Below are 45946 nucleotides of genomic sequence, written 5' to 3'. Positions count from 1 at the left end.
GGGGCGCGGGGCGCGGGGCGCGGGGCGCGGGGCGCGGGGCGCGGGGCGCGGGGCGCGGGGCGCGGGGCGCGGGGCGCGGGGCGCGGGGCGCGGGGGCACGGGGGTGTCCGGGCAGAAAAAGCTGACCGGAGGCAGCCTCGGGGTGCCTCCGGTCAGCTATGTCGGTTTGCGGATTTAGTTCGCCATCAGATCGGCGCCACGCCAGCTGAAATCGGGCTCCGTTGCGAACCGCTCGGTGATCTTCACGAGATCCTCCGCGTACTTGTTCGCGTGGTGCCCGCAGAACACCAGCTCGCTCCCACCCGCAAGAGTGATCCGGAGCTTTCCGGCAGCATTGCAGCGGTCGCACCGTTCATCGGCGGCTGGGGGAGCCGCCGTGACGGGCGGCGGCGTGAGGGTCGGGGTCATCGCCTTCCTCCTCTGGTCGTCACCGATGAACAATCTCTTCGGTCGTTGCTCACCTATCGTGCAACACCCTTACTAGGCACTGCCTTCCCTGTGTGCCCGCGGGGGACCGAGGTCACACCTGGAAGGGACAGTGTGCCGTGCACCCAGGGTGCCACGTCAACGATCACATTCGTGCATCCGGACGATCACCATCTGGTGTTGCACACCAGGTGGTCAAAACGACACGTTCGGTTGACGAAACCCGCTCAGTCCAGGTAATCCCGGAGGACCTGCGACCGGGACGGGTGACGCAGCTTGGACATCGTCTTGGACTCGATCTGCCGGATCCGCTCCCGGGTCACCCCGTAGACCTGGCCGATCTCGTCGAGCGTGCGCGGCTGGCCGTCGGTCAGGCCGAAGCGCAGACGTACCACACCCGCCTCACGCTCGGAGAGCGTCTGCAGCACCTGCTGGAGCTGGTCCTGCAGGAGCGAGAACGAGACGGCGTCGACGGCGACAACGGCCTCGGAGTCCTCGATGAAGTCCCCGAGCTGGCTGTCGCCCTCGTCACCGATGGTCTGGTCCAGTGAGATGGGCTCCCGAGCGTACTGCTGGATCTCCAGCACCTTCTCGGGTGTGATGTCCATCTCCTTGGCCAGCTCCTCCGGAGTGGGCTCGCGGCCCAGGTCCTGGAGCAGCTCACGCTGTATGCGGCCGAGTTTGTTGATGACCTCGACCATGTGCACGGGGATGCGGATGGTGCGGGCCTGGTCGGCCATCGCGCGGGTGATGGCCTGTCGGATCCACCAGGTGGCGTACGTGGAGAACTTGTAGCCCTTGGTGTAGTCGAACTTCTCCACGGCCCGGATCAGACCGAGGTTGCCCTCCTGGATCAGGTCGAGGAAGGCCATGCCACGGCCCGTGTAGCGCTTGGCCAGCGACACCACCAGTCGGAGGTTCGCCTCCAGCAGGTGGTTCTTGGCCCGCTCGCCGTCGCGGGAGATCCAGCCCAGGTCACGGACCATCTCCCGGACGAGCTTCTCCTCGCCCTCGTCGGCGGCCCGCAGTCGCTCGGCGGCGTAGAGCCCGGCCTCGATCCGCTTGGCCAGCTCCACCTCCTGCTCGGCGTTGAGCAGCGGAACCTTGCCGATCTGCTTCAGGTACGCCCGGACAGAGTCGGCGGAGGCGGTCAGCTCGGCGTCGCGACGCGCCTGCTTGAGGGCCTCGGACTCCTCGTCGTCCCACTCGAAGTCGTTGTCGGTCGCCGAGGCGGCGGCGTCGGTCTCGGCTGCCTGGGCCAGCTCGGCCGGCTCCTCGACCACCACGTCCTCGATCGCGGCGGCCAGCTCCTCCGGGTCGATCTCGCCCTCGGCGCCCTCGCCCTTGGCCTTGCCGCCAGCCTTGGTCGGCTTGGCTCCCGCAGCCGCTGCCACCGTCGCCTTGGTGGCTCGGGTCGACTTGGTCGCCTTCGTCGGCGTCGCCGTTGCGGCCTCGGCACCGGTCACCTTGCGAGCGGCCACCTTGCGCGGGGCCGACGTCGCCGGGGCGTCGTCGCCGGCGGGGGCCTGCTTCGGGGCCGGCGCGGCGGCCTTCTTGGTGGTCTTGGCGGTGGTGGCCCGGGACGCCGGCGTGGTCGAGCGCGCCGCGGCGACGCGGCGGCGGGTGCTCGCCGAGCCGTCCACCACGACGGTCACTCCCGCCTCGGAGAGCGCCCGCAGGATCTTCTTGGCCTGGGCCGGAGTCACCTCGGCGGACTCGACGGTGCGCGCGAGCTGAGCCGACGTGAGCTGACCACCGGCGCTCTGGGCGTGGGCGATCAGGGTGTCGGTGAGCGAGCGAACGTCGGCGCCGGGCTGGCGGGGTTCTGTCACGAATGACCTTCCGGAGGCGAAGAGCGGGCACGGCGGGTTCGTCCAGCGCAGCGAGGGTTACCGTGCCGGGCGATGTGGTTGAGGGACCCTCGTGTCACGGTCCGGCCGGTGGTCGGCGGTCCGTGCCGCGTGGGCAGGGGTGAATTGTAACGCCGTCTGCGGCGATCATCCTGCTCCGCACCGCGTACCGCCGGTGGGGACCGTCGGTGGGGTGGAGATATGGGCTTCGCGGCAATGATAGCCGCGCGGCCGGCAAAGGGCTCCGTCGTCGCGCCCGGCGGCGCGTACAACGTGTCCGAACTGCCGCTTGAGCAGGCAGTACGTGGTCGACGTGGCGTTTGCGAGGGTGCGCGTGTGGATCACCGTGATCGTTGTCGGCCCGGCCGGTGGCGTCCCAACCAGGTCGCGGTTGGGCATCGGTTGTGAGCCGAGCGTGGACAGGGTGGTAAGCACTTAAGCGACATTACCAACCGAAAGGGGCATATTGCCGGAGGTCGGCCGCTCAAGCTGCGTGGACGGTGCGGTGCGCCCACTTCACGGCGGTTCCCGACGCCAAAAGATCCTGCTCTGGCGCCGTGGCGCGGCGTCGGGAACGATGATCTTCGGAGCCCGGGTCGGTAGTTTCACCCACCCACATGCACCCGGAGTGCGGAAAGAGGCGAATCATGACCAACTCGGCTACGACACCGTCGGAGCTGCTGACCATCGCCGTGAAGGTGGCCCGGGACGCGGCGGACACCGCGTACCGGATGCGCGCCGAGGGGGTCGTCGTCGCCGCCACCAAGAGCACCGTCACCGACGTGGTCACCGCCGCCGACCGCGCGGTCGAGCGGCAGATCCTCGCCGCGTTGGCCGCGCTACGCCCCGGCGACTCGGTGCTGGGCGAGGAGTACGGCGAGGAAGCCGGAGCGGCGCGCAGCGGAGTGCGCTGGATCGTCGACCCGATCGACGGCACCGTGAACTACCTCTACGGGCTGCCGTACTCCGCTGTCTCGCTGGCCGCCGAGGTGAACGGGGTGGTGGTTGCCGGGGTCGTGCGCAACGTGAGCACCGGCGAGGAATGGACCGCCACGGCCGGCGGCGGGGCCTGGCGTGACGGTGCCCGGCTGCGCTGCTCCGGCGAGGTGGACCTGGGGCAGGCGCTGGTCGGCACCGGCTTCGGGTACGACGCCGGCCGTCGGGCGCACCAGGCGCAGGTGGTGGCCGGGCTGATCGCACACGTACGGGACATCCGCCGGCTCGGTGCCGCGGCGCTGGACCTCTGCCTGGTCGCCGAGGGGCGGCTCGACGCGTACTTCGAGAAGGGTCTTGCGGCTTGGGACCTGGCAGCTGGCGGGCTGGTGGCCGCGGAGGCGGGGGTCCGGGTCGCCGGCCTGGCCGGTCGGCCGCCGGGACCCGACCTGGTGGTCGCGGCCCCGCCCGCGCTCTTCGCGCCGCTGCACGACCGGTTGGCCGCGCTGGACGCCGCCGGCGGTCCCTGATCGGCGGGCCAGGTCAGCCGGCTCTGAGTGGCCGCCTCCGCCCTCCTGGCACCCGGCTCCGGTCGGTGGGCCCGGCCCCGGTCGGTCTGCCCGGCCCCGGTCGGTCTGCCCGGCCCCGGTCGGTCTGCCCGGCCCCGGTCGGTCTGCCCGGCCCCGGTCGGTCTGCCCGGCCCCGGCCGGTGGACCCGGCTTCGGTGGGTGGACCCGGCCCCGGCCGGTGGACCCGGCTTCGGTGGGTGGGCCTGGCTCCGGTGGGTGGGCATGGCATGGCATGGCACCGGCCGCTACCGGTCGCCGGCCTGGGGTTGCGGGGGACCGGTTACGGCGTCACTTGGCGGGTGGGGACGCGCAGGCGCCCTTGGGTGCCTCCGGGGGGCCCGAGTCGCCGAGCGACTGGTTGACCTCGGTCGTGGTGGCGAGCTGCTGGAAGCGGTTGCCCAGCACCACGTCCACGGTGTCGTCGGCGCGCTTCGGGTCGTAGCCCGGCACGGCGTTGTTGAGGAAGTACGCCTGGAGCAGGTGGGCGGAACCGACACCCTTCGGGCCGTACCGCAGCACCGCGACGCTGTCGACCTTCTTCTCGTTCCCGGTCTTCTTGACCTGGAACTGTCGATTGCTGAACTCGTCGGCGACCGTGTGGGCGAGGCCGGGCTGGTCCGTGGCGTTGAAAACGTTGATCTTGACGTCCTTGCGCTCGCGCAGGGTCAGATCCGCCAGCGGCCAGCCCTCGGGGCAACCCGCCGCGGTGCCCGCGTTGCCCTGGCTGTCGCGGACCACGGCCACGACGACGAAGACCAGGGCGATGATCGCCAGCAGGCCGACGACGACGAGTGCTCGCACGCGCGCAAAACTCATCAGGGCGCTCCCCGGACCTCAGTGAGTGGTGGCGGCCGGGAACGATCGCTCAGGCCGCCGGCCGTCGAATACGCCGCTGAGGTTAACGGTTGTCCGGCCGTCGCGTGGAAACAGCCCGACATGCCGGCGCGCCGACCGCGAACCGGGTACTACTACCCCTATCTTCGTGTCGCCTGAATCACATTGGGAACAATCTCGCGTGCGGGGGCGTACATCTCAGCCGCAAGGGCGGTATACATGCCTCGCCCAAGGGGGGGTAAGGTTCCGCGCTCGCAGGGGAGTCGCCCCGGCGGGCTCGACCTGTTCGGTCCTCGGGTCGGGTGCCCGACACAAGTGATGGCCGGCCAGCGGAACCGAAACAGCGTCGTCCGGCGTTACAACCGGAAGCGACAACATCGATATGGGAGAGTGAAACCGATGGCCACCGACTACGACGCCCCGCGTCGCGACGAGGTCGACCTCGGCGAGGACAGCCTGGAAGAGCTCAAGGCACGGCGCGTCGACTCACAGTCGGGCGCGGTGGACGTCGACGAGGCCGAGGTCGCCGAGAGCTTTGAGCTGCCCGGTGCCGATCTGGCCGACGAGGAGCTCACGGTCAAGGTGCTTCCGATGCAGCAGGACGAGTTCCGGTGCGCCCGCTGCTTCCTGGTCCACCACCGTAGCCAGCTGGCGGTCGAGCGAAACGGCGAGCTGATCTGCCGCGAGTGCGTCTGACAACCATGACAACACCGGCGGCGGCCTCCTGAACGGGGTCGCCGCTGCCGGTGTAGGCATGCGGCTGCGGTGGGTACCTGCTTGACTCGTAGCGGGTAGCCACAGCACCGGGAGGTCCGATGAGCGATCGAGGCGGCACCACCGAGGGCGGCACGGAAGGCCTCGGTGCCACCCGTGGCACTGACGACCTCGGTGCCACCCGAGGCACTGACGACCTCGGTGCCGACGGTGGCTCGGACGACCTCGGCGCCACCGTCGCGGCGTTGACCGCGGACGACATCGCGCCGGCTCGACGCCGCCAACTCCTGACCCGGATGGTCGGGCAGGCCCGTGCGCGGGGCATCTCCGACCTGTTCAAGCCCCGCGCCGCCGTACGGTGGATGGTCGACACCGTCGCCGAGATCGCCCCGCACGTGCCGGTACGGGATCTGGACACGTTGCGCCGGCACTTCCCCGGCCTGGACGACGCCGCCCTGGCCGATCGCCTCATCCGTAACGCGTCGAGGACCACCGCCGCCATCGGCGCGGCCGGCGGGGGCGTCGCCGCCGTCGAGTGGACAGTGGCCCCGACCCTGCTCTCCGCGCCGGTGCTGCTGGCCGCCGAGACGGTGGCCGTGGTGGCGGTGGAGCTGAAGCTCGTCGGCGAGCTGCACGAGATCCACGGTGTGGCGCTACCGGCCGCCGGCAGCCAACGGGCGGTCGCGTTGGTGCACTCCTGGGCCACCCAACGCGGCGTCAACCCGATGGTGCCCGGCGTGGGAGTGGGAGCGGTGCTCGGCACCGCCGCCCGCAAGGAGCTGCGGGACATGCTGCTGCGGCGCTTCGGTCGCAACCTCACCACGCTCGGGCCGTTCCTGACCGGAGCGGCGGTCGCCAGCTTCCTCAACCGCCGGGCCACCCAGCAGATGGCCGACCAGCTCCAGGTGGACCTGCGTCGGCGGGGCATCGCCCGGCCCGCCCCACCGCCGGCCCTCCCGGGCCCACCGACCGGCACCTGAGCGGGCTCTCCGCCGTCGGTCCGGCAATTGCGCGGCCCTTCGCCGTCGGTCCGGCAATTGGGCGGCCCTTTGCCGTCGGTCCGGCAATTGGGCGGCCCTTTGCCGTCGGACCCGCGCCTGAGCGGCCCTTCGGCGTCGGGTCAGCCCGGCTCGCCCGCCCTCGGGTGGGAAGCCGACAGGGCGTCCCGTGCGGTCAGCACCGCCTCGGCCAGTTCGACCGGGTGGCGGGTGCTCACCACCCAGAACGGGGTCGGGTCCGCGGGATCGTCGAGGATCACCTGCACGGCACCGCCGATCCACGGCCGCTGCACCACGAAGGCGAGCGGGTCCGCGCCGACGCCGAGCACCTCACGTCGGCCGGCCACGTCCAACGGCACCACATCGGCCACGAAGCGGACCGGCAGGCGGGCGTCGTCCACCCGCAGCTCGGCGTCGGCCACCGCGACCCGGATCCGGCCCAGCCACCACAGCCCGACCGCGGTGAGCGGCATCAGCACGGCGAACGGCAGCCAGGCGCGGACGCCGGAGGCGCCCATCCAGATCTCGACGGCCAGCAACGCGGCGGCCACCAGCCCGGCCAGCCACAGCCACCAGGGCAGATCCAACCGCTCGGTGTACGCCGAGCGGGCGGCGGCCGGCGGCTGATCGGCGGACGGGGAGGGCGACATGCTCACTCCTGCGAGGGTACGGCGCACGGCGGCCCGACGAACCGGCAGGATGGCAGGGTCACCCCGCGAACCGGACGGAAGAGGGGACCTGTGACCGACGTCGTACCCGTGCCTGTGCAGTTGCTCGACCCGGAGCTGCCGTTGCCCACGTACGCCCATCCCGGCGATGCCGGGGCCGACCTGGTGGCGGCCGCGGACGTGGAGCTGCCACCCGGCGGCCGTGCCCTGGTGCCCACCGGCGTGGCCATCGCGCTGCCGGAGGGGTACGTGGGCCTGGTCCACCCCCGCTCCGGTCTGGCGGCCAGGCTCGGCGTGACGGTGCTCAACGCGCCCGGTACGGTCGACGCCGGCTACCGGGGTGAGATCCTGGTCAACCTGATCAATCATGATCGGGATGTGCCGGCGAAGATCTCCCGCGGCGATCGGATCGCTCAGCTCGTGGTCCAGCAGGTCGCGCGGGCGCGGTTCGAGCCGGTGGTCGAGCTTCCCGCGTCCCGGCGCGGGACCGGTGGGCACGGGTCCACCGGTGGGCACGCCGGGCTGGTGCCGTCGCCGACGGGCCAGGACCGGGTCGATCGGCGGCCGAGCGAGCCGGGCCGCGGGCAGACGGAAGAAGTGGCAGGGTGAGTGTGAACAGCGGAGGGCAGGCGCAGTGATCTTCTCCCGAAAGCGGGCCGATGCGGACCGGCAGACCCGTGACGAGCGGGCTACCCAGGTCCCGGACCAGGGCGATGCGACGCCGACGTTGGAGCGCGGCCCGTACGACATCTCCGAGAGCTACGACGACGTGCAGCGACTCGACCTGGGCAGCCTGCACATCCCGGCGGTCGCCGACGTCGAGGTGCGGGTGCAGGCCGACCCGCAGGGTGTGATCCAGCAGGTGGTGCTCGTGCACGGTGACAACGCGCTCCAGCTGGGCGTTTTCGCCGCCCCCCGGTCCGAGGGCATCTGGGACGAGGTGCGCGAGGAGATCCGGCAGTCGTTGCTCCGCGACGGCGCGAGCGCGCAGGAGGTCGCCGGCGAGTACGGCCCGGAGCTGCACGCACAGGTGAACACGCCGGACGGCGTGACGAACCTGAGGTTCGTCGGAGTCGACGGGCCGCGTTGGATGGTCCGGGGCGTCTTCCAGGGCCCGGTGGCCACCGATCCGGCCATGGCCGGTCCGCTCGTCGAGTGCCTGGACGGCCTGGTGGTCGACCGTGGGCAGGAGGCCAAGCCGGTCCGCGAGCCCCTGCCGCTGCGGCTGCCTCGGGAGCTCGCCGACCAGGCCGGGGCCGAGGCGGACGACGCTGCCGCCGCGCCGCGTCAGGTCTGACCGGCGCGCACCGGCCCGCCGGAACCAGCCCTGTCGGCGTACGCTGGCGGCACGGTTCCGGCGCCGCCGGGGCCGGCCGGGGACGGCGATCGTGGAGAGGGTGACGCGGAGGTCATGACGACCGACGAGGGCCGGGTGTCGCTGCGGCGCATCCTGCAGAGGTTCACCGCCAGCGAGGCCGAGATCGACGCGCAGGAGCTGCGTCGGGAGAGCGCCGAGTGCGGCGGGATCCCCGCCCAGCAGTGTTCCCGGGGTCAACTGGTCTCGGTCGCCGGTCGGCTGCGCACCGTGGTCTACACGCCGCGCACCAACCTGCCCACCCTTGAGGCCGACCTGTACGACGGCAGTGACGTGGTCACCCTGGTCTGGCTGGGGCGACGGCACATCGCCGGGATCGAGCCGGGGCGGCATCTGACCGCCCGTGGCCGGGTGGCCGTGCGGGACGATCGCAAGGTCATCTACAACCCCTACTACGAGCTGGACTCGCCCAAGTGACGGCACTGCGGACGGAAGGCCGGCGATGACGACGGGACAGGACCGGGCGGCACAGCCGGATACCGACCCTCAGGACGAGGAGCCGCTGCCGACGATCGCCGAGCAGATGGCCGACCAGCTCGGCGGCTGGCGAGGGCTGGTCGAGTCGAGCATCCCGGTCGTGGTGTTCGTCGTCGCCAACATCATCGGCGAGCTGCGGCCGGCGGTGATCGCGTCGATCGCGGTCGCCGTGCTGATCGCGGGGCTGCGGCTGGCCCAGCGTCGACCGATCCGGCACGCCGTCAACGGGCTTTTCGGTGTCGGTGTCGGCGCGGCCATCGCGTGGCGCACCGGCGACGAGCGTGACTTCTACCTCCCCGGCATCCTCTACGGCATCGGCTACGGCGTCGCCCTGCTGATCTCGGCCGCGATCCGACAGCCGTTGGTGGGCTGGATCTGGTCGGTGTTGGTGGCCAAGGGCCGTTCGGAGTGGCGGTCCGACCCGAAGCTGGTGCGCACGTTCACCCAGCTGACGGTGCTCTGGGGCGTGGTCTGGCTGGCCAAGGTGGGCGTGCAGGCGGGGCTCTACCTGGCACACCAGGACACCGCGCTGGGCGTGGCCCGGCTGGCGTTGGGCTACCCGCCGTACGCGCTGCTGTTGCTGATCACGGTCTGGACGGTGCGCCGGGTCACCCGGGAGTCCCCGCCGACCCCGCTGCCCAGCGCCTGAGCAACGTCGGGCGGCCGGACCGCTCAGCCCCGTGGGGTCAGCGTGAGCCGCGGGTCCGTTCGACGCTGTCCGCTCCGAGGATCACCGCGCGGACCGCGTCCTCCACCTCGGCGGTGCAGACGAAGATCAGCTCGTCCCCGGCCTCGATCGGGTCGTCCGGGCTGGGCACCAGGACCCGCTTACCGCGCAGGATCGCCACCAGGGCGGCGTCCCGGGGCAGCGGCACGGCGTGGATCGGCTCACCGACGTACGGGGCGGTCGGCGGCAAAGTGATCTCGACGAGGTTCGCCTCGCCCTGTCGGAAGGTCATCAGCCGGACCAGGTCGCCGACGGTGACCGCCTCCTCGACGAGCGCGGCCATCACCCGCGGCTTGCTCACCGCGACGTCCACGCCCCACTGCTCGGTGAACAGCCACTCGTTCTCGGCCCGGTTGACCCGGGCGACCACCCGGGGCACCGCGAACTCGGTCTTGGCCAGCAGCGACAGCACCAGGTTGGTCTTGTCGTCGCCGGTCGCCGCGACCACCACGTCGCAGCCGGCGACGTCGGCCTCCTCCAGGCTGCTCACCTCGCACGCGTCGGCCAGCACCCACTCGGCGGCCGGCACCCGGTCCGGGCGAAGCATCTTGGGTTGACGCTCGATCAACATCACCTGGTGGCCGTTGTCGATCAACTCCTGGGCGATCGAGCGGCCCACGTTGCCCGCGCCCGCGATGGCGACCCGCATGGCTCAGTGCCCTCCTTCCGGCGGCGTCGCCGCCACCGACGTGACAGTCGCCACGATGTCATCGCTGACCAGCATGAACGCCTGGTCACCCTCCTGCATGACGGTGGAGCCGGTGGGCAGCGTGCCGATGCCGAAGCGGATCAGGTAGGCCACCCGCGCCCCGGTCGCGTCCTCCAGCGTCCGCACCGGTCGGCCGATCCAGTCCTTGTGTACGGGCACCTCGACGATCGACACCGTGCTCGTGGGGTCGCGGAAGATCTCCACGTTGCCCTCCGGGACCAGGTGTCGCAGCATCCGGTCCGCCGTCCACCGCACGGTCGCCACGGTGGGAATGCCCAGCCGCTCGTAGACCTGCGCCCGGCGCTGGTCGTAGATGCGGGCGGCGACCCGGGACACGCCGAACGTCTCGCGGGCCAGCCGGGCCGAGATGATGTTGGAGTTGTCGCCGCTCGACACCGCCGCGAAGGCGTCCGCGCGCTCGATGCCGGCCTGCCGGAGCACCTCGCCGTCGAAACCGGCCCCGGTCACGGTGATCCCGGCGAAGTCGGGGCCGAGCCGGCGGAAGGCGTCGGCGTCCTGGTCGATCACCGCCACCGAGTGCCCTCGGGACTCCAGGCTGTGGGCGAGCGTCGACCCGACCCGACCACATCCCATGATCACGACGTGCACGCTGTCCCTCCCAAGGTGCGTACCGCTCCCGCTGCCGGTGGTCCTCGAGTGCGAGCCTGCCACGTCCCGGTCACGAGCGGGGACCGACCGTACCCCGCCGTCGCGAGCAGCGGTGATCGCCCACCCCCGCGCCCCCGCCGTGGTGGTCGTACTCTTGGCGTTCGTGGCCAGTCCCACCTCGCTGCTGAAGCGGCTTCTTCTCGGTCGACCGTTCCGGTCCGACCGGCTCCAGCACACCCTCCTGCCGAAGCGCATCGCGCTGCCCGTGTTCGCCTCCGACGCGCTGTCCAGCGTCGCGTACGCGCCCGACGAGATCCTGCTGACCCTCTCCATCGCCGGTGCCTCCGCGTACGTCTTCTCGCCGTGGATCGCGCTGGCCGTGGTCGTGGTCATGCTGACCGTGGTGGCGAGCTACCGGCAGAACGTGCACGCCTACCCGTCCGGTGGCGGCGACTACGAGGTGGCCACCGTCAACCTGGGTCCGAAGTTCGGCGTCGGGGTGGCCAGCGCGTTGCTGGTCGACTACGTGCTCACGGTGGCCGTGTCGGTCTCCTCCGGCGTGGCCAACCTGGGCTCGGTGGTGCCGTTCGTGGCCACCCACAAGGTCCTGATCGCGGTGATCGCGGTCGTCCTGCTGAGCGCGGTCAACCTGCGTGGTCTGCGCGAGTCGGGCACGGCGTTCGCCATCCCCACCTACGGCTTCGTGATCGTGATGGGTGGGATGCTGCTCACCGGTCTGTTCCGGGTCTTCGTCATGGGTGACGAGCTGCGCGCGCCGAGCGCCGACCTGGTGATCCAGGCCGAGCACAGCGTGACCGGTTTCGCGCTCGTCTTCCTGCTGCTGCGGACGTTCAGCTCGGGCGCCGCCGCGCTCACCGGTGTCGAGGCGATCTCCAACGGGGTGCCGGCGTTCAAGGCGCCGAAGAGCCGCAACGCCGCCACCACCCTGCTGCTGCTCGGCGGCATCTCGGTGAGCATGCTGGTCGGGATCATCTGGCTGTCCCGGCTGACCCACCTCCAGTTCGTGGAGGACCCGGGCCTCCAGATCGTTACCGGCCCCGAGGGGTACGTGCAGAAGACGGTCACCACCCAGCTCGGTGAGACGGTCTTCGGCTCCGGGTCGATCCTGCTCTACGTGGTGGCCGGGATGACCGCCCTGATCCTCTTCCTGGCCGCGAACACCGCGTTCAACGGTTTCCCGGTGCTCGGCTCGATCCTCGCCCAGGACCGCTACCTGCCCCGCCAGTTCCACACCCGGGGCGACCGGCTGGCCTTCTCCAACGGCATCGTCTTCCTGGCCGTCTTCGCGATCGTGCTGATCGTCGGCTTCCAGGCCGAGGTGACCCGACTCATCCAGCTCTACATCGTCGGGGTCTTCGTCTCGTTCACCGTCTCCCAGGCCGGCATGATCCGGCACTGGAACCGGCACCTGCGCACCGAGCGGGACCCGGAGGCGCGCCGCCGGATGCAGCGCTCGCGCGCCATCAACACCTTCGGCGCGGGCCTGACCGGCGCGGTGCTGGTGATCGTCCTGATCACGAAGTTCCTGCTCGGCGCCTGGATCGCCATCGCCGCGATGGCGGTGATCTACGTGCTGATGCTGGCGATCCGCCGGCACTACGACCGGATCGCCGTCGAGCTGACCCCACCGGACGAGGGGCGGGCCGTGCTGCCCGCCCGCAACCACGCGATCGTGCTGGTCAGCAAGCTGCACCAGCCGACGCTGCGGGCCATCGCCTACGCCCGCGCCACCCGGCCGGACACGCTCACCGCGGTGACGGTCAACGTGGACGAGAAGGACACCCGGGACCTGCAGGCCGACTGGGAGCGACGGGAGATGGCGATCCCGCTCACCGTGATCGACTCGCCGTACCGGGAGATCACCCGCCCGATCCTGGACTTCGTCGCCTCCACCCGCCGCAAGTCGCCCCGCGACGTGGTCACCGTGTTCATCCCCGAGTACGTGGTCGGCCGTTGGTGGGAGAACCTGCTGCACAACCAGAGCGCCCTGCGCCTCAAGGGCCGGCTGCTCTTCGAACCGGGAGTCATGGTGGTCAGCGTGCCGTGGCAGCTCGCGTCGACAGCGAGCAAGAACCTGGACCGGCTGGACGCCACACTGTCCCGGACACCGGCGCGTGGACCACGCAGCGCCGTACCACCACCGCTCGCCGCATCGCCGGTGGCTGCCACGCCGCCCGGTGAGGATGGGCCCGAGAACAGCGCAACGATGGGGAACACTCGTGACTGAGCCCGGCGGTCAGCGGACCGCGACAACCGGGACGCCGTCCGCGTCGGCGTCACCGGCGTTCGAGCGGGGCCTGGCCGAGACGGATCGGGTCGAGCTGACCGTCGACGCGGTCGCGCCCGGCGGGCACTGTGTCGCCCGGGTGGACGGGCAGGTGGTCTTCGTCCGGCACGCGCTGCCGGGTGAGCGGGTCGTCGCCGAGGTCACCGAGGTGCACCGGGGGTTCGTCCGGGCCGACGCGGTGACAGTGCTCGAGCCCTCACCGGACCGCGTCGAGCCGCCGTGCCCGTACGCGAAGCCGGGTGCCTGCGGGGGCTGCGACCTCCAGCACGTCGCGCCGGCCGCCCAGCTGGCCTGGAAGACCGCAGTGGTCCGCGAGCAGTTGGTCCGTCTCGGTGGGCTGACCGATGACGAGCTGGACCGGCTCGGCGTGCGCGTCGAGGCGTTGCCCGGTGGGCTGCTGGGCTGGCGCTCCCGGGTCCGTTACGCGGTCGACGCCGCCGACCGTGCCGGCCTGCTCAAACACCGCTCGCACGAGGTGGTCCCGATCGACCGCTGCCGGATCGCCCACCCGGCCATCCAACAGCTGCCGGTGCTCACCCCCAGCGGGGCGCGCTGGCCGGCCGCCGAGGCGGTGGAGACCGTCGCCAGCACCGGCGGGGACGTGACCGTCACGGAGATCCGCGACGGGGCGCCCGCCCCGGTCAGTGGCCCGACCGAGGTCCGCGAGGTCGCCGCCGGACGGGACTGGACGCTGCCCGCGTCCGCGTTCTGGCAGGTGCACCCCGCCGCCGCGGACGCCCTCTCCGCCGCCGTGCTGGAGCTGCTGGACCCGCAGCCGGGCGAGGTCGCCTGGGACCTCTACGGCGGCGCCGGGCTGTTCGCCGCCGGGCTGGCCGCAGGGGTCGGCGCGACCGGCCGGGTGACCCTCGTCGAAGCGGCGGCACAGGGTGTAGCCGCCGCCCGGGAGAACCTCGCCGACCAGCCCAGCGTCGAGGTGGTGTCGGCCCGGGTGGAGACCGCGCTGGCCCGTCGACGGATCACCGGTCCGGTCCACGTGGTGGTGCTCGACCCGCCGCGCTCCGGGGCCGGCGCCCAGGTGGTCCGCGCGCTGGTCGCCGCGGGTCCGCGGGCGGTCGCGTACGTGGCCTGTGACCCGGCCGCCTTCGCCCGGGACGTGCGTACCTTCGCCGATCTCGGTTGGCGACTGGCGGCGCTGCGGGGCTTCGACCTCTTCCCGATGACGCAGCACGTCGAGCAGGTCGGGCTGCTGCTTCCCCCGGACGCGCGGTAGAACCCGCCGCCTGGCACCTGACCGGGTGCTCAGCCACCCACACCCGGCCCGGCCGGGGTGCCTGGGGCTCGGGCCGGGCTGCGGAGTACCGGGGGGCCGATAGACTCTCCGGTCATGAGTGTTGAAGAGGACACGGCCAACCACGGCCGGCTGCTGGGGACGGTTCGCGGTCCGCAGGACGTCAAGCGGATGTCCGGCGAGGAGCTGGACGTCCTCGCCGCCGAGATCCGGGACTTCCTGATCACCAAGGTCTCCCGTACCGGCGGGCACGTCGGGCCCAACCTCGGTGTGGTCGAGCTGACGCTCGCCATGCATCGCGTCTTCGACTCACCCCGGGACCGGCTCCTGTTCGACACCGGCCACCAGGCGTACGTACACAAGATCCTCACCGGGCGTCAGGCCGGCTTCGACAAGCTCCGCCAGCGCGGTGGCCTCTCCGGCTACCCCAGCCAGGCGGAGAGCGAGCACGACCTCATCGAGAACTCGCACGCTTCCACAGCGCTGTCCTACGCCGACGGCCTCGCCAAGGCGTACGCCCTCCGGGGCGAGGCCCGCAGCGTCGTGGCCGTGGTCGGCGACGGGGCGTTGACCGGCGGCATGTGCTGGGAGGCGCTGAACAACATCGCCACCGCCGGCAACTCCCTCGTGATCGTGGTCAACGACAACGGCCGGTCCTACTCACCGACCATCGGCGGGCTGGCCGACCACCTCTCCTCGCTGCGGCTCAACCCCGGCTACGAGAAGGTCCTCGACACCGTCAAGGACGCCCTCGGCTCCACGCCGCTCGTCGGCAAGCCGATGTACGAGGTGCTGCACGCGGTCAAGAAGGGCATCAAGGACGCGGTCGCCCCGCAGGCCATGTTCGAGGACCTGGGCATCAAGTACGTGGGCCCGGTGGACGGGCACGACGTGGGCGCGGTCGAGGCGGCGCTGCGCGCGGCCAAGAACTTCGGCGGCCCGGTCATCGTGCACGCCGTCACCCGCAAGGGCTACGGATACCGTCCCGCGGAGGAGGACGAGGCCGACTGCCTGCATGGCCCCGGCAGCGCCTTCGACGTGGAGACCGGCGCGCTGCTGGCCGCCCCGTCGGTGAAGTGGACGCACGTCTTCGCCGACGAGCTGCTGGCCGTCGCCGACGAGCGCCCGGACGTGGTGGGCATCACCGCCGCCATGGCCGAGCCGACCGGCATCGCCAAGCTGGCCCGCAAGTACCCCGAGCGGGTGTACGACGTGGGCATCGCCGAGCAGCACGCGGCCACCTCGGCGGCCGGGTTGGCGCTCGGTGGCCTGCACCCGGTGGTCGCGGTCTACGCCACCTTCCTCAACCGCGCCTTCGACCAGGTCCTGCTGGACGTGGCGATGCACAAGCTCCCGGTGACCTTCGTGCTGGACCGGGCGGGCATCACCGGCCCGGACGGGCCCAGCCACTACGGCATCTGGGACATGTCGGTCTTCGGGGTGGTGCCGGGGCTGCGGATCGCCGCTCCCCGCGACGCCGCCACCCTGCGCGAGGAACTGCGCGAGGCGCTGGCCGTCGACAACGGCCCGACTGTGGTGCGGTTCCCGACCGGCGCGGTCGCCGCGGACCTGCCGGCACTGCGCCGGGTCGGCACCGTCGACGTGCTGGCCGAGTCCGCCCGTACCGACGTGCTGCTCGTCGCCGTCGGCTCCTTCGGCCAGTTGGGCATGGAGGTGGCCGCCCGGGTCGCCGAGCAGGGCTACGGCGTCACCGTCGTCGACCCCCGCTGGGTGCGTCCGGTCCCGGCGGAGCTGGTCGACCTGGCCGCCCGCCACCGGCTCGTGGTCAGCGTCGAGGACGGCGTGCGGGTTGGCGGGGTGGGCGACGCGCTCGCCCAGGCGATGCGCGACGCCGACGTCCGGGTGCCGCTCAAGGACCTGGGTGTACCGGCCGACTGGCACCCGCACGGCACCCGCGCGCAGATCCTCGCCGACCTGGGCCTGACCGCTCAGGACGTGGCCCGCAACGTCACCGGTTGGATCTCCGGCCTGGACGCCACCCCGGACCGCCTCACCCCCAGCGACGCGGCCGCACAGAACTGACGAGAACGACCAACGGCGGGCGTCCCGAGGGGCGCCCGCCGTTCGCATATCCACCCCGGCCCCCACCCGCACCCCGCACCCCGCACCCCACACCCCACACCCCACAGCGCCCGAGCCCTTCAGCCCTCCGGCCGCCCCAGCCCCGCACCCCGCAGCGCCCAAGCCCTTCAGCCCTCCGGCCGCCCCAGCCCCGCACCCCGCAGCGCCCGCGCCACTCAGCCCGCACCACTCAGCCCGGGACGCCCGAGCCCTCAGCCCCGCCTAGGCTGCGTCGATCAAGGACTTGTGGTGCCCCGCAAAAGGTGCATATGGCCAGCAGTTACCCACCACAACTCCATGATCGACTCTCTGGAGGGGTGGCGGGGAGTGCGCCGGGGTGCGGCGCGGTGTGGCGGGTGCCTGGCGTCGCCTATACACCCCACCTCCACCCGCCCCCAGTCCTCTCACCCTCCACCGCCCAGCCCTCCCGACCCCACTGCCCCGCCCGAGCCCCCCTGCCTGCGCCGATCTTGCACTTTCGGTCGGCGTAATGCGCCTTGAGCCCGTTTTGTCGGCACAGAAAGTGCAAGATCGCGGGGGCGAGCGGGGTGGGGTGGGGCGGGGTGGGTTAGCGGGGGGAGATTGAGCGGTAGTGGGTCTTGTCGGTGTTGGCGAGGCTGTAGGTCTGGGAGCGGGACGGGGTGGGAACGACCACCAGGCCGGGGCGCTCGACCAGCAGGGGAGTGCCCGGCGGAACGGACAGGGAGCTGTCCCGGGTGGCCCGCCAGCTCAGCACCACCAGCGGCTGACCGGGTACCGGCAGTTGGTACGCCTGCAACGGGGTGGCCCGGTCGGCGGGTGAGACGACGGGCGCGCTCCCGTCGGCCGGTCGATAGATCACCGCCGTCATCGCGCCGGCGTCGGTGTCCCAGCTGAGCTGCTGCAACTCGGCCGGCTCGCCGCCACCGAGGGCGACTTCGCCGAGCGAGCGCACGGTGAGCTTCGCCATCGGCCAGGACGTCGGCACCGAGCGTGGGGCGTCCCGGTCCCCGATTCGGCGCGGGATGCTGCCGAAGGGGCCCCGGTCGCCGGACAGCACGCAGGTGTCCAGACCGGTGAGCGCCCGCCGGCCGGTGCCGGACTCGTCGCGGACCAACGGGTAGCGCGGGTCGACGGTGCCGGTGCCCAGGTCGAGCAGTCGGTCGGCGGCGCGTCCACGGGGGAGCGACTCCGTGGTTCGCAGGGTCGCGGTCACGCCGACGGCCGTGCAGGACGGCACGTCGACCGGTGCGCTGAGACCGTCCGCGATGGTCAGCGTCCGGTCCTTGGGCCCGAGGAGGCTCTGCACCCGGGAAGAGACCAGGTAACGCCGGCCGCCAGCAGTCTGCACCGGCAGCACGTCGGAGTAGACCAGGTAACCCGGGTCGGTGTACTCGGCGGCGCGGGTCACCGCGTACCGGTCGCCCTCACGAGTCAGTTGCAGAAGCCAGGACGCGCTTTCGCCGGGCACGTCGGCGGCCACCAGCGCCACCGGGACGCCGTCGACCCGACCGGAGAAGAGGATGCCCGACGAGGGCAGGTGCGCGCGGTCGTCGGCCGGCGATCGCCAGCTCCGGACCGCCGTGGTGACCGCCGCCGTCGCCGCCGCGTCCCCGGAGAGGTTGCCGCGGGGCGGCCACACAGCGAGCGTGCCGTCCAGGCTGTCGTACCCGACCCGGAGGTCCTGCGGCTTCCGCTCGGCTACCGGACCGCAGGCCGTGCCGGCCAGCAGCGCGCTCAGCAGGACGGGAAGCGCCCTGCCGTACCGACGGCCTGGAGTCACCTGGCCCGCCCCCGATCGCTCGCCGTCGCTGTCGGAAAGCGCCATAGTACGAGATGTCCGATGCGGCGCCTCAGTTGGCCGCCACCCGAACCACCACAATGGACGGCACCGGGGGTTTAGGGCGTTTTGGTTGCTCCGGTAGACTCCGCCGACTGTGACGCCTGCCGAGTCCCGCGCCCTGCCCGCGCCGCACCCGGAGGCGGTAGACGACTCCGCCGAGCTGGTGAGCTACCGCACACCGGCCGGCCTCTTCGCCGGCCCGCCCGCGCTGGCCGTCCCCAGCACAGCGCCGGCCAAGCCCGAAACCCCGGCCGACGCCGCCACAGCGCCGGGCAAGCCCGAAACCCCGGCCGACGCCGCCACAGCGCCGGCCAAGCCCGAAACCCCGGCCGACGCCGCCACAGCGCCGGCCAAGCCCGAAACCCCGGCCGACGCCGCCACAGCGCCGGCCAAGCCCGAAACGCCGACCAAGCCCGCCACAGCGCCGGCCGACCCTGCCACAGCGCCGGGCAAGCCCGAGACGCCGGGCAAGCCCGAGACGCCGGGCAAGCCCGAGACGCCGGCCGCCCCAGGAACGCCCGCCGAGCCTGAAACGTCGGCCGAGAGCGCGGTGCCGACGCGAGCGCGGTGGCGCCGGTGGACCCGGCGTCGGCAGCACCTGGCGGTGGGCGGGCTGTTCCTGCTCGCCGCGCTCTGGGTGACCAGCCGGATCTGGCTGGACCCCTCCGGTCGGGTGGCCTCGCTCTACACCGGTGACCCGGCGCAGGTGCAGTTCTTCCTCGCCCACTCGGTACGCGTGGTGCTGCACGGCGAGTACCCGTTCTACACCGAGCAGTTCAACTACCCCGACGGCGTCAACCTGATGGCCAACACCGCCGTGTTGGCGCTGGGCATCCCGATGGTTCCGGTGACGTTGCTCTTCGGGCCGGCGGTCTCCTTCGTGGTGCTGGTCACGCTCGGTCTGGCCGGCACCGCGATGGCCTGGTACCTGATGCTCTCCCGCCACCTGGTGCGTACCCCGCTCGCGGCGGCGGTCGGCGGCTGGTTCTGCGGGTTCTCGCCCGCGATGCTCTCGCACGCCAGTTGGCACCCGAACATCATCAGCCAGTTCCTGTTGCCGTTCATCGTGTGGCGGGTGCTGGTGCTCACCCGCTCCGGAAGACCGGTTCGGGACGGGGCGCTGCTCGCCCTGCTGGTCACCGCGCAGGCGTTCATCAACGAGGAGATCCTGCTCTTCACGGCGTTGGCCTGCGGCGTCTTCCTGTTGGCGGTGCTGGCCCAGGAGCCGGCCCGGTGGCGGGCGGCATGGCGACCTCTGGGCGCCGGCGTGTTGACCTGCGCGTTGCTGGCGGGGGCGTTGCTGGCGTACCCGCTCTACGTGCAGTTCGCCGGGCCGATGGCCTACCACGGGCTCAGCGACGCGGTGAAGGACTACGGCAACGACATCGCCGCCTTCTTCGCCCCCGGCTCGCCCACCCTCGGCGGCAACCAGCGAGCCAACATCAACCTGGCGCCGAACTACTCCGAGGAGAACGCCTTCTTCGGCTGGAGCCTGTCGATGCTGGCCATCGGCATCGTGGTCTGGCTGCGCCGGGAGTTGATCGTTCGGGCGCTCGCGGCGACCGGCGTGTTCTTCGCCGTGCTGTCCCTCGGCGAGCGGGTCTCCTGGTGGGACCGTGAGCTGATCACCGGGCCGTGGCAGTGGTTGGTCCACCTGCCGCTGTTGGACGCGGTGGTGCCGACCCGGTTCGGGCTCATCACCAGCGTGGTGATCGGCCTGCTGCTGGCGCTCGCCGTCGAGCGGGCCTGGGCGCTACGCCCGGCCGACCGGCGTACCGTCCGGGTGCTGACCGCTGCGGGCCTGGCCTTCGCGCTGCTGCCGATCGCACCGATGCCGCTGCGGATGGTCTCCCGGCCGCCGGTGCCGGACTTCATCACGGCGGACCGGTGGCGGGCGTACGTCGGGCCGGACCAGACGCTGGTGCCGATCCCGGTGCCCAGCATGGGCAACACGCACGGTATGCGCTGGGCGGCGTCCACCAACCTCGATTTCAAGATCCCAGGCGGTTACTTCCTCGCGCCCCGCAACGGCAACACCGGTGACCCGGGTCGGTTCGGCGGCCGTCCCAGCGGGGTGGGTCAGATGCTGGAGGAGGTGGCGACCACCGGCCGTACGCCCAAGCTGGACGACCGGCAGCGTCGGCGCTTCGCCGACGAGCTGCGGCACTGGCGGGCGGCGATCCTGGTGCTGCCGGTGCGGCAGCAGAACGTCGAGCCACTGCGACGTACCGTCGAGGAGCTGGTCGGTCCGGGCCGCCAGGAGTTGGACGTCTGGGTCTGGGACGTGCGGACGCTCACCGACCGTTCGGTCTGATGACCACCGGGACGACGTCCCCGAACATCCCACCTCCGGCGACGGTCGGCGCCTCCCGCGCGGGCTGGCTGCGGGACGCGCTGGTGGTGGCCGGCTATCTGGGTCTCGCGGTGCTGCTGACCAGCGGGCAGTGGGGTCACCCGTGGCGGCTGTTCCACCAGGCGGGTGACCAGATCCTCTTCGAGTGGATGCTGGCTCACGCGGCACATGCGGTGGTCGAGGGGGAGAATCCGCTCTTCAGCACCGGGTTGAACGCGCCCGACGGGGTCAACCTGATGGCGAACACGTCGGTGCTCGGCCTGGGTGTTCCGCTCACCCCGGTCACGGTGCTCTTCGGCTCGCAGGTGGCGTTCTGCGTGGCGGTCGTCTGCTGCCTCGCCGGGACCGCCGTCGCCTGGTACGTGCTGCTGCGCCGCCGGCTGGTCGGCACCCGGGCCCCGGCCGCGGTGGGTGGGCTGATCTGTGGCTTCGCCCCGGGCATGATCGCCCAGGCGGGAGCCCACCTGCACATCGCCGCCCAGTTCCTGGTGCCCGCGATCCTCGCCCTGGTGTTCCGGCCGGCCGCGGAGACGAGGCTGCACGGCGTGTGGCGGCCCGGCGTCGGCCTGGGGCTGCTGCTCGTCTGGCAGGTCTTCATCGGCGAGGAGGTGCTGGTCTTCCTGGTGCTCGCAGCCGGCGTCTTCGCGCTGGGTTACGCGCTCGCCGACCGGGTGGCCGCACGGCGGCTGGCACCGGCCCTCTTCGGTCGGCTCGCGGTGGCGGCCGGCGTGGCGGGGGTGCCGCTGGCGTACCCGCTGTGGTTCCAGTTCCACGGCCCGCAGCACTACTCCGGGATGGCGTTCGCCACGCAGGGCTTCCAACTGGACGTCGCCTCGTTCACCGCGTCGGCCCGGCAGACCGTGCTGGGTGACGACTGGCTGCCGGGGCTGCTCTCGCCGAATCCGACCGAGGAGAACTCGTTCTTCGGCCCCGGCCTGCTGGTGCTTGCCGTGGTGATCGTGATCTGGCAGTGGCGACGACCGCTGGTCCGGGCACTGGCCGCCTGCGGCGTGGTCTTCGCCCTGCTCTCGCTCGGCGACGAGGTGCGGGTGGACGGTGCGGCCACCGGCATTCCGGGGCTGTATCGGCTGGTCGGCGGGCTGCCGTTGCTCGATCTCGCGGTGCCGGCCCGGTTCGCGCTGGTCTGCGTACCGGTGCTGGGGGTGCTGGTGGCGCTGTCAGTGGACCGGGTCCGGGCCGCGCGGGGGCCGGATGTGGCGCCGGGCCTACCGGTGCGGCTGCTGTGGGCCGGCGCGGTCGCCGCCGCGTTGCTGCCGTTGTTTCCGACGCCGATCCGCGTGGTGCCGGTCGCGCCGGTGCCGGCGTTCGTCGCGGCCGGTGGCTGGCGTCCGCTGGTGCCGCCCGGCCGGACGGTGGTCGCGGTGCCCCCGGTCACCGGTGCCGGGCGCAGCCCGGCGATGCTCTGGTCCGCCCGTACCGGCCTGGCGTTCGCCGCGCCGGGCGGTTACTTCATCGGCCCCAGCGGCCCGGCCGACCCGGCGGCCCGTTGGGGCGCGCCGGATCGGCCCACGTCCGTGCTGCTGCGGCAGGTGGCCGAGACCGGCGTGGTGCCGGTGCTCGACGACGCCGACCGCCGCCAGGCGGTCGAGGACCTGCGGCACTGGCGTGCCGCGGTGGTCGTCCTCGGGCACCTGGAGCACGGTGACCCGGTCCGCCGAACCGTCGACGACCTGCTCGGCCCGGGCCGACCGGTCGACGGCGGTTGGTTGTGGGACGTCCGGGACCGGGTCGGCTGACTACCCCACCAGGGCGCGCACGTCCCAGACCCAGACGTCGTCGACCCGCTGCGGTGGCCCGATCAGGGCGGTGACCAGCTCACGGAGCACCGCCTCACGGGGGTGCGCCCCGAGCACCACCACCGACGCCCGCCAGAACCGTAGGTCCTCGACGGTCTGGCGGCGGTTCTCGTCGGTCAGCGCCGGGAGCGTGCCACTGTCCATGGTGGAGTAGATGAGCGTGCTGGTCGGCCGGTTCGGCGCGCCGAAGACCCCCTCACCCAGCTCGTTCGGGCCGATGAAGTAGCCGCCCGGAACGGGGAACTCCTGCCCGGTCAGCGCACTCCACCGCAGCGTCGGCAGACCGTGCACGTTGCTCGGGATCGGCACCGGCACCAGGGTGCGACCCGCCGGCACGTACGGTCGCCAGCCGCCCGCGGTGATGAAGTGCGGCGGCGGGTCGATCTGCTGGGCGGGCAGTGGGCGGGGGAAGAGCGGCAGCACGGCGAGGGCGACCGCCGCGTACCCCACCGGGCGCAGCCAGCGGCGGCGGGTTGCGGCCGGCGCGGCCGGCTCGTCGTCGGACGTCGCCGGGGTCGCTTCGCCGACGCGCTGGGCCGGCACCCGCGGCCGGTCGGCCACCGCGCGCCCCTGGCGGTGCGCGGCGTCCCAGGTCAACGCCAGGAGTACGCCCACCGCGGCCGCGACCACCAGCGTCAACCGGGTCGGCATCATCATCTCGACCAGCGGCAGGTCGTCCGACACGTACGACCACGGGCCGCGTACGCCGGTCTCCTCACCGTTGAAGCGCACGAACGGCCCGATCGCGGCCACGCTGAACACCACGATGAGCACCGCGGCGATCCGGGCGGCCAGCGAGCGGCGGACGAGCAGCACCAGCGCCACCACCGAGAGCAGCACCAGCGGCCAACCGAACCAGGTGTTTTGCTCGGTCAGCCCGATCGTCTTCTCCACCGCCGGGTCGCCGGCCCAGGTGTCCCGGGCGAAGGTGACGAAGGCGACCAGGTCCTCGCCCCAGTTGTGGAACACGCCACCCTGCAGGCCGCGGTAGGACTGCGGGCCGTTGAACTGGAACCAGATCGGGTACGCGGTGAGCACCAGCGCCAGCCCGCCGGCGACGCCGAGCCCGGCCAGGAAGGTGCCGGCGGCGGCCCGGGTGGCCCGCGGCCGCTGCACGGCGTACGCCACCACGATGACCAGGCAGGCCAGCGCGGTGAGCAGGAGCATCTCCTCGTTGATGAAGATCTGGTACGCCACCAGCGCACCGAGCACGAGGCCGTTGCGTCGCCACCGGCCCGGCTCACCGAGGCTCAGCACCCGCACCACGATCAGCGGGAGCAGGAAGTTGGAGACGAAGTTCGGTTGGCCGTTGGCGTGGTGGATGATTCCCGGCGCGAAGCCGAGGAACGCGCCGCCGACGAACGCCGCCGCCCGCGAGCGCACCAGGTGGCGGGAGAGCATCCAGTACCCGGTGCCGGCGGTGGCCGCCAGCGCCGCGCCCAGGTAGAGGGCGTACATCACCTGGGGGCCGAGCAGCATGGTCAGCGGAGCCAGCGGCAGGGTCACCCCGAGCAGCGAGGTGTTGGCCATCATGTTCACCCCGTCCGGGGCGTTCTGACGGGCCGTGAACAGCGGGTTCTGCAGGTGCCGCACCGAGTACTCGCCGTGCGCGAACAGCCACTCGAACCAACTGTGGTCGGTGGGCAGGTGCGAGGAGACCCGGCCGTTGACGTCACCCCAGTAGTTGAGGCAGACGAAGACGCCCAGCAGCACATAGGCTCCGAGGGCCAACAGGTCGGCTCGGGCCGGACGGCGTCGAGGCCGCCGTGTCGACTCGGCCTCGGCCGGGTCGGCGTCGGTCACGGGATTCAGCGAAGGGTCTACCACCGGCACAGCCACGACGCGCCATCGTACAGGCGGGTTTCCGTCGCTTTTGCCGGGCCGGTGCGCTGACGGTCGGTTTGCCGGACGGTGACTCGTCGGCCAGCCTTACCTGTGACGGAGGGACGGTCGTTGTCGATCATCGAGCTGGGCGAGATCACCGACGAGCCCGCGTCGGCACCTCCGGTTCGCCGCCCGCGCGCCGTCGGCCGCCCGCTGCGCAGCGCGACCGTGTTGTTTCTCAGCCTGGTGATGCTCGCCGGTGCCGCGCCGCCGACGCGGCGCGCGGTGAGCGTGGTGCCGGCGTCGCGAATGGCCACCGCGTATCTGGCCGGGGACGGCGTCTACGTGGTCGATCCGCCGACACCCGACGGGGACCGGTACCTGACCGCGTACGCGCAGCCGGCACCGACCGGTGTCGGGGTGCGGCGGCGGTGGCAGGCGCCGGTGGCCCGCACGGGCAACTACCTCGACGTCCGGGTCGAGCGGGGTCTGGTGCTGGCGGTGACGGTCAACGCCCCCAACCGGCTGTTCCAGACCACCGCCTTCGATCCCGCGACGGGCCGGCAACGCTGGCAGCATCCCGGTGTCTTCCAACCGACGCCCGGCGGTGGCCTGCTGGTGACCAACGGCCGGGAGAACGGGTCGGGCGCGATGAGCGGGGTGGAGCCCGACACCGGGCTGGTGCTCTGGTCGGTGCCGATCCCGCCGGCCGCCAGCCCCACCTACCACCTCACCCCCGAGGGGCAGGTCGACCAGTTCGTGCTGCTGCAACCGACCGGCGAGGTGCAGGTGCACGACGCCGGCACCGGCCGGCTGCTGCGCAGCATCGACACGCTGCCCGGTGACCGGTCGGCGTACCAGCGGGTGCAGATCGTCGACGACCTGGTGCTGCTCGTTCCGCCGGGCAGCACCCGGCTGGTGAGCTTCGGGCTGGCCGAGTTGGCGCCACGGTGGACGGCGGAGGTGACGTTGGTGTCGCATGTGCTCGAATGCGGTGGTCTGCTCTGCGCGGTGCCGCAGACCGGCGGCCTCCAGGTGCTCGACCCGGCCACCGGCTCGGTGCGGTGGTCGGAACCGGGCCAGGACGTCCTGGCCGACGTCCGGTACGGTCGACTGCTGATGGCCCGGCCCGGCCAGGGGTACGCGGTGCGGGACGCGGCCACCGGGCAGGTACGAACCGAACTCGGCGTGTGGAGTCTGATGCCGGTGCTGGGACCGGACGATCCGCTGGTCGGCGTGCGGCGGGGTGACGACGGTCGGATGGTCGTCGCCGAACTGGACCTGGTGGCTGCTCGGACGCGGATCGTGGACGTGCTGCCGGGCATCGCCGGCAGCTGCCAGGCGTCCCTGCCGCTCCTGCTCTGCCAGCGCCTCGACGGCACCACCGCGCTGTGGCGGTTGGCGCGATGACCGGGCCGGTGATCGACCTCGGTGAGCTGCGGCACGACCCCGACCCGGACCCGGTGGTCCGCCCGCCCCGCGCCCATGGTCGCCCGCTGCGCTGCGCGCTGGTCGTGGTGCTCGCGCTCGTCACGCTCGCCGGCTCCGTCGTCGCGCCGTCCCGGTCGGCCCCGCTGACGCTGCCGGTCCGGTCCGGGTCCGACGTCATGGTCGACGGTGACCTCCTCCTGGTCCTGGAGCCGACCACCACCGCGACCCGACGGGCGCGGGTGTCCGCCTATCGGTTACCCAAGGGCGAGCTCGTCTGGCAGGCGCCGCTGTCGGCGGAGGCCAGATACTGGGGGATGACCCCACTGGCGGGAATGCTGCTGGCCACCGGCTACGAGATCGGCCCGCAGGGTCGGGAGACGATCACCGTCGCAATGGACCGGGCGACCGGGGCGTACCGGTGGCAGCAGCCAGGCACCGTCTCCAAGCTGACCGACGGCAACGTGCTGCTGCGCAGCGGCGGCGAGACCGTACCGTCCACTCTGCGCGTGGTCGATCCGTGCTGCGGCACCGTGCGTTGGCAGCTCTCCGGCACCAGCGCCGAGACGACTGTGCGGGGCACCGAGCGCGGGGTGGACCGGGTGGTGCTCAGCGAGGCGGACGGGCCGGTCGAGGTACGCGACGCGATCACCGGCGCGGTGCTGGCCCGCGCCGACCTGCGCCCGCCAGACGGTGGTCGGGTCGGCCTGGACCTGACGAAGGACCTGCTGCTGGCCATCGACAGAGGCTCGGGCACGGTCACCGCGTACGGGCTGGACAAGCTTGAGGCCCGCTGGACCCGCGCCCGGCTCCACGTCGACTTCGCGCTGGACTGTGGCCCCGTCCTGTGTGTGCGCACCGGCAACAACGAACTCCAGGCGCTCGATCCGGCAACCGGCGAGGTGCGCTGGAGCAGCACCCAGTGGGGGTGGGCCTGGCCGACCGACGGCCGGCTGATGGCCAACATCAGCGGTATCGGCCCGTTGGAGCAGTACATCGTGCTCGATGCGCTGACCGGGCAGCAGGTGGGCGACCTGGGCCGGTGGGAGCTGTACCAACTCGGTCCCGGCGGCCGGTTGGTCGGCATCCGGCGGCACCCCGACGCGGGGGTGCTCGTCGGCGAGTTGGACGTCGGCGCCGCAGAGGTGCGCATCGTGGACGTGCTGCCCGACGCCACCGGGGAGTGTCAGGCGATCACCGGCTACCTGGTGTGCAGTGCGGCCGGCGAGTACCAGCTCTGGAAGCTGACCGACTGATCACCAGTTGGCCTGGGCGGGTGGCGGGGGCAGCGGCACCGACGCGGGTCGCAGCACGTACGCGACCCCACCGCTGCCCCGTTGCCACACCGCCTCGAACGCCTGCCGGGGCACTGTGCGACGGACCGCGTCGTCGTCCGGGGCGTACGGGTCGTTGAGCACCGGGTCGCCGTCGGCGCTGAAGCCGACCAGGACCATCAGGTGCCCACCGGTGTCGTACCCGAGCCCCGGCACCTCGTCGGCCCGGAACGCGGCGGAGACGATCAGGGGGATGCCGGCGGCGACGAACTCCTCCGCCTCGACCAGCGACCGCAGCCGGGTGACGAACGCGTCCACCCCGTGCAGACCGGCGTACGCGGTGTTGAACGGCCAGTTGCCGGCCCCGGCGTACGCGTGGTCGTAGCAGTGCCGGGCGGCGTGTACCACCACCGGACGCGGGCCGGACGGCTCCACCCAGGCGTAGCGGTCCGACGTCGGCTCGGCGCCCCAGTAGGCGAGCACCATCGAGGTGCAGGTGGGGCTGCACCAGGAGTCCCCGCCACCACCCCACTGCGGGTACTGGCCGGCGTGCAGCCGCTGCGAGTAGCGGGGCACGTCCAGCACCCGGCCCCAGGCGGCGGACGGGACGGGTTCCCCCGCGTATCCCTGGTCGACCGTCGTGGGGCCGGTGGCGACCGCGCCGACGCTGCGCAGCACCGGGCCGGTGGGGCTGCCGGCGGGTCGGCACAGGGACACCCGGGTCTGCCAACCGGTGACCGTCGCTCCGGTCACGATCAGGGTGTCGGTGTCGACCCGGGCGGCGCTGTCGCGCTGTCCGGGCAGCGAGGTGCGCCGTACGGTGTGGTCGCCGGCGGCCCAGCGGGCCAGCCGGTACCAGTCGGTGCTGGGCCCGTCGTCGTGCCAGCCGCGCAGGTCGACCTCGATCCAGCAGCCGTCGGGGGTGTCCGCCGTCCAGGACGGCACCACCTCGGCGACGGCGAAGCCGACCGGTACCGGCGGCGACGTCCAGGTGCCCCGTTGCGCGACGCCGTCGAGGACGAGCCCTCGACCGCCGGCCAGCAGGCCCTCGCCGCTGCCGCTGGTCAGGCCGGCCGGCAGGTGGAAACCCCGGTAGGAGATGTCCCGCCGGGTGGGTGGTGCCGCAGTGGTCATGCCAGTCCGTCCGTCGCTCGATACCGCCGGCCAGCATCGCGTACCCCGCGGTGGCCCGCAACGCCGGCCGGCGCGGACGACGAGGGACGATGGTTGCCCGCCGGCACTAGGTTGTCGGTGGTCAGCAGCGAGGAGGCCGGGATGCGGGTACTGGTGGTCGAGGACGAGCGCAACCTCGCCGACGCGATCGCGCGGGGGTTGCGCAAGCGGGGCATGGCGGTCGACGTGGCGTACGACGGCGACGCCGGCCACGAGGCGGCCTTCGTCACCCGGTACGACGTGGTGGTGCTCGACCGTGACCTGCCGGGTGTGCACGGCGACCAGATCTGCGCCGACCTGGCGTCCTCCGGCGCGTTGACCCGGGTGCTGATGCTCACCGCCAGCGGCACCGTGGCCGACCGGGTGGAGGGCTTGCAGCTCGGGGCCGACGACTACCTGCCCAAACCGTTCGCCTTCGACGAGCTGGTCGCCCGGGTGCAGGCGCTGGGCCGGCGGGCCACCCCGGCCGCGCCTCCGGTGCTCGAACTGGCCGACCTGGTGCTCGACCCGGCCCGCCGGGTGGCCACCCGCGCCGGGGTGCCGGTGGACCTCACCAACAAGGAGTTCGGGGTGCTCAGCGAACTTCTCAAGGCGCGGGGCGCGGTGGTCTCCAGCGAGGAGCTGCTGGAGCGGGTCTGGGACGCGAACACGGACCCGTTCACCACCATCGTGCGGGTCACCGTGATGACGCTCCGCAAGAAGCTCGGCGACCCGCCGTTGATCGAGACGGTGGTCGGTGCGGGCTACCGCACCGCCGAGGTGAGCGCGTGAGCCGCCGGTTGCGACCCACTCTGCGGTTGCGGCTGACCCTGCTCAACGGGGTGCTGCTGGTCGGGGCCGGAGCGATCCTGGTGGTGCTGGCCTGGCTGCTGGTCCGCGACGCGTTGCGACCCACCGACGAGTTGGTGCCCGGCACGATCGTGCTGCTCTCGGACGGCCGGCGGATGGACGCTGCCGAGTGGCAGCGGCAGTTGGTCGACGCCGCCTCCGGGGAGCTGCTGGCCAAGGGCCTGGTCGCGCTGTTGGCGATCAGTGTGGTCGGGGTGGCCGGCGCGTACGCGGTGGCCGGCCGGGCGTTGCGACCGCTGCACCAGGTCACCGCCACCGCGCAGCGGCTCGGTGAGGCGACCCTGGACCAGCGGATCGGCTACTCGGGCGCGGACGACGAGGTGGCCGAGCTGGCCAAGACGTTCGACGCCATGCTGGACCGGATCGCGTCCGCGTTCGAGGCGCAGAGACGCTTCGTGGCGAACGCCTCCCACGAGCTGCGGACCCCGCTCGCCGTGATGCGCACCGAGATCGACGTGACGCTCAGCGACGACGACGCGGACGCCGCCGAGTACCGACGGATGGCGACGGTGGTCCGCGACGCCTCCGAGCGGGCCAACGGTCTGGTGGACGCGTTGCTGGTGCTGGCCCGCAGCGAGGCGCAGGCCGGGCGGCAGCTGGGCCGCAGGACCGAGTGTGACCTCGCGGCGGGCACCGCCAACGCGCTGTCGGCGATGCGCCGCGAGGTGGAGCGGATCGGCCTGCGGGTGCAGACGTCGCTGGAGTCCGCGCCGGTCGTCGGCGATCCGGGGCTGCTCGACCGGCTGGCCGGGAACCTGATCGAGAACGCGGTCCGCTACAACCACCTGCACGGCCGGCTCTGGGTGCGTACCGGCACCGACGGTGACACGTCCTGGCTGGTGGTGGGGAACACCGGCTTCGAGGTGGACCAGGCCGACGTGCCGGGGTTGTTCGAGCCGTTCCGTCGTGGGGGTCGGGAACGCACCGGCGCCCGTGGTTCCGGGTTGGGGTTGTCCATCGTCCGGGCGGTCTGCACGGCGCACGGTGGCGCCGTACGGGTGATCGCGCAGCCCGGCGGGGGTTTGGAGGTCACCGTCACCCTTCCGTCGTCGGACGCCGCGACGGTGTCCGCAGCCGGCTGATCGGGGTTGCGCGTCCCGCTCGGCGAATGGCAAGATCGCGTCGTCAGCTCGACAGGGAAGGGGGTGCGTCGATGTCCACCAGTCTCGGCTCCGCACCCCGGGTCAGCGTCGGCTGACGTCCCGGAGGCGGAGCGCCCCCACACGGGTCGGGCGTTGATCGCCCACTCGAAGGGGAACCAGTTCCTGCGTGGCGCGCCGGGTATCCGAGGCCGCGCCACGTCGCCACCGTGGAGGACCACTGTGAGTTCGACGATCCACAACATCAGCATCGACTGTCACGACACGTACGCCCTCGCCGGCTTCTGGTCGCAGGTCTTCGACTGCCCCCGCCAGCCCGACGACTTCCCCGGCGACCCGGAGGCGATGCTCCTGCCGCCGGGCGGTCCGGAGGTGCTGTTCATCGCCGTGCCCGAGGGCAAGACGGTGAAGAACCGGCTGCACCTGGACCTGCAACCGGCCGATCGCACCCGGGCCGAGGAGGTCGAACGACTGCTCGGCATCGGCGCGACGCTCGTCGCCGACCACGTCAGCCCGACCGGTGGTGGCTGGGTGGTGCTCGCCGACCCCGAGGGCAACGAGTTCTGCGTGCTCGGCAACGCCGCCGAACGGGCGGCGGCGGCGCGGGCCGCGGCGGCGGCGCTCGCCACCTCGGCGGTTGCCGAACCGGCCTGACCGTCGACGGACGGCACGGGGCCCCGGCCACCCTCAGGTGGCCGGGGCCCCGGTCTCGTACGGCTCAGGACTGCTGCTCGACCTGGCCCCGGATCGTGGTGAACTCGGCCTTCGCCTGGTCGGCGGACTTGAAGTACATCACCACCATGCCCAGGCTGCCCCGGTCGGCCCAGACGCAGATGCCCAGCGGCACGGTCTCGGCCTTGCCGTCGCCGCAGCGTGCCTCACCGCCGAGCGGGCCGGCGTCGACGGCCGTCATCGTGTCCACCGTCAGCTGCTTGGACAGGCCGTCCACATAGGCGTCCAGCTCCTTCTTCGGGTCCGACAGCAACCCGGACACGCCAGCGATCATGACGAGGTCCTGCTTGGCCGGATCGCCGTAGAAGGCGGCCACCGTGCTCGTCTCGTTCCCCGCCGCCGTCTTCATCCCGGCGACCGCCTGCTCGGCGGCCGTCAGGAGCTCCGGGTTGGTGAGCTTCGGCCGGCCGGCGAGGGTGGTCGGCGCGACCACCCGGGTCTTGCTGGCGTCCACCACGGCGCCCACGTCGTCCTTGACGACGAGCCAGGTGATCGCCGCGCCGCCGACGCAGAACACCAGCACCACTGCCAACACGATCAGCACGATCTTGCCGACGTTCGACTTCTTCGCCGGGGGAGGACCGCCGGCCAGGTTCGGGTCACCGTACGGCGGACCTGGCTGCGCGGGCGGGAAACCAGGTTGCGCGGGCGGGAAGCCTGGCTGCGCGGGCGGGAAGCCTGGCTGCGCGGGCGGGAAGCCACCGGGCTGCTGCGGCTGCCCCTGCTGCTGCGGCGGCGGCCATCCGCCGGGCTGCTGGCCGGGCTGCTGCGACGGGTCGGGGGAATCGTGCGGCGGGCCGTAGGGATTGGCCGGCGGCTGAGACATTCAGTCAGCTCCAAGATGGGGTTGCGAAACGCGTGATCCTAACCCGGCGCGATGCCCGCCGCCGTCCCCGCGGAAACCCGCATCCGCAATCGGCTGATCACAAACGGGCGCGGTGGCCGGGCCGTCCGACAGGGACGGTCCGACCACCGCGACGGTGGTGCTGCGATCTGTCAGGAGGGCAGGCTCGCCGCGCCGGGCGGCAGGAACCGCTGGCCGGTGACCCGCTCGGAGGTGCCGGTCCGGTCCAGGTACGGCGTGACACCGCCCAGGTGGAACGGCCAGCCGGCGCCCAGGATCATGCACAGGTCGATGTCCTGCGCCTCGGCGACCACGCCCTCGTCCAGCATCAGCCGGATCTCCTGCGCGAGCGCGTCGAGGGCGTTCTGGCGTACCTGCTCGGCGGTCAACGGCTGGTCACCCACCACGAGCAGCTTGGCGACCTCCTCGTTGACCTCGTCGTCGACCACGATCGGCTGACCGGAGTCGGCGATCCGCTTGAGGTTCTCGCTGACCCCGAACCGGTCCGGGTACGCCGCGTGCAGGGTGCCGCCCACGTGGTACGCGACGGCCGGCCCGACCAACTGGAGCAGGGCGAGCGGACGCATCGGCAGGCCCAGCGGGTCCAGTGCGCTGTTCGCCACGTCCAGCGGGGTGCCGGCGTCGACGGCGGCGAAGACGGTGCCCAGGAAGCGGGTGAGCAGCCGGTTCACCACGAACGCCGGAGCGTCCTTGACCAGCACGCTGGACTTCTTGAGCTGCTTACCCACGGCGAACGCGGTGGCCAGGGTGGTGTCGTCGGTGCGCTCGCCCCGGACGATCTCCAGCAGCGGCAGCACCGCCACCGGGTTGAAGAAGTGGAAGCCGACCACCCGCTCCGGGTGCGCCAACTCGGCGGCCATCTCGGTGATCGACAGCGAGCTGGTGTTGGTGGCGAGCACCGCCTCCGGAGAGACGATCTTCTCCAACTCGGCCCAGACCTGCTTCTTGACGCCCAGGTCCTCGAAGACCGCCTCGATGACGAAGTCGGCGTCGGCGAAGGCGCTCTTGTCGACAGAGCCGCTGACCAGGCCGTACAGCTTGGCGGCGGTGCCCTTGTCCATCCGGCCCTTGGTGACGGCCTTCTCGATCTGGGTGTGCACGTAACCGACGCCCTTGTCCACCCGGGACTGGTCGAGGTCGGTCATCACCACCGGCACCTGGAGGCGGCGGGCGAACAGCAGCGCCAGCTGGCTGGCCATCAGACCCGCGCCGACGATGCCGACCTTGGTGATCGTGCGAGCCAGGCCCTTGTCCGGTGCGCCGGCCGGGCGCTTGGCCCGCCGCTGCACCAGGTCGAACGCGTACAGGCCGCTGCGCAGCTCCTCGGAGAAGACCAGGTCCGCGAGGGCCTCGTCCTCGGCGGCGGTGCCGGCGGCGAAGTCGCCGTCCTTCGCCGTCTCCAGCAGGTCGAGCGCCTTGTACGCGGCCGGGACCGCGCCGTGCAGCCGCTGGTTCAGCGTCTCGCGGGCGAAGTAGAGCACGCCCGCCCACATGTCCTTGTCGACTTCGGGCCGGGTCACGGTGACCTGACCCCGGACCACGCCGGCGGCCCACTCCAGGGACCGCTCCAGGAAGTCCGCCGGCTCCAACAGGATGTCCGCGATGCCCAGCTCGGCGGCCTGCTTGGGCTTGAGCATCTTGTTCTGCATCAGCGGGTTCTGGATGATCACCTGGGTCGCGGCGGGGATGCCGATCAGGTTCGGCAGCAGCTGGGTGCCGCCCCAGCCCGGCACCAGACCCAGGGACACCTCGGGCAGCGCGAGCGCCGCCGCGCCCCCGGAGAGCGTCCGGTAGTGGCAGTGCAGCGCCAACTCCAGGCCACCGCCCATCGCCGCGCCGTTGACGAAGGCGAAGGTGGGAACGGTGCTGTCCTTGAGCCGGGCGAAGACCCGGTGCCCGAGCCGGCCGATCTCCAGCGCCTGCGCGCGGTCCGCGAGCTGCGGCAGGCCGACGATGTCCGCGCCCACGCAGAAGATGTACGGCTTGCCGGTGACCGCGATGAACGCCGGGTCGGCGGCGAGCGCTGCGGTGATCGCCTCGTCCAGGCTGGCCAACCCGGCCGGGCCGAAGGTGTTCGGCTTGGTGTGGTCGAAGCCGTTGTCCAGCGTGATCAGCGCGGCGGGACGGTCCAGCCCCGGCACGTTCACCTGGCGCAGCAGCGCCCGGGTGACGACCTCGTTCGGTGCCTTCACTTGTCGCCACCTTCCCAGTGCGGGTTCTCCCAGATGACCGTGCCGCCCATACCGATGCCGATGCACATCGCCGTGAGGCCGTAGCGGACCTCGGGGTGCTCGGCGAACTGGCGGGCCAGCTGCGTCATCAGCCGCACGCCGGAGGACGCGAGGGGGTGACCGATGGCGATCGCGCCGCCCCACGGGTTGACCCGTGCGTCGTCGTCGGCGATGCCGAAGTGGTCGAGGAAGGCGAGCACCTGAACGGCGAACGCCTCGTTCAGCTCGAACAGGCCGATGTCGTCGATGCTGAGCCCGGCGAGGCGCAGCGCCTTCTCCGTCGACGGGATCGGACCGACGCCCATCACCTCCGGCTCGACACCGACGAAGCCGAACGACACCAGCCGCATGGCGACCGGCAGGCCCAGCTCGCGGGCGGTGGCCTCGTCGGCCAGCAGGCTCGCGGTGGCGCCGTCGTTCAGCCCGGCCGCGTTGCCCGCGGTGACCTTGCCGTGCGGGCGGAACGGGGTCTTCAGGGTGGCGAGCTTCTCCAGCGACGTGTCGCGCGGCGCCTCGTCCACCGTCGCCAGGCCCCAGCCGCCCTCCGCGTCGCGGATCGACATCGGCACCAGGTCGTCCTGGAGCTTTCCGTTGGCGTACGCCTTGGCGGTCTTCTGCTGCGAGGCGAGCGCGAACGCGTCGGTGCGTGCCTTGGTGATGTGCGGGACCAGGTCGTGCAGGTTCTCCGCGGTGGAGCCCATCACCAGCGCGGACGGGTCGACCAGCTTCTCCGCGATGATGCGCGGGTTGGGGTCGACGCCCTCACCCATCGGGTGGCGTCCCATGTGCTCGACGCCACCGGCGATGGCGACGTCGTACGCGCCCATCGCGATGCCGCTGGCCACGGTGGTGACCGCGGTCATCGCCCCCGCGCACATCCGGTCGATGGCGAAGCCGGGGACGGTCTTGGGCAGCCCGGCCAGCAGGGCGGCGGTACGGCCGATGGTGAGGCCCTGGTCGCCGATCTGGGTGGTGGCCGCGATGGCGACCTCCTCGACCCGCTCCGGGGGCAGCTGCGGGTTGCGACGCAGCAGTTCCCGGATGCAGCGGATCACCAGGTCGTCGGCGCGGGTGTTGGCGTACATGCCACCCGCCTTGCCGAACGGGGTACGGACGCCGTCGACGAAGACGACGTCGCGAACTTCACGGGGCACTTGAGCCTCCTAGCCGAGGGGCACGTTGCCCCGAATGCTACTCGTCAGTAACCAACCCCGTCCCCACCCCCCACTGTGGCCCACCCCACACCGAAACGCGCCAACACCTCCGTTGATCATGAAGTTATTGCCACTGGCATCGGCGTGTCCTGGCAATAACTTCATGATCAACGGGCGGGGCGGGGCGGGGCGGGGCGGGGCGGGGCGGGGCGGGGCGGGGTGGGGTGGGGTGGGGTTAGGGGGTTGGGGTTTTTGGGGCCAGGGCTTCGGTCAGGTCGGGGTTGAGCAGGGCGATCTGCCACTCGCGGGCGTTGAGGCCGCGCAGGGTCTCCGCCACCGTCTCCTCGGTGATCTCCTCCGGCGGGGTCCAGGCCAGCCGGCGGACCGAATCCGGAGTGATCAGGTTTTCCGGCGGCAGGTTGTGCTCGCCGGCGACGCGGATCACGACCTCCCGGCAGCGGGCCAACCGACCGGCCGCCACCGGGTCCCGCTCGGCCCACCGGTGTGGCGGGGGCGGGCCCTCCACGGCCGGCGAGACCGGCAGAGAATCCTCCGGTAGCTGCCGGGCGTCGTCGAGCGCGGCGAGCCAGGTGCGGGCCAGCCGACGGACCGACCGACCGCCGAAGCCGGGCAGGGTCAGCAGGGTCTTCTCGTCCTTCGGGTCGAGCTCGGCCGCGGCGATGATCGCCGAGTCGGGCAGCACCCGACCGGGAGCGGCGTCGCGCCGGGACGCGATCTGGTCCCGGGCGTACCACATCGAGCGGACCCGGGCCTGCGCCCGCGCCCCCCGCAGCCGGTGGATGCCCGAGGTACGCCGCCACGGCTCCGCCCGAACCCGGGGCGGGCGTGCCCCGGTGCGGACCAGTGCGGCGAACTCCTCCGCGGCCCAGGCCGACTTGCCCTGCCGGGTCAACTCGGCGTCCAGCGCGTCACGCAGGTCGGTGAGCAGCTCCACGTCGAGGGCGGCGTACGTCAACCACGACTCGGGCAGCGGTCGGCTCGACCAGTCGGCCGCCGAGTGGTGCTTCTCCAGGGTGAACCCGAGCAGCTGCTCGGTGAGCGCGGCCAGCCCGACGCGTTCGAACCCGGCCAGCCGGGCCGCCAGCTCGGTGTCGAACAGTCGGCGTGGACGCAACCCCACCTCGGCCAGGCAGGGCAGATCCTGGCTGGCCGCGTGGAGGACCCACTCGGCCTCACCGATCACCGCGTCCAGCGCGCTGAGGTCGGGCAGGGGCAGCGGGTCGATCAGTGCCGTGCCCGCGCCGGCCCGGCGAAGTTGCACGAGGTAGGCCCGTTGGCTGTAGCGGTAGCCGGAGGCCCGTTCGGCGTCCAGCGCGACCGGGCCGGTGCCCGCCGCGAAGCGGGCCACGACCTCGGCAAGCTCGGCCGGGGTGGCCACCGGATCGGGGGTGCCGTCACGCGGGGCGGTCAGCGGAACGGGCCCACCGTCGGCCGGGTCAGCCCCCTCGCCCGCCGGCTGCAGCTGGGCCGACGGCGGGTGCTGGGGTGCGTTTCCCGGAAGTTCTTCGGTGGGCCGACGGCGCAGGGGTGGTTCGTCGGTCACCTGCCAACCCTAGTGCGCGCGGAGATCCGGCGGGTGCAGCCGGTCCGGCGTGTGTCGATCAGGTGTCCGCAAGATGTCCTCCCGAGGGCCAAACGTCAGGCTGCGCCGGCCGGGCGGCGGTCGGCGAGGGCGGTGACGCCCGGTGGGGGGAGACCGGCGGTGGAGGCGAGCAGGGCGCACCAGCCGAGCAGGTGTGGGGTCAGGTCGTCGTCGACCGGCGTCCAGGACGCGCGGATCTCGATGTCACCGATGGTGGGTGGCCCGGCGAGGTCGCCGAACCGGGTCGACATGGTCTGCGTCACCGTTCCGCCGATCGCCCGGTGGCTGGCGTCCTGGGCGTCCAACGCGTCGGTCAGCCACGTCCAGCCGACCCCGGGCAGCAGCGGGTCGGCGGCCAGATCGACCTCCAACTCGGCTGTCACGTAGGTGACCAGCCGCAGGGTGCCCTGCCATGCCTCGTGCCCGACCGGGTTGTGCAGCAGAATCAGCCGGCCGGTCGCCACCTCGTCGTCGTCGCGCAGCACTGTCGCGGCGAGGGCGAACGCGTACGGGGCCAGCCGCTGGGGGGCGCCGACCTCCTCCAGGGTGATCTCCGGCCGGGGGGCGGCCGACCGCAGCCCGGCGACCGCGCGGGCGAACGTCTCCGGGAGCGCGATCGGGGGGGGCATGTCGGCAGCCTATGCCGCCGTCCGTCGCCCGCTTCGACGGCGCGCCGACGCTCGTGAAGGGCGCCGGGCGTAAGGAACGGTGCCCTTCCTCTCACCCCCACCCGGTTGGAGGTGGTGGGCGTGGCACGATTGCGGCGATGACCACGGACACCACGGGCACTGCCGCCCGAGACGGAGAATCCCGCCCCGGCGGACCGGCCGACTCGCCCTTCATCCGGGCCTGCCGACGTCGGCCCGTCCCGCACACCCCGGTCTGGTTCATGCGCCAGGCCGGCCGCTCCCTCCCGGAGTACCGGGAGATCCGGGCGAGCGTGCCGATGCTGGAGTCCTGCCGGCGCCCCGAGCTGGTCACCGAGATCACCCTCCAGCCGGTGCGCCGCCACGGCGTGGACGCGGCGATCCTGTTCAGCGACATCGTGGTGCCCGTCGCCGCCGCCGGGATCGACCTGGACATCGTGCCGGGCACCGGCCCGGTGGTCGCCGAGCCGATCCGCACCGCCGCCGACGTGGAGCGGATCCGCCTGATCACCCGCGACGACGTCTCGTACGTCGACGAGGCCGTCCGGCAGTTGGTGGTCGAGCTCGGCGACACCCCGCTGATCGGTTTCGCCGGTGCGCCGTTCACGCTGGCCAGCTATCTGGTCGAGGGCGGGCCGTCGCGCACCCACGCGAAGACCAAGGCCCTGATGTACGGCGACCCGGAGCTGTGGCACGCGCTGTGCGCCCGGCTGGCCGAGGTGACGCTCGCCTTCCTGCGGGTGCAGATCGAGGCCGGCGTCTCCGCCGTGCAGCTGTTCGACTCGTGGGCCGGCGCGCTCTCCGAGGCCGACTACCGCCGTTTCGTGCTGCCACACTCGACCACAGTGCTGAGCGGTCTCGCCACCGCCGGGGTGCCGCGGATCCACTTCGGGGTGGGCACCGCCGAGCTGCTCGGCGCGATGGGCGAGGCCGGGGCCGACGTGGTCGGCGTCGACTGGCGTACGCCGCTGGACGTGGCCACCGGCCGGATCGGCGCGGACAAGGCGGTGCAGGGCAACCTGGACCCGACTGTGCTGCTCGCGCCGTGGCCGGTGGTGGAGGCCGAGGTGCGCCGCATCCTGGAGCAGGGCCGGGCGGCCCCCGGGCACGTGTTCAACCTCGGTCACGGGGTGCTGCCGGAGACCGACCCGGAGGTGCTGACCCGGGTGGTGGCGCTGGTGCACGAGCTCTCCAGCCGCCGGGCCGACCAGGGCTGAGAAGGCGATGCGGCAGCCCTGGCGGGTGGCGGTGGTCGGCGGCGGGATCGCCGGGCTGGCCGCCGCGGTCCGCCTGCGCGACCGCGCGCCCGCCGGCACCGAGATCACGGTGTACGAGCAGTCCGGCGCGCTGGGCGGAAAGCTGCGCACCGGGGAGCTGGCCGGTCAGCCGGTGGAGTTCGGCGCGGAGTCGTTCCTGATGCGGGACCCGACCGGCGCCGAGAGCGCGGCGGTGGCCCTCGCCCGCCGGCTCGGGCTGGCCGAGAAGATCGTGCACCCCACTGTGGGGCAGGCCGCGCTGGTCATCGACGGAGGGCTGCGCCCGATCCCGGGCGGCACCCTGGTGGGCGTACCCGGGGATCTGGATCGGGTGGCCAGCGTCGCCCGCCCGGTCGCGAACGCCGACGTCGACGGCGGTCGGCCGCTGGTCGGGCCGGACGCGGACGTCTCGGTGGGCGCGCTGGTCCGGTCCCGCTTCGGCGACGAGGTCGTCGAGCGGTTGGTCGACCCGATGCTGGGCGGCGTGTACGCGGGCCGCGCCGACGATCTGTCCCTGGTCACGACGATGCCGGCGTTGGCCCGCACGGCCCGGGTGGAGCACACCCTGGTCGGTGCGGTCCGGGCCGCGCAGGCCGCCGCGCCGCGCGCGCCCGGCGCCCCGGTCTTCGGCACCCTCGCCGGTGGGCTCAGCACCCTGGTCGAGGCCGCCGTGACGGCCAGCGGCGCGACGGTACGGCGGAACGCGGCCGTGCGTGAGCTGACAGCGACCGACACGGGTTGGCGGCTCACCGTCGGCCCGACCCGCGACCCCGAACTGGTCGACGTGGACGCGGTGGTGCTGGCCGTGCCGGCGCGACCGGCGGCGCGGCTGCTGGCCGGCCCCGCGCCGGCGGTGGCGGCGGGCGTCGGAGCGCTGGACTACGCGAGCGTCGCGCTGGTCACCATGGCGTTGCCGCAGCCGCGGCTACCCGAGCTGTCCGGCTTCCTGGTGCCGAGCACCGAGGGTCTGCTGATCAAGGCGGCGACCTTCTTCACCACCAAGTGGGGGCACCTGCGCCAGCCGGACGGGTTGGCCCTGGTGCGCGCCTCGGTGGGCCGGTACGGCGAGGAGGCGCACCTGCAACGCCCGGACGCGGACCTGGCGGCCACCGTGCACCGGGAGTTGTCGGCGGTGCTCGGCACTCCGCTGCCCGCCCCGGTCGACGGGCACGTGCAGCGGTGGGGCGGTGCGCTGCCGCAGTACGCGCCGGGGCACGCCGACCGGCTCGGCGGCGCGCGGGCGGCGCTGCGGGCCGCGCACCCCACACTGGTCCTCGCCGGCGCCGGCTACGACGGCGTCGGCATCCCGGTCTGCGTCCGCTCCGGCGAGACGGCGGCCGAAGAGATCATCACAGCACTGGGAGGATCGGCGAGATGACCGAGCAGACCAACGCGGCCCGGTTGCGGGAGCTGAACGACAGCATCCGCTACACCATGTGGTCGGTGTTCCGGGCCAGCTCACCGCTGCCGTCGCTGCGGGACAACGTCACCGGCGAGGTGGTGTCCCTCTTCGACGAGCTGGCCGGCAAGGACGTCGTGGTGCGGGGCGTCTACGACGTCTCCGGGCTGCGCGCCGACGCGGACGTGATGATCTGGTGGCACTCCGCGTCTCCCGACGCGCTCCAGGACGCCTACCTGCGGTTCCGCCGCACCACGCTGGGCCGGGCGCTGACCCCGGTGTGGTCGCAGATGGCGCTGCACCGGCCGGCGGAGTTCAACAAGAGCCACATCCCGGCGTTCCTGGCCGGTGAGGAGGCTCGCCCCTACATCTGCGTGTACCCGTTCGTCCGCTCCTACGAGTGGTACCTGCTGCCCGACGCCGAGCGGCGCGAGATGCTCGCCGAGCACGGCAAAATGGCCCGCGGCTACCCGGACGTGCGGGCCAACACCGTCGCCTCGTTCGCGCTCGGCGACTACGAGTGGATGCTCGCCTTCGAGGCCGACGAACTGCACCGGATCGTCGACCTGATGCGTGACCTGCGCGCCTCCGGCGCCCGCCGGCACGTCCGCGAAGAGGTCCCGTTCTACACCGGCCGCCGCCGCACAGTAGCCGAAATCGTCAACTGCCTGGTCTAACGGTCCCCACCCGCCCTCCCGCCCCGCCCCCGCCCCGCCCTCCCGCCCCCGCGATCTTGCACTTTCTGTCCCGGCGAAAGGGGCATAGGGCGCGATCTGGCAACCGAAAGTGCAAGATCGGCGCTATGACTGCCCGACCTCGTCGATCATGGAGTTGTGGTGCCTGGTTTGGGTGCGTGGGGGCGCTTTGTCAACCACCACAAGTCCTTGATCGACGATGGGCGCGGGGGTGGCGGGGCGTCTCGCTTAGCGTGGCGGGGTGCGGTGGAGGGGGCGGAGCATGATCTGTTCTCGGCGTACGCCGTCGGGCATGAGGTCAGCCGGCTCGTCGGTCAACCGGAAGCCGGCGCGGTGGTAGAGGGACTTGGCGCGCGTGTTGTCCAGCCTGACGGAGAGCCGTAGCCGCTCGGCGCCGCGCCTCTGGGCCCAGTGCGCCACCTCGTTCACCAGGCGGTCGCCGACACCGCTGCCGCGGGCGTCGGGGTGCACCCACATCGAGATCAGGTCCAGCGTCAGCGGGTCCGACGTGGGTACGCCGCTCGACATCCCAACCGGACGCCCGGCCAGGACGGCCACCAGGTTGAGTGAGCCGGGGATGCTCAACCGGTCGCGCCAGCGCTGCTCGCGATCGCCGTCGCCCTGCCAGTCGGCGAGCCGTGAGCCGAACGCTTCCGGTGCCTCGGCGAGGGCGGCCAGCCGCAGCTTCCGCCAGGTGGACCAGTCGTCGGGGGTGAGCACCAAGATGTCGATCATGCGGAGATGGTGCCCGGACGGATCGCCGGGCACCACCGCATTCCCGCCGGCCGGCGCCGCACCCCCGCCCGGGTGCGGCGCCGGTCGGGGATCAACTGGTCGTCGTACAGGAGACCAGCGGAACCGGGTTGCTGCCGTTCCACGAGCCGAGGAAACCGAACGTGGTGCTCGCTCCGGCGGCAAGTGTGCCGTTGTGGTTCGCGTTACGTGCGGTGACCAGCGTGCCGTTGCTGCTGACCGTGGCGTTCCACGACGAGGTGACCTGCTGGCCGTTGCCGTAGTTCCAGCTCACCGACCAGCCTCGGGTCGGTGATCCGCCGGCGGTCACCTTCACGTCGGCCTGGAAGCCGCCGGCCCACTGGCCGGTGACCTGGTACGTCGCCGTGCAGGCACCCGCCGGCGGCGGGGTGGTCGGCGGTGGCGTGGTGGGCGGCGGGGTGGTGGGTGGCGGCGTGGTCGGTGGGGGAGTGGTGGGCGGCTCGTTCGACCCGCCGCCGAAGTCGACGTCGCTGCACAGGTAGTACGACTGGTCGAAGTGGCTGGCCTGCCAGACGGTGTAGACGATGTGCCGTCCGGTGCGTCCCGGAGCGCTCACCGGGATCTGGATCGAGACGCCACCGGTGTCCTTGTCCCACTGCGAGGCCGGGGTGTTGCCGATCTGGCCGGCCAACTCCAGGTTGCCCCAGCCGAGCGGCTGGGTGGCGGAGTTGAAGCCCTGCTTCGTCACGTACACCCGGATGTAGTCGGCGCCGTGGCTGGCCTGGTCGAAGAAGCGGAGCCGGAAGTTGTTCGACACCGAGGTGGTCTTCCAGGCGCCGACGGTGTCCAGCGAGTTGTAGCGGGGGCTCTGGGTGCGTCCACCGCTGCACAGCTGGCCGTCGGGGACGGCGGCCTGGTGGTTGCCGCCGACTCCCTCGCGGAACAGGCCGTTCCAGTTCCACATGGCGGCCGGGTCGGCCTGCCAGGCCTGCCAGCACATCGGGTCCTCGGTGGCCATCCGGGGGTTCTGGAAGTCGCCGCCCCAGCGTTGCCAGCAGCTGTAGTTACGCGAGGCCGGGTCGACGACCGAACCGTGCGCCGAAGCGGGCCTGGTCAGGATGGTGGTCAGTGCGGTCGTCAACAGGAGCGTGATGGTCGCCGCGGCGGCGAAAAACCAGAGCACGCGTCGTGATCGGGTGAGAGACATGGAGCCCCCGGGGGGATGAGTCGGACGTCGACACCCGGATCGTCGGGAGTTGCCCACTCCCGCGCCTGATCGCTGGCTCCCGCGATGGCTCTACCCGGCACCATGCCAGCCCGATCGTCAGCCGTCAATGGCCTCGCGTCGCATGGGCGTGTGCGGGATGCCGTCCTCGACGTACTCCGGGCCGCTGACCGTGAAGCCGTGCCGGGTGTAGAACCCGACCAGGTGCGACTGGGCGTCCAGCACGCAGGGACGGCTGCCCACCACCTCCAGCGCCGCCTCCATCAGCCGGCCGGCGTGTCCGCCGCCGCGCGCCGCCGGGGCCACCACCACCCGACCGATCCGGGCGACACCGTCCGGGTCGGCCAGAATCCGCAGGTACGCCAGCGGCGCGCCGCCGTCGGTGAGCCAGACGTGCCGGGTGCCCGGCTCGACGTCCCGCCCGTCCAGCTCCGGGTACGGGCAGTTCTGCTCCACCACGAACACGTCGATGCGCAATCTGAGCAGGTCGTGGAGGGTGCGGGCGTTCAGGTCGGCGAAGGAGGCCGTCCGGAGTTCGGTGGTCTGCTGGGGCATCCACCGATGGTAGGTCGGGCGGGGTTCACCGGGATCCCGCCCGGTCCGGTGCCACGTGGGTGGCGGCGGCCGGGCGGGCGCGGTCAGGCCGGACGGGCGCCGACGGCGTCGCGGATCTCCGCGCCCACCGCTCCCTCGACGGCGCGGGCGCAGTGTGCGCAGCAGAAGAAGCGGCCGTTGACCTCGACGCCGTGCCCGGAGATCTTGACCTGGCAGTGCTCGCAGATCGGAGCCATGCGGTGGATCGCGCACTCGAACGAGTCGAAGGTGTGCACGTCGCCACTGACGGTGTGCACCTCGAACGCCATCCAGTAGTCGTTGCCGCAGACCTCGCAGGTTGCCACCGAAAACCCCCGTTACATGGACAAGTGCGTACAGAATCCTCCAGGTGGCACCGGTGCAGGGGCGGAACGTCCACGCCCGACCGCGACCGCGGCGTGTCGGCGTCGGCGTGTTGCCCGTTGGGCCTGGTGAACCGCCGCAACCCCGGAGGATCACCGTGATCAAGCGCAACAGGCTCTTCGGCAACCAGACCCGGGTCACCTTCTGTCTGCCCCGCGACGTCCCGCCCGGCCCGGTGAGCGTCGTCGGCTCGTTCAACGGCTGGCAGCCCGGTCGACACGAGTTGGTGACCCGCCGCGACGGCACCCGGACGGTGACGGTGAAGCTGCCGCCGGGGGAGTACCGGTTCCGCTACCTCGGCACCGGCGGCGTCTGGTTGGACGACGAGTCGGCCGACGAGGTCGACGACGGGGGCAGCCTGCTCCGACTCTGAGAAGAAAACTGCCACCATCGATGCATTTATCGATGAGAGTCTTTACTGTTAACAATGTTTAAATTACTTTGAGGGGCACCTCACCGCACCCGAAGAAGGAGCTGCCCCGATGCGTCGAACAATCACCGTCCCGCTGGTGGCGGCGGGCGCCGTCGCCGCCACCCTCACCGTCGCCGCCCCCGCGCAGGCGCACGGCTACGTCTCCGCCCCACCGAGCCGGCAGGCGCTCTGCGCGCAGGGCCGGGTGCCCGACTGCGGGCAGATCAAGTACGAGCCGCAGAGCGTCGAAGGGCCCAAGGGCCTGCGCAGCTGCAATGCCGGAATCTCCCAGTTCGCCGTCCTCAACGACGACAGCCGGGGCTGGCCGGCCACCTCGGTGGGCAGCTCGCTGACCTTCACCTGGGTGAACACCGCCCGGCACGCCACCAGCAACTGGGAGTACTGGATCGGCAACACCCGCGTCGGCGTGGTCAACGGCAACAACCAGCAGCCGGGCGCCACGGTGTCGCACAACGTCAACCTCGGCGGCTTCTCCGGCCGGCAGAAGATCCTCGCCGTGTGGAACATCTCCGACACGGCGAACGCCTTCTACTCCTGCATCGACGTGCAGATCGGTGGCGGCGGGTCGACCCCGACCCCGACCCCGAGCCCGACCGCCACCCCACGGCCCACCCCGACCCCCACCCCGACCAATCCGCCCGCCCAGGGCGGCACGTGGGCGTCGGGCCGGGCGTACCAGGTCGGCGACCAGGTCACCTACGGCGGGGCGACGTACCGCTGCCGGCAGCCGCACACCGCGATCCCGGGCTGGGAGCCGCCGAACGTACCGGCGCTCTGGCTCCAGGTCTGACCGCACGGGTGCGGCCCCTGGCCGCACCCGTGTCGCCGCTCTCGCGTGAACGGAGGCAACCGGCATGCCCCGCCGTACCCCGCTGGTCTTTCTCGTCGCGGCCCTGCTGCTCACCGCAGCCTGCGCCGGACCGACCACGTCGAGCCCGTCGACCCTGCCGCAGCCGGCACCCGCGTCCCCGGCCGGCTCGGCGGCGGCCGGGTCCGCGGGTGCCGGGTCCCCGATCGAGGCGGACTCGATGAGCGGGATCGACGTGGTGTTCCTGAGCACGATGGTCGGGCACAGCGAACGCACCCTGCAGATCGTCCGGCTGGCCCGGGACCGGGTACGCGACGACGCGCTGCGCACCCTGGCCGCCGCCGTCGAGGCGACCGAGGCCGACGAACTGGCCGCCATGCGCGGCTGGCTGCCCACGACCGGGCCGGGCGCCAGCGCGGCCGCACACCACCACGACGGGCACGGCGACGACGCCGCGCTCGACCGGCTGCGCACCGCGCCGGACGCGGACGTCGACCGCGTGCTGCGCGAGGTGCTCGCCGAGCACCAGCGATGGGCCGCCGACCTGGCCCGGTCCCAGGTCGGTGTCGGCCGCAACGAGCAGGTCCGCGACCTGGCCCGCCGGATCGAGCAGTCCCGGACCGCCGAGGTCGAACTGCTCAGGGGTACGCCCTGAGCGGCTCCTCGCTCAGCGGGGTTCCAGCTTGATGGAGACCGAGTTGACGCAGTGCCGGGTGTCCTTCGGGGTGAAGCCCTCGCCGTGGAAGACGTGCCCGAGGTGACTGTCGCAGCGGGCGCAGCGGATCTCCGTACGGGCCATGCCGAGGCTGCGGTCCTCGATCTCCTTGACCCGGCCCGGGATGGCGTCGTCGAAGCTCGGCCAACCGCAGTGCGAGTCGAACTTCGTGTCGCTGGAGAACAGCTCCAGCCCGCAGGCGCGGCAGTGGTAGACCCCCTGGGTCTTCGTGTCCACGTACTCGCCCGTCCACGGGCGTTCGGTGCCGGCCTCCCGGAGAACGTGGAACTCCTCGGGGGTCAGTCGGACCCGCCACTCTTCGTCGGTACGGGGCAGCTCGTTGT

Annotated in this window: 42 protein-coding genes (1 of these 42 running past the window's edge); 23 read left to right on the top strand and 19 right to left on the bottom strand. The window is 72.3% G+C overall.

Annotation, left to right across the window (positions count from 1 at the left end; genetic code table 11):
- Positions 1–174: 174 nt before the first annotated feature.
- Entirely contained in the window at positions 175–408 is a 234-nt protein-coding gene (locus ACZ6NZ_RS13140) for a DUF7455 domain-containing protein (protein ID WP_091402071.1), read from the bottom strand.
- Positions 409–653: 245 nt separating this feature from the next.
- Positions 654–2258 carry an RNA polymerase sigma factor gene (locus ACZ6NZ_RS13135; protein ID WP_366607129.1) on the bottom strand — a complete coding sequence of 535 codons (1605 nt, stop codon included), beginning with the start codon at positions 2256–2258 and terminating at the stop codon, positions 654–656.
- Positions 2259–2923: 665 nt separating this feature from the next.
- On the opposite strand from ACZ6NZ_RS13135, the gene ACZ6NZ_RS13130 reads away from it, so the two are divergent.
- Positions 2924–3739, top strand: coding sequence for an inositol monophosphatase family protein (locus tag ACZ6NZ_RS13130; RefSeq protein WP_465858396.1), 816 nt, complete (start codon positions 2924–2926; stop codon positions 3737–3739).
- Positions 3740–4066: 327 nt separating this feature from the next.
- Here ACZ6NZ_RS13130 and ACZ6NZ_RS13125 read toward each other — a convergent pair whose 3' ends face one another.
- Positions 4067–4579 carry a LytR C-terminal domain-containing protein gene (locus ACZ6NZ_RS13125; RefSeq protein WP_465858431.1) on the bottom strand — a complete coding sequence of 171 codons (513 nt, stop codon included), beginning with the start codon at positions 4577–4579 and terminating at the stop codon, positions 4067–4069.
- Between the two features lie 432 nt (positions 4580–5011).
- Here ACZ6NZ_RS13125 and ACZ6NZ_RS13120 point away from each other — a divergent pair, with 432 nt between their 5' ends.
- A complete protein-coding gene (locus tag ACZ6NZ_RS13120; RefSeq protein ID WP_007075406.1) occupies positions 5012–5308 on the top strand; it encodes a DUF4193 domain-containing protein in 297 nt (98 codons plus the stop codon).
- Between the two features lie 119 nt (positions 5309–5427).
- Positions 5428–6306, top strand: a complete 879-nt coding sequence (locus ACZ6NZ_RS13115; protein WP_465858395.1) for a hypothetical protein — start codon at positions 5428–5430, stop codon at positions 6304–6306.
- 140 nt (positions 6307–6446) lie between these two features.
- Here ACZ6NZ_RS13115 and ACZ6NZ_RS13110 read toward each other — a convergent pair whose 3' ends face one another.
- Positions 6447–6980, bottom strand: a complete 534-nt coding sequence (locus ACZ6NZ_RS13110; protein WP_465858394.1) for a DUF3093 domain-containing protein — start codon at positions 6978–6980, stop codon at positions 6447–6449.
- Between the two features lie 84 nt (positions 6981–7064).
- Between ACZ6NZ_RS13110 and dut the strand changes: the two genes are divergently transcribed.
- From dut to ACZ6NZ_RS13090, 4 genes are all read left to right on the top strand, one after another.
- The gene (dut, locus tag ACZ6NZ_RS13105; RefSeq protein WP_366607135.1) at positions 7065–7601 is read left to right on the top strand and encodes a dUTP diphosphatase; all 537 of its coding nucleotides are present in this window, start codon (positions 7065–7067) and stop codon (positions 7599–7601) included.
- Between the two features lie 25 nt (positions 7602–7626).
- Positions 7627–8289 carry a DUF3710 domain-containing protein gene (locus ACZ6NZ_RS13100; protein WP_465858393.1) on the top strand — a complete coding sequence of 221 codons (663 nt, stop codon included), beginning with the start codon at positions 7627–7629 and terminating at the stop codon, positions 8287–8289.
- Positions 8290–8403: 114 nt separating this feature from the next.
- On the top strand, positions 8404–8784 hold the full coding sequence (locus ACZ6NZ_RS13095) for an OB-fold nucleic acid binding domain-containing protein (protein ID WP_124816055.1): 381 nt from the start codon (positions 8404–8406) through the stop codon (positions 8782–8784).
- Between the two features lie 25 nt (positions 8785–8809).
- Positions 8810–9493, top strand: coding sequence for a DUF3159 domain-containing protein (locus ACZ6NZ_RS13090; RefSeq protein WP_465858392.1), 684 nt, complete (start codon positions 8810–8812; stop codon positions 9491–9493).
- Positions 9494–9530: 37 nt separating this feature from the next.
- Here ACZ6NZ_RS13090 and ACZ6NZ_RS13085 read toward each other — a convergent pair whose 3' ends face one another.
- Together ACZ6NZ_RS13085 and ACZ6NZ_RS13080 are read right to left on the bottom strand one after the other, a co-directional pair.
- Complete coding sequence (locus tag ACZ6NZ_RS13085) at positions 9531–10220, bottom strand: potassium channel family protein (protein WP_366607141.1); 690 nt, start codon at positions 10218–10220, stop codon at positions 9531–9533.
- A gap of 3 nt (positions 10221–10223) precedes the next feature.
- Complete coding sequence (locus ACZ6NZ_RS13080; protein ID WP_366607143.1) at positions 10224–10889, bottom strand: potassium channel family protein; 666 nt, start codon at positions 10887–10889, stop codon at positions 10224–10226.
- A 163-nt stretch (positions 10890–11052) separates the two neighbouring features.
- Between ACZ6NZ_RS13080 and ACZ6NZ_RS13075 the strand changes: the two genes are divergently transcribed.
- The 3 genes from ACZ6NZ_RS13075 to dxs all read left to right on the top strand — a co-directional run bounded on the left by ACZ6NZ_RS13075 (position 11053) and on the right by dxs (position 16489).
- Positions 11053–13137: an APC family permease gene (locus ACZ6NZ_RS13075; protein ID WP_465858391.1), complete on the top strand. Its 2085-nt coding sequence runs from the start codon at positions 11053–11055 to the stop codon at positions 13135–13137.
- A gap of 70 nt (positions 13138–13207) precedes the next feature.
- Complete coding sequence (locus tag ACZ6NZ_RS13070) at positions 13208–14428, top strand: class I SAM-dependent RNA methyltransferase (protein ID WP_465858430.1); 1221 nt, start codon at positions 13208–13210, stop codon at positions 14426–14428.
- Positions 14429–14542: 114 nt separating this feature from the next.
- On the top strand, positions 14543–16489 hold the full coding sequence (dxs, locus tag ACZ6NZ_RS13065; protein WP_366607146.1) for a 1-deoxy-D-xylulose-5-phosphate synthase: 1947 nt from the start codon (positions 14543–14545) through the stop codon (positions 16487–16489).
- A 607-nt stretch (positions 16490–17096) separates the two neighbouring features.
- Here dxs and ACZ6NZ_RS13060 read toward each other — a convergent pair.
- The gene (locus ACZ6NZ_RS13060) at positions 17097–18290 is read right to left on the bottom strand and encodes a hypothetical protein (protein ID WP_465858390.1); all 1194 of its coding nucleotides are present in this window, start codon (positions 18288–18290) and stop codon (positions 17097–17099) included.
- Between the two features lie 610 nt (positions 18291–18900).
- On the opposite strand from ACZ6NZ_RS13060, the gene ACZ6NZ_RS13055 reads away from it, so the two are divergent.
- Both ACZ6NZ_RS13055 and ACZ6NZ_RS13050 read left to right on the top strand, forming a co-directional pair.
- Positions 18901–20664: a DUF6311 domain-containing protein gene (locus tag ACZ6NZ_RS13055; protein ID WP_465858429.1), complete on the top strand. Its 1764-nt coding sequence runs from the start codon at positions 18901–18903 to the stop codon at positions 20662–20664.
- Entirely contained in the window at positions 20664–22460 is a 1797-nt protein-coding gene (locus ACZ6NZ_RS13050; RefSeq protein ID WP_465858389.1) for a DUF6311 domain-containing protein, read from the top strand. Before ACZ6NZ_RS13055 ends, ACZ6NZ_RS13050 begins: the two co-directional genes overlap by 1 nt.
- Here ACZ6NZ_RS13050 and ACZ6NZ_RS13045 read toward each other — a convergent pair whose 3' ends face one another.
- On the bottom strand, positions 22461–24323 hold the full coding sequence (locus ACZ6NZ_RS13045) for a DUF6311 domain-containing protein (RefSeq protein WP_465858388.1): 1863 nt from the start codon (positions 24321–24323) through the stop codon (positions 22461–22463). It abuts the gene before it with no gap.
- Positions 24324–24473: 150 nt separating this feature from the next.
- Between ACZ6NZ_RS13045 and ACZ6NZ_RS13040 the strand changes: the two genes are divergently transcribed.
- Positions 24474–25754 carry an outer membrane protein assembly factor BamB family protein gene (locus tag ACZ6NZ_RS13040; protein WP_465858387.1) on the top strand — a complete coding sequence of 427 codons (1281 nt, stop codon included), beginning with the start codon at positions 24474–24476 and terminating at the stop codon, positions 25752–25754.
- Positions 25751–27028: an outer membrane protein assembly factor BamB family protein gene (locus ACZ6NZ_RS13035; protein ID WP_465858386.1), complete on the top strand. Its 1278-nt coding sequence runs from the start codon at positions 25751–25753 to the stop codon at positions 27026–27028. Before ACZ6NZ_RS13040 ends, ACZ6NZ_RS13035 begins: the two co-directional genes overlap by 4 nt.
- On the opposite strand, the gene ACZ6NZ_RS13030 is transcribed toward ACZ6NZ_RS13035, so the two are convergent.
- The gene (locus tag ACZ6NZ_RS13030; protein ID WP_465858385.1) at positions 27029–28180 is read right to left on the bottom strand and encodes a peptidase C39 family protein; all 1152 of its coding nucleotides are present in this window, start codon (positions 28178–28180) and stop codon (positions 27029–27031) included.
- 141 nt (positions 28181–28321) lie between these two features.
- Between ACZ6NZ_RS13030 and ACZ6NZ_RS13025 the strand changes: the two genes are divergently transcribed.
- From ACZ6NZ_RS13025 to ACZ6NZ_RS13015, 3 genes are all read left to right on the top strand, one after another.
- Positions 28322–28990: a response regulator transcription factor gene (locus tag ACZ6NZ_RS13025; RefSeq protein WP_366607156.1), complete on the top strand. Its 669-nt coding sequence runs from the start codon at positions 28322–28324 to the stop codon at positions 28988–28990.
- On the top strand, positions 28987–30150 hold the full coding sequence (locus ACZ6NZ_RS13020) for a sensor histidine kinase (RefSeq protein WP_366607158.1): 1164 nt from the start codon (positions 28987–28989) through the stop codon (positions 30148–30150). The genes ACZ6NZ_RS13025 and ACZ6NZ_RS13020 overlap by 4 nt, the downstream gene beginning before the upstream one ends.
- Before the next feature lie 240 nt (positions 30151–30390).
- The gene (locus ACZ6NZ_RS13015) at positions 30391–30822 is read left to right on the top strand and encodes a VOC family protein (RefSeq protein ID WP_465858384.1); all 432 of its coding nucleotides are present in this window, start codon (positions 30391–30393) and stop codon (positions 30820–30822) included.
- A gap of 64 nt (positions 30823–30886) precedes the next feature.
- Here the strand turns inward: ACZ6NZ_RS13015 and ACZ6NZ_RS13010 are convergent, their stop codons facing one another.
- From ACZ6NZ_RS13010 to ACZ6NZ_RS12990, 5 genes are all read right to left on the bottom strand, one after another.
- Entirely contained in the window at positions 30887–31726 is an 840-nt protein-coding gene (locus ACZ6NZ_RS13010; protein WP_465858383.1) for a hypothetical protein, read from the bottom strand.
- Between the two features lie 170 nt (positions 31727–31896).
- Positions 31897–33957, bottom strand: coding sequence for a 3-hydroxyacyl-CoA dehydrogenase NAD-binding domain-containing protein (locus tag ACZ6NZ_RS13005; protein WP_465858382.1), 2061 nt, complete (start codon positions 33955–33957; stop codon positions 31897–31899).
- Positions 33954–35150, bottom strand: a complete 1197-nt coding sequence (locus ACZ6NZ_RS13000) for a thiolase family protein (RefSeq protein WP_366607166.1) — start codon at positions 35148–35150, stop codon at positions 33954–33956. The genes ACZ6NZ_RS13005 and ACZ6NZ_RS13000 overlap by 4 nt, the downstream gene beginning before the upstream one ends.
- 235 nt (positions 35151–35385) lie before the next feature.
- A complete protein-coding gene (locus tag ACZ6NZ_RS12995; RefSeq protein ID WP_465858381.1) occupies positions 35386–36714 on the bottom strand; it encodes a ribonuclease D in 1329 nt (442 codons plus the stop codon).
- Positions 36715–36809: 95 nt separating this feature from the next.
- Positions 36810–37382, bottom strand: coding sequence for a DUF3000 domain-containing protein (locus ACZ6NZ_RS12990; protein ID WP_465858380.1), 573 nt, complete (start codon positions 37380–37382; stop codon positions 36810–36812).
- A gap of 137 nt (positions 37383–37519) precedes the next feature.
- On the opposite strand from ACZ6NZ_RS12990, the gene hemE reads away from it, so the two are divergent.
- Genes hemE through hemQ form a run of 3 tightly spaced genes read left to right on the top strand, consistent with a single transcriptional unit; the run spans position 37520 to position 40732 of the window.
- Positions 37520–38617 carry a uroporphyrinogen decarboxylase gene (gene hemE, locus ACZ6NZ_RS12985; protein WP_465858379.1) on the top strand — a complete coding sequence of 366 codons (1098 nt, stop codon included), beginning with the start codon at positions 37520–37522 and terminating at the stop codon, positions 38615–38617.
- Between the two features lie 7 nt (positions 38618–38624).
- Complete coding sequence (gene hemG, locus ACZ6NZ_RS12980) at positions 38625–40034, top strand: protoporphyrinogen oxidase (RefSeq protein ID WP_465858378.1); 1410 nt, start codon at positions 38625–38627, stop codon at positions 40032–40034.
- The gene (gene hemQ / locus ACZ6NZ_RS12975) at positions 40031–40732 is read left to right on the top strand and encodes a hydrogen peroxide-dependent heme synthase (protein ID WP_366607173.1); all 702 of its coding nucleotides are present in this window, start codon (positions 40031–40033) and stop codon (positions 40730–40732) included. The genes hemG and hemQ overlap by 4 nt, the downstream gene beginning before the upstream one ends.
- A 246-nt stretch (positions 40733–40978) precedes the next feature.
- Here the strand turns inward: hemQ and ACZ6NZ_RS12970 are convergent, their stop codons facing one another.
- The 4 genes from ACZ6NZ_RS12970 to ACZ6NZ_RS12955 all read right to left on the bottom strand — a co-directional run bounded on the left by ACZ6NZ_RS12970 (position 40979) and on the right by ACZ6NZ_RS12955 (position 43588).
- Positions 40979–41485, bottom strand: a complete 507-nt coding sequence (locus ACZ6NZ_RS12970) for a GNAT family N-acetyltransferase (RefSeq protein WP_465858377.1) — start codon at positions 41483–41485, stop codon at positions 40979–40981.
- Positions 41486–41576: 91 nt separating this feature from the next.
- The gene (locus ACZ6NZ_RS12965) at positions 41577–42671 is read right to left on the bottom strand and encodes a lytic polysaccharide monooxygenase auxiliary activity family 9 protein (protein WP_465858376.1); all 1095 of its coding nucleotides are present in this window, start codon (positions 42669–42671) and stop codon (positions 41577–41579) included.
- A 117-nt stretch (positions 42672–42788) separates the two neighbouring features.
- A complete protein-coding gene (locus tag ACZ6NZ_RS12960) occupies positions 42789–43244 on the bottom strand; it encodes a GNAT family N-acetyltransferase (RefSeq protein ID WP_465858375.1) in 456 nt (151 codons plus the stop codon).
- 83 nt (positions 43245–43327) lie between these two features.
- On the bottom strand, positions 43328–43588 hold the full coding sequence (locus ACZ6NZ_RS12955; protein ID WP_355009369.1) for a Prokaryotic metallothionein: 261 nt from the start codon (positions 43586–43588) through the stop codon (positions 43328–43330).
- A gap of 155 nt (positions 43589–43743) precedes the next feature.
- On the opposite strand from ACZ6NZ_RS12955, the gene ACZ6NZ_RS12950 reads away from it, so the two are divergent.
- From ACZ6NZ_RS12950 to ACZ6NZ_RS12940, 3 genes are all read left to right on the top strand, one after another.
- Positions 43744–44019 (top strand): isoamylase early set domain-containing protein, encoded by a 276-nt coding sequence (locus ACZ6NZ_RS12950; protein ID WP_465858374.1) that lies wholly within the window; start codon positions 43744–43746, stop codon positions 44017–44019.
- Between the two features lie 109 nt (positions 44020–44128).
- Entirely contained in the window at positions 44129–44869 is a 741-nt protein-coding gene (locus tag ACZ6NZ_RS12945; RefSeq protein ID WP_465858373.1) for a lytic polysaccharide monooxygenase, read from the top strand.
- Between the two features lie 64 nt (positions 44870–44933).
- Positions 44934–45542, top strand: coding sequence for a DUF305 domain-containing protein (locus tag ACZ6NZ_RS12940; protein ID WP_366607183.1), 609 nt, complete (start codon positions 44934–44936; stop codon positions 45540–45542).
- Positions 45543–45554: 12 nt separating this feature from the next.
- On the opposite strand, the gene msrB is transcribed toward ACZ6NZ_RS12940, so the two are convergent.
- Positions 45555–45946, bottom strand: partial view of a peptide-methionine (R)-S-oxide reductase MsrB gene (gene msrB, locus ACZ6NZ_RS12935; protein WP_030336225.1) — the 3' portion only. 13 nt of this gene lie beyond the right edge of the window; the window shows 392 of its 405 coding nt (coding positions 14–405); its start codon lies off the right edge, out of view; the stop codon is at positions 45555–45557.

It is taken from the genome of Micromonospora sp. NPDC047756 (genome assembly GCF_055587245.1).
Note: the sequence above shows the minus strand (reverse complement) of the source record. Positions and strands in the feature narration are given on the sequence as shown.

Bases quoted from the DNA above. Each gene is read 5' to 3' on its own strand.
- ACZ6NZ_RS12970 (WP_465858377.1), bottom strand. From the start codon at position 41,485: ATGATCGACATCTTGGTGCTCACCCCCGACGACTGGTCCACCTGGCGG.
- ACZ6NZ_RS12960 (WP_465858375.1), bottom strand. From the start codon at position 43,244: ATGCCCCAGCAGACCACCGAACTCCGGACGGCCTCCTTCGCCGACCTG.
- ACZ6NZ_RS12945 (WP_465858373.1), top strand. From the start codon at position 44,129: ATGCGTCGAACAATCACCGTCCCGCTGGTGGCGGCGGGCGCCGTCGCC.
- ACZ6NZ_RS13085 (WP_366607141.1), bottom strand. From the start codon at position 10,220: ATGCGGGTCGCCATCGCGGGCGCGGGCAACGTGGGCCGCTCGATCGCC.
- dxs (WP_366607146.1), top strand. From the start codon at position 14,543: ATGAGTGTTGAAGAGGACACGGCCAACCACGGCCGGCTGCTGGGGACG.
- ACZ6NZ_RS12965 (WP_465858376.1), bottom strand. From the start codon at position 42,671: ATGTCTCTCACCCGATCACGACGCGTGCTCTGGTTTTTCGCCGCCGCG.
- ACZ6NZ_RS13095 (WP_124816055.1), top strand. From the start codon at position 8,404: ATGACGACCGACGAGGGCCGGGTGTCGCTGCGGCGCATCCTGCAGAGG.
- ACZ6NZ_RS13115 (WP_465858395.1), top strand. From the start codon at position 5,428: ATGAGCGATCGAGGCGGCACCACCGAGGGCGGCACGGAAGGCCTCGGT.
- hemQ (WP_366607173.1), top strand. From the start codon at position 40,031: ATGACCGAGCAGACCAACGCGGCCCGGTTGCGGGAGCTGAACGACAGC.
- ACZ6NZ_RS13120 (WP_007075406.1), top strand. From the start codon at position 5,012: ATGGCCACCGACTACGACGCCCCGCGTCGCGACGAGGTCGACCTCGGC.
- ACZ6NZ_RS13140 (WP_091402071.1), bottom strand. From the start codon at position 408: ATGACCCCGACCCTCACGCCGCCGCCCGTCACGGCGGCTCCCCCAGCC.
- hemE (WP_465858379.1), top strand. From the start codon at position 37,520: ATGACCACGGACACCACGGGCACTGCCGCCCGAGACGGAGAATCCCGC.
- ACZ6NZ_RS13130 (WP_465858396.1), top strand. From the start codon at position 2,924: ATGACCAACTCGGCTACGACACCGTCGGAGCTGCTGACCATCGCCGTG.
- ACZ6NZ_RS13035 (WP_465858386.1), top strand. From the start codon at position 25,751: ATGACCGGGCCGGTGATCGACCTCGGTGAGCTGCGGCACGACCCCGAC.
- ACZ6NZ_RS13030 (WP_465858385.1), bottom strand. From the start codon at position 28,180: ATGACCACTGCGGCACCACCCACCCGGCGGGACATCTCCTACCGGGGT.
- ACZ6NZ_RS13050 (WP_465858389.1), top strand. From the start codon at position 20,664: ATGACCACCGGGACGACGTCCCCGAACATCCCACCTCCGGCGACGGTC.
- hemG (WP_465858378.1), top strand. From the start codon at position 38,625: ATGCGGCAGCCCTGGCGGGTGGCGGTGGTCGGCGGCGGGATCGCCGGG.
- ACZ6NZ_RS12940 (WP_366607183.1), top strand. From the start codon at position 44,934: ATGCCCCGCCGTACCCCGCTGGTCTTTCTCGTCGCGGCCCTGCTGCTC.
- ACZ6NZ_RS13025 (WP_366607156.1), top strand. From the start codon at position 28,322: ATGCGGGTACTGGTGGTCGAGGACGAGCGCAACCTCGCCGACGCGATC.
- ACZ6NZ_RS12990 (WP_465858380.1), bottom strand. From the start codon at position 37,382: ATGCCCCCCCCGATCGCGCTCCCGGAGACGTTCGCCCGCGCGGTCGCC.
- ACZ6NZ_RS13090 (WP_465858392.1), top strand. From the start codon at position 8,810: ATGACGACGGGACAGGACCGGGCGGCACAGCCGGATACCGACCCTCAG.
- ACZ6NZ_RS13010 (WP_465858383.1), bottom strand. From the start codon at position 31,726: ATGTCTCAGCCGCCGGCCAATCCCTACGGCCCGCCGCACGATTCCCCC.